Origin of the sequence: Paenibacillus planticolens, from assembly GCF_013141725.1 — a bacterium.
GTDB classification, from domain to species: Bacteria; Bacillota; Bacilli; order Paenibacillales; family NBRC-103111; genus Paenibacillus_E; species Paenibacillus_E planticolens.
The window spans coordinates 57,672-112,810 of record NZ_WHNZ01000048.1 but is presented as its reverse complement, the minus strand read 5'-3'; the positions used below and the strand labels follow the sequence as shown (position 1 = coordinate 112,810).

61 protein-coding genes (1 of these 61 only partly in view) are annotated in these 55,139 nt (G+C 50.0%); 41 read left to right on the top strand and 20 right to left on the bottom strand.

The window, feature by feature from the left end:
- Positions 1-101: 101 nt before the first annotated feature.
- Positions 102-1,748, top strand: coding sequence for an S-layer homology domain-containing protein (locus GC097_RS23480; protein WP_171685731.1), 1,647 nt, complete (start codon positions 102-104; stop codon positions 1,746-1,748).
- 48 nt (positions 1,749-1,796) lie between these two features.
- Here the strand turns inward: GC097_RS23480 and GC097_RS23475 are convergent, their stop codons facing one another.
- The 5 genes from GC097_RS23475 to GC097_RS23455 form a co-directional block, all read right to left on the bottom strand.
- Positions 1,797-2,258, bottom strand: a complete 462-nt coding sequence (locus GC097_RS23475) for a spore germination protein GerPE (RefSeq protein WP_171685730.1) — start codon at positions 2,256-2,258, stop codon at positions 1,797-1,799.
- A gap of 3 nt (positions 2,259-2,261) precedes the next feature.
- Entirely contained in the window at positions 2,262-2,444 is a 183-nt protein-coding gene (locus tag GC097_RS23470) for a spore germination protein GerPD (RefSeq protein WP_376768415.1), read from the bottom strand.
- Between the two features lie 2 nt (positions 2,445-2,446).
- A complete protein-coding gene (gene gerPC / locus GC097_RS23465) occupies positions 2,447-3,139 on the bottom strand; it encodes a spore germination protein GerPC (protein WP_171685729.1) in 693 nt (230 codons plus the stop codon).
- 80 nt (positions 3,140-3,219) lie between these two features.
- The gene (locus tag GC097_RS23460) at positions 3,220-3,429 is read right to left on the bottom strand and encodes a spore germination protein GerPB (RefSeq protein ID WP_171685728.1); all 210 of its coding nucleotides are present in this window, start codon (positions 3,427-3,429) and stop codon (positions 3,220-3,222) included.
- A 38-nt stretch (positions 3,430-3,467) separates the two neighbouring features.
- A complete protein-coding gene (locus GC097_RS23455; RefSeq protein ID WP_171685727.1) occupies positions 3,468-3,695 on the bottom strand; it encodes a spore germination protein in 228 nt (75 codons plus the stop codon).
- A 134-nt stretch (positions 3,696-3,829) separates the two neighbouring features.
- Here GC097_RS23455 and GC097_RS23450 point away from each other — a divergent pair, with 134 nt between their 5' ends.
- Entirely contained in the window at positions 3,830-4,288 is a 459-nt protein-coding gene (locus GC097_RS23450) for a hypothetical protein (protein ID WP_171685726.1), read from the top strand.
- Between the two features lie 296 nt (positions 4,289-4,584).
- On the opposite strand, the gene GC097_RS23445 is transcribed toward GC097_RS23450, so the two are convergent.
- From GC097_RS23445 to GC097_RS23435, 3 genes are all read right to left on the bottom strand, one after another.
- Complete coding sequence (locus tag GC097_RS23445; protein WP_246294419.1) at positions 4,585-5,109, bottom strand: C40 family peptidase; 525 nt, start codon at positions 5,107-5,109, stop codon at positions 4,585-4,587.
- Between the two features lie 203 nt (positions 5,110-5,312).
- A complete protein-coding gene (locus GC097_RS23440) occupies positions 5,313-6,680 on the bottom strand; it encodes a sensor histidine kinase (protein ID WP_171685725.1) in 1,368 nt (455 codons plus the stop codon).
- Positions 6,677-7,423 (bottom strand): response regulator transcription factor, encoded by a 747-nt coding sequence (locus GC097_RS23435; protein ID WP_171685747.1) that lies wholly within the window; start codon positions 7,421-7,423, stop codon positions 6,677-6,679. The genes GC097_RS23440 and GC097_RS23435 overlap by 4 nt, the downstream gene beginning before the upstream one ends.
- 198 nt (positions 7,424-7,621) lie before the next feature.
- Here GC097_RS23435 and GC097_RS23430 point away from each other — a divergent pair, with 198 nt between their 5' ends.
- On the top strand, positions 7,622-7,945 hold the full coding sequence (locus GC097_RS23430) for a hypothetical protein (protein WP_171685724.1): 324 nt from the start codon (positions 7,622-7,624) through the stop codon (positions 7,943-7,945).
- Positions 7,946-8,037: 92 nt separating this feature from the next.
- Here the strand turns inward: GC097_RS23430 and GC097_RS23425 are convergent, their stop codons facing one another.
- Positions 8,038-9,003 (bottom strand): aldolase catalytic domain-containing protein, encoded by a 966-nt coding sequence (locus tag GC097_RS23425; protein ID WP_171685723.1) that lies wholly within the window; start codon positions 9,001-9,003, stop codon positions 8,038-8,040.
- Between the two features lie 168 nt (positions 9,004-9,171).
- On the opposite strand from GC097_RS23425, the gene GC097_RS23420 reads away from it, so the two are divergent.
- The 3 genes from GC097_RS23420 (at position 9,172) to GC097_RS23410 (ending at position 12,305) form a co-directional block, all read left to right on the top strand.
- Positions 9,172-10,041 (top strand): inositol monophosphatase family protein, encoded by an 870-nt coding sequence (locus tag GC097_RS23420; protein WP_171685722.1) that lies wholly within the window; start codon positions 9,172-9,174, stop codon positions 10,039-10,041.
- A 70-nt stretch (positions 10,042-10,111) separates the two neighbouring features.
- A complete protein-coding gene (locus GC097_RS23415; protein ID WP_171685721.1) occupies positions 10,112-10,519 on the top strand; it encodes a hypothetical protein in 408 nt (135 codons plus the stop codon).
- 430 nt (positions 10,520-10,949) lie between these two features.
- Positions 10,950-12,305, top strand: a complete 1,356-nt coding sequence (locus GC097_RS23410; RefSeq protein ID WP_171685720.1) for a dicarboxylate/amino acid:cation symporter — start codon at positions 10,950-10,952, stop codon at positions 12,303-12,305.
- A gap of 128 nt (positions 12,306-12,433) precedes the next feature.
- On the opposite strand, the gene GC097_RS23405 is transcribed toward GC097_RS23410, so the two are convergent.
- The gene (locus tag GC097_RS23405) at positions 12,434-13,690 is read right to left on the bottom strand and encodes a BaiN/RdsA family NAD(P)/FAD-dependent oxidoreductase (RefSeq protein ID WP_171685719.1); all 1,257 of its coding nucleotides are present in this window, start codon (positions 13,688-13,690) and stop codon (positions 12,434-12,436) included.
- 156 nt (positions 13,691-13,846) lie between these two features.
- Positions 13,847-14,728 carry an FAD:protein FMN transferase gene (locus tag GC097_RS23400; protein ID WP_171685718.1) on the bottom strand — a complete coding sequence of 294 codons (882 nt, stop codon included), beginning with the start codon at positions 14,726-14,728 and terminating at the stop codon, positions 13,847-13,849.
- A gap of 252 nt (positions 14,729-14,980) precedes the next feature.
- Between GC097_RS23400 and GC097_RS23395 the strand changes: the two genes are divergently transcribed.
- The 13 genes from GC097_RS23395 (at position 14,981) to GC097_RS23335 (ending at position 28,009) form a co-directional block, all read left to right on the top strand.
- On the top strand, positions 14,981-15,664 hold the full coding sequence (locus GC097_RS23395) for a response regulator transcription factor (protein ID WP_171685717.1): 684 nt from the start codon (positions 14,981-14,983) through the stop codon (positions 15,662-15,664).
- Positions 15,661-17,199 carry a sensor histidine kinase gene (locus GC097_RS23390; RefSeq protein ID WP_171685716.1) on the top strand — a complete coding sequence of 513 codons (1,539 nt, stop codon included), beginning with the start codon at positions 15,661-15,663 and terminating at the stop codon, positions 17,197-17,199. The genes GC097_RS23395 and GC097_RS23390 overlap by 4 nt, the downstream gene beginning before the upstream one ends.
- Before the next feature lie 701 nt (positions 17,200-17,900).
- Positions 17,901-19,013: a hypothetical protein gene (locus GC097_RS23385; protein WP_171685715.1), complete on the top strand. Its 1,113-nt coding sequence runs from the start codon at positions 17,901-17,903 to the stop codon at positions 19,011-19,013.
- Between the two features lie 198 nt (positions 19,014-19,211).
- Positions 19,212-20,096 carry a LysR family transcriptional regulator gene (locus GC097_RS23380; RefSeq protein ID WP_171685714.1) on the top strand — a complete coding sequence of 295 codons (885 nt, stop codon included), beginning with the start codon at positions 19,212-19,214 and terminating at the stop codon, positions 20,094-20,096.
- Positions 20,097-20,245: 149 nt separating this feature from the next.
- Positions 20,246-21,127, top strand: coding sequence for a transporter substrate-binding domain-containing protein (locus GC097_RS23375; protein WP_171685713.1), 882 nt, complete (start codon positions 20,246-20,248; stop codon positions 21,125-21,127).
- Between the two features lie 41 nt (positions 21,128-21,168).
- Positions 21,169-21,945, top strand: a complete 777-nt coding sequence (locus GC097_RS23370; RefSeq protein ID WP_171685712.1) for an amino acid ABC transporter permease — start codon at positions 21,169-21,171, stop codon at positions 21,943-21,945.
- Positions 21,942-22,652: an amino acid ABC transporter permease gene (locus tag GC097_RS23365; RefSeq protein ID WP_171685711.1), complete on the top strand. Its 711-nt coding sequence runs from the start codon at positions 21,942-21,944 to the stop codon at positions 22,650-22,652. The genes GC097_RS23370 and GC097_RS23365 overlap by 4 nt, the downstream gene beginning before the upstream one ends.
- Entirely contained in the window at positions 22,649-23,401 is a 753-nt protein-coding gene (locus GC097_RS23360; RefSeq protein WP_171685710.1) for an amino acid ABC transporter ATP-binding protein, read from the top strand. Before GC097_RS23365 ends, GC097_RS23360 begins: the two co-directional genes overlap by 4 nt.
- A gap of 26 nt (positions 23,402-23,427) precedes the next feature.
- Positions 23,428-24,438 (top strand): LLM class flavin-dependent oxidoreductase, encoded by a 1,011-nt coding sequence (locus tag GC097_RS23355; RefSeq protein WP_171685709.1) that lies wholly within the window; start codon positions 23,428-23,430, stop codon positions 24,436-24,438.
- Between the two features lie 19 nt (positions 24,439-24,457).
- The gene (locus tag GC097_RS23350) at positions 24,458-25,645 is read left to right on the top strand and encodes an amidohydrolase (protein WP_171685708.1); all 1,188 of its coding nucleotides are present in this window, start codon (positions 24,458-24,460) and stop codon (positions 25,643-25,645) included.
- Entirely contained in the window at positions 25,642-26,127 is a 486-nt protein-coding gene (locus GC097_RS23345; RefSeq protein ID WP_171685707.1) for a DinB family protein, read from the top strand. The genes GC097_RS23350 and GC097_RS23345 overlap by 4 nt, the downstream gene beginning before the upstream one ends.
- Positions 26,128-26,140: 13 nt before the next feature.
- Positions 26,141-26,671: a GNAT family N-acetyltransferase gene (locus GC097_RS23340; RefSeq protein WP_171685706.1), complete on the top strand. Its 531-nt coding sequence runs from the start codon at positions 26,141-26,143 to the stop codon at positions 26,669-26,671.
- Between the two features lie 15 nt (positions 26,672-26,686).
- Positions 26,687-28,009: an LLM class flavin-dependent oxidoreductase gene (locus tag GC097_RS23335; RefSeq protein ID WP_171685705.1), complete on the top strand. Its 1,323-nt coding sequence runs from the start codon at positions 26,687-26,689 to the stop codon at positions 28,007-28,009.
- 280 nt (positions 28,010-28,289) lie between these two features.
- On the opposite strand, the gene GC097_RS23330 is transcribed toward GC097_RS23335, so the two are convergent.
- A complete protein-coding gene (locus GC097_RS23330) occupies positions 28,290-29,264 on the bottom strand; it encodes a metallophosphoesterase family protein (RefSeq protein ID WP_171685704.1) in 975 nt (324 codons plus the stop codon).
- Between the two features lie 174 nt (positions 29,265-29,438).
- Between GC097_RS23330 and GC097_RS23325 the strand changes: the two genes are divergently transcribed.
- The 12 genes from GC097_RS23325 to nadE all read left to right on the top strand — a co-directional run bounded on the left by GC097_RS23325 (position 29,439) and on the right by nadE (position 38,299).
- Positions 29,439-29,807, top strand: coding sequence for a GntR family transcriptional regulator (locus tag GC097_RS23325; protein WP_171685703.1), 369 nt, complete (start codon positions 29,439-29,441; stop codon positions 29,805-29,807).
- Positions 29,807-30,703, top strand: a complete 897-nt coding sequence (locus GC097_RS23320; protein ID WP_171685702.1) for an ABC transporter ATP-binding protein — start codon at positions 29,807-29,809, stop codon at positions 30,701-30,703. The genes GC097_RS23325 and GC097_RS23320 overlap by 1 nt, the downstream gene beginning before the upstream one ends.
- Before the next feature lie 29 nt (positions 30,704-30,732).
- Positions 30,733-31,383 (top strand): hypothetical protein, encoded by a 651-nt coding sequence (locus tag GC097_RS23315; protein ID WP_171685701.1) that lies wholly within the window; start codon positions 30,733-30,735, stop codon positions 31,381-31,383.
- A gap of 604 nt (positions 31,384-31,987) precedes the next feature.
- The gene (locus GC097_RS23310) at positions 31,988-32,284 is read left to right on the top strand and encodes a LiaF transmembrane domain-containing protein (protein WP_171685700.1); all 297 of its coding nucleotides are present in this window, start codon (positions 31,988-31,990) and stop codon (positions 32,282-32,284) included.
- A 42-nt stretch (positions 32,285-32,326) separates the two neighbouring features.
- The gene (locus GC097_RS23305) at positions 32,327-33,022 is read left to right on the top strand and encodes a PspA/IM30 family protein (RefSeq protein ID WP_171685699.1); all 696 of its coding nucleotides are present in this window, start codon (positions 32,327-32,329) and stop codon (positions 33,020-33,022) included.
- Positions 32,991-33,455: a PspC domain-containing protein gene (locus GC097_RS23300; protein WP_171685698.1), complete on the top strand. Its 465-nt coding sequence runs from the start codon at positions 32,991-32,993 to the stop codon at positions 33,453-33,455. The genes GC097_RS23305 and GC097_RS23300 overlap by 32 nt, the downstream gene beginning before the upstream one ends.
- A gap of 3 nt (positions 33,456-33,458) precedes the next feature.
- Positions 33,459-34,145 carry a PspA/IM30 family protein gene (locus GC097_RS23295; protein WP_171685697.1) on the top strand — a complete coding sequence of 229 codons (687 nt, stop codon included), beginning with the start codon at positions 33,459-33,461 and terminating at the stop codon, positions 34,143-34,145.
- A gap of 230 nt (positions 34,146-34,375) precedes the next feature.
- Positions 34,376-35,296 carry a polysaccharide deacetylase family protein gene (locus tag GC097_RS23290; protein ID WP_171685696.1) on the top strand — a complete coding sequence of 307 codons (921 nt, stop codon included), beginning with the start codon at positions 34,376-34,378 and terminating at the stop codon, positions 35,294-35,296.
- Positions 35,297-35,326: 30 nt separating this feature from the next.
- The gene (locus GC097_RS23285; protein ID WP_171685638.1) at positions 35,327-36,304 is read left to right on the top strand and encodes a prolipoprotein diacylglyceryl transferase; all 978 of its coding nucleotides are present in this window, start codon (positions 35,327-35,329) and stop codon (positions 36,302-36,304) included.
- A complete protein-coding gene (locus GC097_RS23280; protein WP_171685695.1) occupies positions 36,301-36,687 on the top strand; it encodes a DUF3905 domain-containing protein in 387 nt (128 codons plus the stop codon). The genes GC097_RS23285 and GC097_RS23280 overlap by 4 nt, the downstream gene beginning before the upstream one ends.
- A gap of 199 nt (positions 36,688-36,886) precedes the next feature.
- Complete coding sequence (locus tag GC097_RS23275; RefSeq protein ID WP_171685694.1) at positions 36,887-37,324, top strand: BrxA/BrxB family bacilliredoxin; 438 nt, start codon at positions 36,887-36,889, stop codon at positions 37,322-37,324.
- A 165-nt stretch (positions 37,325-37,489) separates the two neighbouring features.
- Complete coding sequence (nadE, locus tag GC097_RS23270) at positions 37,490-38,299, top strand: NAD(+) synthase (RefSeq protein ID WP_171685693.1); 810 nt, start codon at positions 37,490-37,492, stop codon at positions 38,297-38,299.
- A gap of 47 nt (positions 38,300-38,346) precedes the next feature.
- On the opposite strand, the gene GC097_RS23265 is transcribed toward nadE, so the two are convergent.
- Complete coding sequence (locus tag GC097_RS23265) at positions 38,347-39,324, bottom strand: aldo/keto reductase (protein WP_171685692.1); 978 nt, start codon at positions 39,322-39,324, stop codon at positions 38,347-38,349.
- Between the two features lie 187 nt (positions 39,325-39,511).
- Here GC097_RS23265 and acpS point away from each other — a divergent pair, with 187 nt between their 5' ends.
- Positions 39,512-39,898, top strand: coding sequence for a holo-ACP synthase (gene acpS, locus GC097_RS23260; protein ID WP_171685691.1), 387 nt, complete (start codon positions 39,512-39,514; stop codon positions 39,896-39,898).
- Between the two features lie 5 nt (positions 39,899-39,903).
- Here the strand turns inward: acpS and GC097_RS23255 are convergent, their stop codons facing one another.
- A complete protein-coding gene (locus GC097_RS23255; RefSeq protein ID WP_246294418.1) occupies positions 39,904-40,305 on the bottom strand; it encodes a c-type cytochrome in 402 nt (133 codons plus the stop codon).
- A 13-nt stretch (positions 40,306-40,318) separates the two neighbouring features.
- On the bottom strand, positions 40,319-40,948 hold the full coding sequence (locus tag GC097_RS23250) for a hypothetical protein (RefSeq protein WP_171685690.1): 630 nt from the start codon (positions 40,946-40,948) through the stop codon (positions 40,319-40,321).
- 99 nt (positions 40,949-41,047) lie between these two features.
- Here GC097_RS23250 and mutY point away from each other — a divergent pair, with 99 nt between their 5' ends.
- The gene (mutY, locus tag GC097_RS23245) at positions 41,048-42,169 is read left to right on the top strand and encodes an A/G-specific adenine glycosylase (protein ID WP_171685689.1); all 1,122 of its coding nucleotides are present in this window, start codon (positions 41,048-41,050) and stop codon (positions 42,167-42,169) included.
- On the opposite strand, the gene GC097_RS35060 is transcribed toward mutY, so the two are convergent.
- The 3 genes from GC097_RS35060 to yfhS form a co-directional block, all read right to left on the bottom strand.
- Complete coding sequence (locus GC097_RS35060) at positions 42,150-42,833, bottom strand: Crp/Fnr family transcriptional regulator (protein WP_171685688.1); 684 nt, start codon at positions 42,831-42,833, stop codon at positions 42,150-42,152. The two genes, mutY and GC097_RS35060, sit on opposite strands and share 20 nt — an antisense overlap.
- Positions 42,834-42,981: 148 nt before the next feature.
- The gene (locus tag GC097_RS23235) at positions 42,982-43,593 is read right to left on the bottom strand and encodes a superoxide dismutase (protein ID WP_171685687.1); all 612 of its coding nucleotides are present in this window, start codon (positions 43,591-43,593) and stop codon (positions 42,982-42,984) included.
- Positions 43,594-43,680: 87 nt separating this feature from the next.
- The gene (gene yfhS, locus GC097_RS23230; protein WP_171685686.1) at positions 43,681-43,887 is read right to left on the bottom strand and encodes a mother cell protein YfhS; all 207 of its coding nucleotides are present in this window, start codon (positions 43,885-43,887) and stop codon (positions 43,681-43,683) included.
- 165 nt (positions 43,888-44,052) lie between these two features.
- Here yfhS and GC097_RS23225 point away from each other — a divergent pair, with 165 nt between their 5' ends.
- The 3 genes from GC097_RS23225 to GC097_RS23215 are packed head-to-tail and all read left to right on the top strand — an operon-like array spanning position 44,053 to position 47,833.
- Positions 44,053-45,609, top strand: a complete 1,557-nt coding sequence (locus GC097_RS23225) for a spore germination protein (protein ID WP_246294417.1) — start codon at positions 44,053-44,055, stop codon at positions 45,607-45,609.
- Positions 45,609-46,718 (top strand): GerAB/ArcD/ProY family transporter, encoded by a 1,110-nt coding sequence (locus tag GC097_RS23220; protein WP_171685685.1) that lies wholly within the window; start codon positions 45,609-45,611, stop codon positions 46,716-46,718. The genes GC097_RS23225 and GC097_RS23220 overlap by 1 nt, the downstream gene beginning before the upstream one ends.
- Entirely contained in the window at positions 46,670-47,833 is a 1,164-nt protein-coding gene (locus GC097_RS23215) for a Ger(x)C family spore germination protein (RefSeq protein ID WP_171685684.1), read from the top strand. The genes GC097_RS23220 and GC097_RS23215 overlap by 49 nt, the downstream gene beginning before the upstream one ends.
- Before the next feature lie 52 nt (positions 47,834-47,885).
- Here the strand turns inward: GC097_RS23215 and GC097_RS23210 are convergent, their stop codons facing one another.
- Positions 47,886-49,739 carry a PAS domain-containing sensor histidine kinase gene (locus tag GC097_RS23210; RefSeq protein WP_171685683.1) on the bottom strand — a complete coding sequence of 618 codons (1,854 nt, stop codon included), beginning with the start codon at positions 49,737-49,739 and terminating at the stop codon, positions 47,886-47,888.
- A gap of 220 nt (positions 49,740-49,959) precedes the next feature.
- Here GC097_RS23210 and GC097_RS23205 point away from each other — a divergent pair, with 220 nt between their 5' ends.
- From GC097_RS23205 to GC097_RS23195, 3 genes are all read left to right on the top strand, one after another.
- Entirely contained in the window at positions 49,960-51,312 is a 1,353-nt protein-coding gene (locus GC097_RS23205) for a TrkH family potassium uptake protein (protein ID WP_171685682.1), read from the top strand.
- Positions 51,313-51,541: 229 nt separating this feature from the next.
- Positions 51,542-52,744: an MFS transporter gene (locus GC097_RS23200; RefSeq protein ID WP_171685681.1), complete on the top strand. Its 1,203-nt coding sequence runs from the start codon at positions 51,542-51,544 to the stop codon at positions 52,742-52,744.
- Positions 52,745-52,786: 42 nt separating this feature from the next.
- Complete coding sequence (locus GC097_RS23195; RefSeq protein WP_171685680.1) at positions 52,787-53,020, top strand: hypothetical protein; 234 nt, start codon at positions 52,787-52,789, stop codon at positions 53,018-53,020.
- 271 nt (positions 53,021-53,291) lie between these two features.
- Here the strand turns inward: GC097_RS23195 and GC097_RS23190 are convergent, their stop codons facing one another.
- Complete coding sequence (locus GC097_RS23190) at positions 53,292-53,555, bottom strand: hypothetical protein (RefSeq protein WP_216625870.1); 264 nt, start codon at positions 53,553-53,555, stop codon at positions 53,292-53,294.
- 768 nt (positions 53,556-54,323) lie between these two features.
- Between GC097_RS23190 and GC097_RS23185 the strand changes: the two genes are divergently transcribed.
- A complete protein-coding gene (locus GC097_RS23185) occupies positions 54,324-54,755 on the top strand; it encodes a GNAT family N-acetyltransferase (protein WP_171685679.1) in 432 nt (143 codons plus the stop codon).
- A 141-nt stretch (positions 54,756-54,896) separates the two neighbouring features.
- Positions 54,897-55,139 carry the 5' portion of a DUF402 domain-containing protein gene (locus tag GC097_RS23180; protein ID WP_171685678.1) on the top strand. The gene runs 312 nt beyond the window's last position, so only the first 243 of its 555 coding nucleotides appear in the window; the start codon lies at positions 54,897-54,899; the stop codon falls past the right edge of the window.

Here is a 55,139-nt window from a genome sequence, read left to right as displayed (position 1 = left end):
TGCCTGCTCTATAGCGGTTTTTTGCGTTCACCAATATTTACTCCTAGCCTATTTATTGGATTTCTAGGATGATAGAGTAATAACAATAAGATAAAGGAAGGATGAATTTAATGCAGGCAGCCAACAGGCGATGGCGTAAATTCGTTGTTGTATTAGCAGCAGCGGGGATACTGACGATAGCGGCAAGCTCGGAACCGCACGACGCGGAGGCTCAAGCAAGTTCGGCCCAGGGTAAGTTCAATATGTCTTATATGTATTTCGGGAGTCCGAGCTCGTATACGTCACAAGTGGATAAAAGCGGGCAAACGCTCGACGTTGTTGCGCCCAGCTACTTTCAAATAAACGCAGACGGCGGTTTACAATTATCCGACACCTTGCAAGCTTCTTTCATCTCGGACATGCATCAGAGAGGAAAGCGGGTTGTGCCTTTTCTTAGCAACGATTTTGATTCGGTGCTAGGGGGGAAAGCGATTGATAATCGCGAAGCGCTGTCGGACCAAATCGTTAAGGTCATTAAGGATTACAACCTTGACGGTATTCAATTGGATATTGAGAATGTAGATGCCGCCTACCGGGATAAATATACCGATCTGGTTAGATTGCTCCGCAATAAGCTTGGGAGCGACAAAGAAGTATCCGTTGCCGTGGCTGCTAATCCGACAGGAACGAAAACGGGATGGATAGGTTTATATGATTATAAGGCGTTAGCGGCCGTCAGCGATTACTTAATGGTTATGGCCTATGACGAAAGCTATCCGGGAGATCCGACACCTGGGCCTGTGGCTGGTTTGCCCTTTGTGGAGAAATCGATTCAATATGCGCTTTCACAGGCATCCGGGGATAAAATTGTGTTGGGGATTCCCTTCTACGGAAGGTACTGGAATCAGAACGCAGCCGCTAACGGCTCAGGCGTATCTGCGCAAACGATTAGCAAGCTCATCGATACGTACGGGGGAACGGTTCGTTTTGATACAGCCAGCCAATCGCCTGTCGCTACTTTTACCATCCGTCCCACCGATGCAGTGACTAGTATTAATGGCAAAAAGCTGGAGCCAGGCGACTATACCGTTTGGTTTGAGAACGAGCAATCGTTGAAGGGAAAGCTGAAGCTGGTCAGCAAGTACAATTTGAAAGGCACCGGAAGCTGGAGCCTGAATCAAGAGACAGCCGACACTTGGAATTATTATGACCTATGGGCCGATGGCTTCTATTTCACGGACGTGCAAAATCATTGGGCGAAAGATGCCGTTCTCGCCGTGGCGAACCGCGGCTGGATGCTCGGCACCGCTGCAGATCTGTTCGCACCGGATGCGGCGCTCACGCGGGCAGAAGCCGCGACGATTATCGTGCGCGCACTCGGCTTGCAGAGCTCGGCCGCCGGCAGCGGCTCGTTCAAGGATGTGCCTGCCACCCACTGGGCGTATCAGGATATTCAGATCGCGAAGCAAAGCGGGCTGCTCCAAGGGATCAGCGATGACCGCTTCGCGCCGGATCAGATCATGACGCGGGAGCAGATGAGCATGCTGCTCTCCCGCGCTTTGAAGTTGACTTCGCCGAGCGGTGGCACCGCGGCGAAGCGCTTTTCTGACGTGCCGGCAGACAGCTGGTCGGCGGAGGCCATTGCTGCGATGAGCAGCAACGGCCTTGTCGACGGCTTTGCGAACGGCACGTTCCGCCCCGGCGCGTCTTTGACGCGCGCCGAGATGGCGGTGCTGCTTAATCGCGCACAGCCGCTGCTCACGAAGTGAGCCGCTTTAGAACCGCTCCCCTGGGGGCGGTTCTTTGTTTTCGTGCCGTTATAAGCCTTCCGGAGGCTTGATTGCGGGCGGGGCGTTGCCGATGTCGTCTTCGCTCTGCAATTTGACAAAGGTGGTTTGTCCTTTGGGACCGGGCTTATTGGTAACGAATTGGCGGATGTTTATGACCCGCGCTTCAGCGCCGATGATGCGGCTGCTGCCAATCTGGAATAAACATGAGGAAGATACTTCTACGATACGGACGTCCCGCACCCGGATGAATGATCCTAAGTTATCCACACACATTGTGAAAGGTTCAGGCGGTTGAGGAACGGGAAAAGGACGCCGAAAGAAAGGGTATGCCGCAAAACTGCCCTCGTTTCCGAAATAGATCGGAACTTCGCGCTGCACAGCGAAGACTTTGGTTTCCAGCGCAGACTGAACGTTATCCCCTACCTGCATGACGCTGCTTGAGCTAATGGAAGTCACACGGACACAACCAACGATAGAAAGGCGAGCCACCGCTTACACCTCTGACGGGAGGGGGACGAATGGCGATATAATGACGGCTTCCGGAGGCGTGTCGAACATGGAAGACAGGGAGATCACTTCCGTATCGCCAATGAGGAAGATGGATGAACTGGCCACCCCGACGATGCGGACATCACCGACGAAAATCTGTTTGTTTTCCACTTGCAAATTCAGCATAGCTAGCCCTCTTTTCTTGGTAGACTTGATAGGTAACTTTCAATCGCACTGATGATGTCTTGCTTTGTTTTATCAATAATGCTGGTCGTTACAGCTTCCATTGGTTCTTTGAAGCCGACGCCGCGGTATTGGTTGACATAATGTTGGATGCGGGTATCCAGTTGTTTACGAATATCTTCAACGATGAGGTCTTTGTAATCTTCATCCAGATGATACTGGTACTTATTTTCCAGATTCAGCATATCGGAGTGGAGCTCATACTGCAGATAATGGGAAATGCTGTTGGTAACCGTCTGCTTTATGCTGGTCCCCTGATGGTTATTCGTGGGCCCTTGTCTAATGTCAGCCTGCTCAGGCCCGATCCCGAGCTCCTGCCCTGATCCTTGATGGAAAGGATTCTGATCCTGCCCGGCATCCTTGCCTACCGGGGCGCCATTGACCGTGAAATCTTCGACATTGTCCAGCGAACTCGGGCTGATGCCTATGGTTAAGGTTCCTTCCAGCTTTTCGACTTTGAGCTGATCGAATTTATATTCGATTTTATCAATGTGGAATCGTTTTTGGTCTTTTAGAGCGTTGAGTTCGGCTTGCAGCTTGGTGACCGTTTGCTCCAGTTTATCGATACGCTGCTTCTGCATTTCAATATAGGCGGAGAGCTGCTGGGCCCACTGCTGCCATGTGATTGAGTTATGCATGTATGGCACCTCCTTCCGGTTTCATGTGGAAGCTTTGTATGGCAAGAATGCTGATGCTTGCGGCACCGAGGGCAGCGCCGTCAGCTTGGAGGAGGCAAACGAACGAGAGCAACCGGGTTTACCGGGCTGGAACCAAGCTCTGGGGTAGGCTCAACAAAGCCGCCTGTATTATATAGATTGGATAATGAACGAATGGATCCCGCGGTGCCGATTTGGAGGACGGAGGAGTTGGCCACGGAGTTCACTTTCAGATTTTGAATCATGATGGTTTGATGAATGATCATGTTCATGGAGGAGGAACACCCCGCTATGCTTGGAATCGCTCATCCTAGACGATGAATCCGCTAGTGGCGTTGGTTTCGATAAGATCCGAATCGTTCGTGATGGTTGCACTGTACACATTATAGACACGCGGGAAATCTCCTGTATTAAAGGAGCCTGCGCCTGCGAATGTTTTGGCGGAACTGTTAGGCGCGATGATGAAGGTGTCGCCGAATTGGACGACAGAGCTGGAACCGACGCTGAGGATCTTTACATTACCTACGATAGATGGCATTTTCGGCCTCCCTTGCCTCAGGCTTATCACCATGCAGTATATGAGGGTATTCGCCCAGATGTGTCCTGTAAATCAGATTGGTGTCACATCAGGACGCAGGCACATATACTGCAAGAGAAAATGAGGTGATGGGTTTGAGCGGGTTTAATCGCCATCCTTGGCTGAAGTGGGAGCAAATCGAAAAGTTTCTTGGGCAAAAGCTGCCTTTCGGTGAAAAAGGGCAGACCTTTCTAGATAATATGACGTGGGTTGAGGGATATGTACAGGACATGCTGAAAAAAGCGATGCCGGTTATGGATGCGAACGTTTCGTCTCACGACTCCTTCGGTGCGGAAGTGTTTGAAACGCATGAACATGTCATTATTAAAGTGAAAGTCGCTAAAGACGAAGATCCAAGGGCGCTTCGGGTGTTTGTAAAATCAAATCAGCTGAAGCTGAGCGGCTTTCTAAACGGCAAGAGCCGGATTGTGAAGATGCCGACGCTTGTGCTTCCAAGAACGGCAAGAGTCAGCTACAAACAGCGTCAGCTGCAGATCAAGGTGCGTAAACGCGGATTGAAGGAAAATTATATTGAGTCGTATATCCGGTATTAAGAGGAATGAGTAGTGCTTGTGGGGAGAAAGGGAACAATAGTCCGCTATTTGCCTTGAAATAAGCCAGTTGGCCATTTAGAGGGAACTCTGTTCCGCTATTTCGCTAACTTAACGCGGTGTGAAGGTTACTTGGTGCTAATAAGTCCCTGTAGTTCCTCCAAGAACCTGAAAACAGCCTATCGAGCCCAAATAGCGCCCTGTAGTTCCCTTCCTCTTAGGGATATCGACAATAGGAAGTGGCAGCAGTAAAAAAAGGAGCTAAGCACGTATACGCGCTTAGCTCCTGGTTTATTTTCTTAAAGCACGCGGCGAGCGGTCATGTAACGGGATGACCAAGTTCCGCTTGAAAGCTTCGTAATACGCACGCCGCCGGCGCCGTAAGTGTGCAGGATGTTGCCGTTCCCCATGTAGATGGCTACATGGTTAATAACGCCCGGTTTGCCCGGGATCGAGAAGAACACGAGATCGCCAGCGCGAAGGTTGCTTCTGGATACGTAAGTGCCTACTTTGGATTGGCTTTTGGAATTCCGCGGCAAGTTAACGCCTATGCGTTTGAATACATATTGCGTGAAAGACGAACAGTCGAATGTGTTGGTCTGGCCTGCTTTTGCCCCGAATTGGTACGGTCTTCCCAGGTACTTCTTACCGATGCTGATGACTTGGCTGGCACGGGAAGTTGCCGTAGCCGATGCTTGAATGGTTGTTGTATTCGTCGCTGCGTCAGCTTGATGAGGTGCGGAAATCATACCTGCAGAAAGTCCTATGGAAACGGTCAGCGCCGTTAATGCTAGTTTTTTGTACCAGTTATGTTGGTTTTTCATCTTGGTTTCCTCCTAGAGTTGAGTTGTTTGGAATTGCTTCGCCAGACTCTTCTATATGAGTAACTTGTGGCTGTTTCGTTGACATGACCCAAGTATACCAGATGAAATTCCGCCTATTATTTACCTTGTAATCCCTTTCTGTGTGGTATGGCTGGATTTTTTGTGTTTTCTGAGAAAACCATGAGAATCCTATTAAAAAGTTTTTATTGACACGTTGCCGGCAGCTTCACAATAGCGGAAGTCCCTTCTCCCAAGCGGCTTTTGAGCTCAATGGACCCCCCATGCTTCTGCACGATATGCTGGGCGATAGCGAGTCCTAATCCTGCGCCGCCTTGCTTGCGATTCCTTGCTTTATCACTGCGGTAGAACCTGTCGAACAGGTGAGGGATATCGCTTTCAGCAATGCCGATGCCTTGATCGATGACTTCGAGAACGACCCACTGGTCTTCGGTGAGACCGATGGAGAGGATGACTTTTTGTTGGCTGTATTTAAGCGCATTATCAAGCAAAATAATAAGCAGCTGCCTAATTTTATTAGAGTCGCCCGCCATTTGGAGCTCTTGTTGATCCGGCTCCGACTGTATCTCGATTTCTCTGCCGGATGTGATGCGAAGCGAAGTCACGATTTGCCGGGCAAGAGGAAGCAGATCGAAGGTAACCTCCTGCTCACAGTTTTCCCGGACAACATCCGTGAGGGAAAGCAGATTTTGGGTAAGCAGCTTCAGCTGGGCAGATTCGGAAATAATGGCTTCGAGCGCTTCTTCCCGCAATGTCTCGTCGTGGGAAGCCCATCTTCGCAGCAAACTTGCATAGCTTTCAATGATGGTCAGCGGTGTGCGCAGCTCATGGGAGGCATCGGCAAGAAATTGCTCCTGCTTTTGAAACATGTCCTGCAGCCTGTCTATCATTCTATTGAATGTGGCGCCAAGCAATATCATTTCATCGTTCGTCTTCTTCGCAGGCAGGGGGATATGCCGGAAAGAGCCGCTCTGCTCAATGTTCTGCATAGTGCTAACGAAATGCTGGAGGGGGCGGAAGAGGACGTTCGTATAGAAATAACCCCCGATGAGAGCCAGAATCAACGTTCCAATGGAGGTTAAAAGTAGGACAGAGATGAGCATGTCCGCATATTCGCCCAATCTTCGCAAGCTCCGGCCAATTTCTAGAGTAGCGATTTGATGCCCTTCTTTAAAAACAGGCATTTTGACAAAAACAAAAATTCCGTCCGACGCGGTTTCTACCGTTACCGTTTCTTTGTTCACATAGGTGACGGGGTAGCGAAGCAGCTTTTCGTCCGAATAAATTTGATGGATGACTTTCGAATCCGGAGCGATATAGCGAAGCATTTCCTGCGGGATAAGGAGCTCTTCCATCTGAGAATTGTTCTGCCAATACTCCGGATGACTCGGCAAATCCTTCATCAACAGCGCTTTAGCCTTTTCCTTGAGCAAATCGGCTTCACCTTTGGTTGTCACCCGAATGAACATATAGTAGACAAAGGTAAAGCTGATAAAAAGGATCAGCATAAGCCCGACGGTAACGCCTAATGTAATTTTCAGCTTGAGACTCATAAGGGCTTCTCTTTTGCGACAGATCCGTCATCTGCCTCCTCAGTTTGCGAGGGCTCTGCCTTCATCAAATAACCGACCCCGCGGATCGTCTGTATCAGCTTGGAGGAGAAGGGCTTGTCCACTTTTTGCCGCAGATAACGAATATAGACGTCAACCACGTTCGTGTCGCCCACGAAATCGTAACCCCAAACCTCGGAAATAATCTGTTCCCTCGTCATCACTTCATCCTGGTGCTGAATGAGAAAGCGCAGCAGCTCAAACTCCGTTGGCGTAAGCTCAATAGCCGCCCCTTCTCGGACTACGGACCGGCTTTTCAAGTCCATCGTTAAGTCGTCGATTTTCAGCGAGTAAGGCTCCTCTGCCGGCTGATCCTGCAAGCTTCGCTGCCGCAGCAGGCTGCGGATGCGTGCCAGCAATTCGACCGTGGCAAAAGGTTTCGTAACATAATCGTTTGCTCCTTGATCCAATCCGCTGACCCTGTCCGACACGGCATCGCGAGCCGTCAGCAAAATAATAGGCAGAATAGCGTTTACCTGGCGTATACGGCGCAGAACCTCAAGGCCGCTGAGCTCAGGGAGCATAACGTCCAGCAGAATAAGATCCCACTCGGGCTCAGATAAGGCAGCATCCAGTCCTGTGCGCCCGTCTGATTGCGTATGTACTTCATAACCCTCATGCTCAAGCTCCAGCTTCAGCACGCGAGCGATGCGTTCTTCGTCCTCGATCAGCAATATGCGGCTCATGCGAAAAGATTTCACTCCCAGCTCCCGCTAAATAGCGGCGTCCATTCCTCGTCTTAGTTTCTCAGGTTCCCCGGTTTTACATACATGCACTCGAAGCCCCTGCAGCCCAGTCTTGCATAGAGCGTTCATATGCCTAGTCCGCGTTCACCCTTTGTGACATAAACTAGCACTGAGAAGACTGATAAAGGAGCAGAACAGATGAGCATATCACCGAATAAAAGAACACGCGCCAAGGCCATACAGCGAGTGGCGATTTTGCTGCAGGATCATGACGCGACCGGAAGAGTCTATGTGGAAATCGAAGGCGGATTAAAGTCGCGCGAAGTGATGGTCGAAGCGCTCAAACGTTTGGAGAGCGGCTTGATCTATGCGGATGAGCATTGTACACAGCTTATTGACAGTGAATATATAGAAGTATTCCGCAAAAAAGGGAGCGTGCGCCGGGAGGAAGAGGATTTCACATTCCTGATTGAGCGGGAATATGCGGAGGACTACGTCGTGTCAGCCAAAATTATCAAATAACAACTGTGCGTAAATGCCAAAACCCCCTTGCTGAGACACTCAAAGGCGATGCCTTATGAATGGTCGACAAGGGGGTTATTTCGGAGAACGGATTAGCCTTTTTTAATAACAGGCGCTGTCTCAACGGATGTCAAACGGTCATAGAAATCTACGAAGTTATTTCTTTCTGCGGAGCTGAGCTGCGCCATCGCTGTGCGCGGGTGCTCATCGAGTGCACCTACGATCATGTAAGGAATGAGGTAGCCCCAATCCCATTTCTCACGCATCGTGATCATGTGCTTTTCAATAATCTCGAGCACTGGACGGATGTCGTAGCGCGCGCCTTTCAAGTGGCTGAGCAGCAATTCTGTCGTACAGTTTCCTGCAGCGCGACCCATTCCGTACACGGAGGAGTCCAAGAAGGTTACGCCACTGGATGCGCCGGTAATCGTGTTCGCGAAAGCAAGCTGCATGTTGTTATGCATATGCAAGCCGAGCTCTTTTTCAGGAAGCAGGCGTTGGAATTTGGTTACTAGGTAATCAATATCCTTAGGAGCCATGCTGCCGTAGGAGTCTACAATGTAGACAACGTCAACCGGGCTTTTGTTAATTTCTTCGAAAGCTTCAATCAGCTCGTTTTCCATCACGTGGGAAAGAGCCATGATATTTAGGGACGTTTCATAGCCCATGTCGTTGAACTTTTGCACAAGCTCAAGACCCTTGTCCACATCTTTGATATAACAAGCGACGCGGATCAGATCCAGTAAGCTGTCTTCACGAGGCAAAATGTCTTTCTCATCGACGCGGCCGATATCTACAAGCGCAGACAGTTTTGTATCTGTCTTTGTAGTAATGACATCACGCAGGAAAGTTTCATTCAAAAATCTCCATGGACCGGATGCTCCGCCTTTCAGCAGTTTTTCCGAATTTTTGTAACCAATCTCCATATATTCTACACCGGCTGCACTTAAGCCGCGATACATGTCTTGGACAAACTCCACGCTAAAATCCCAATCATTCACCAAACCGCCGTCCCGAATCGTACAATCCAAAATCTTGTGTTGATGATGCTTTACCATGCCCGTAATGCCCCTTTCGACTGCTCATATCGCTTAAGATTTTGCTATATTATCACTTATGAAGAGGCTGCTTGTCAATGTAAGAAGCTTCACACGAGGGAACTTTTGCAGGGAACATATGGTAAAATGGTTAAAGCGGACTAAATGATTAAAAGGGGCCCTGAGGAAATGAATCGCAACGAGTGGTCATTGGCTAAGGAAGTTGCCGTGAAAGCGGCGTCCAAAGCAGGAGATTTGGCAAGAGAGCATTTTGGCGGTAAGTTGACAGTTCAACATAAGGATGAGCGCGGCGATTTGGTTACGGAGGTTGATGTGAAGGCGGACCGGTTGATTGTAGATGAGATCATGGCGGTTTTTCCGACCCATCGCATCTACAGCGAAGAAGCCGGGGAAGGCGGCGCGGCCAGCGATTGGGTTTGGCATGTGGACCCGTTGGATGGAACGAATAACTTCGCTTTGGGAATACCGCTGTATGGAGTTTCCATCTCGTTAAGCTATCAGGGCCGGATTGTACTCGGCGTTGTTCATGATTCGGCTCTTGGGATTACATACGCTGCCTTGAAGGGAGAAGGCTCTTGGCAGGATGGCATCCAGCTGGCGGCGAAGCCGAGCGGAGCACTGGCTAAATCCACCCTCTCCTGGATTCAAGGGCATGCCGTTGGCAAAGACGACCAAGGAGCGTTAACGCTGAGGCATCATCTCGAACATTCCGTGAAAAGGGTGCTGCGCATGTGGGCTCCTTCTTTGACTTGGGCGATGCTGGCCAGAGGCGACCTGCACGGTATTGCCCTGTACAACTCTGAAGGCGAGGATTTGTATGCGGGTTTGCTGCTTGCGCAGGAGGCGGGCGTGAAGGTGACGGATTTTGACGGCAATTCGCTTGACTTGCTTGGCGAGGCGGGTGCGGCAGGAGAAGGTGCGAATGCAAGATGCAATGAGGGAGTCGGCAATGGGCAGGGCAAGCCGGCTTACATCGTGGCTGCTGTGCCAGAGTACCATGCGGAGCTGCTCCAAATCGTGCAGCAAGCCATCAAGTAGAATAGGCGAAGAACAAGTTGCAGAAGCTAATGGCAGACTTTTCATTTAGAGGAAGAAAGGATGCTATGAGATGACGAACTTTGTTCCAATCTTTTTTGAATTTGATAAAGAGCGGGATGCGCTTCTGGCGCTCGACACACTGGAGGAGCTCGGCTATAAGCCGGAGCTGCTAGAAGGTGAGCGGACGACGCTGCATATCCATCTCGATGACCAGGAAATGACCTCGGCGCTCGAGATCGCGCAGTCGCACGGCGGACGCCTGGTGGAGCGGGAGCCCCAGCAGTCCGAGCCATCGACCTTCGCTATGGCGTACGATTTGGAGGGCTCCATCCGCATTCCGGCGCACACCGTGAATGAGGACTGGCCCGACAGCTACGCCTCAGCGCGAGACGCCGACGCCGTGCCGAGCGAGGAAGAAGCGGCATTCGACCCGTCCTCGGATGATTATAACCATTTCAGCGCCGGTATTCGGATCTGAAATAGGGCTGATGGAGCGAATGGGAACTATAGTCCTCTATTTCTTATGCAATCGACGTTTCATCCCATGAGCGGGAACTATGGTCCGCTATTCTAACTAGTTGGGCACCAGTATGCGCTTTTTGAGGGCAATTAGACCCTGCAGTTCCGTCTAAAGCCCAAATACAGCCTATTTAGCTCAAATAGCGCCCTGTAGTTCCCAATCGCTGTTGATTCCTCGGCAAAAGGGGAGGGGCGCGGCATACAATGTAATTTTTGTTCGTGATTGGACAAGTATTATGCTTAAAAACCGCATTTTATCTCGGATTTCCGAGGGTAAAATTCGGTTTTTTTGCTCTTTCTTAAAATTAACCATTGACATGTAACTTCTTCTGTCATATTCTTATCCCATAAAACCGAGTAAGAACGTAGGAATTAAGGAGATGATTCTAGTGAAAAACAACCTGGTCACCGCATTTTCAACGAACTGGGTCAGCTTAGTCGTATCAATACTCATTATTGGTTTGCTCGTTTTCTTGGGAAGAAAAAGAGTAAGCTTCGGTAACCGCGTGTTCATCGGATTAGGTCTTGGTCTCGTGGCCGGTGTAGCGTTCAACCAATTGCATTTGGAGTACAAAAGTGTCTCCACGATCGGAACGATTTATGTTAACTTGATCAAAATGCTCGTTATGCCTCTTGTACTTATCCTAGTTATTAACAGTATTTCCTCTCTATCCAGTCTAGGCCAGCTTCGCAAGCTGGGGCTGAAAACAATCGGCTGGTTCTTGTTGACGACAGGAATTGCAGCGATCATCGGTTTGGTCGTTGCGCTGGCCATCGATCCGGGTAACGGGATTGCACAGGCTGTTCCGAAAGATTTTAAAGTAAGAGAAATTCCGACGTTCTCCCAAGTTATTCTGGATTTGGTGCCATCCAACCCGATTAACGATATGGCGACAGGAAAAGTCGTACCGGTACTGATCTTCGCGATCTTCGTAGCCGTAGCGATTGTGCACGTTGGTTCCAAGAAGCCGGAAAGCGTAGCAGCCGTTAAAGCGTTTATTACATCCGCAACAGCGGTGATTCACCAAGTCGTTAAGTATGTTATTCGTTTGACACCTTACGGTGTGTATGCACTGATCGCGGGTATGGCGGCGAAATACGGCCTGGAAACACTTGCTCCACTGGCTAAAATTATCGTCACTTCTTATGTAGCCTTGCTCATTCACTTCGTATTGATTTTCGGAGGCTTGGTGCTTCTAGTAGCGAAAGTTAACCCTATTAAGTTTTTCAAAAAAGCGTATCCGACGATCGCTGTCGCATTCACAACACGAAGCAGCTATGCAACGCTGCCGGTGAACTTGGAAGTTATCACGAAGCGCCTTCGCGTATCGCCGCGTATTGCCAGCTTCGTAGCACCTCTCGGCGCGACAATGAACTTCAACGGCTGCGGCGGCGTTTGGCCGGCGGTTGTGGCGATTTTCGTAGCGAAGGTTTACAACCTTCCGCTTAGCGCGTCCGAGTATATCATCCTGATCTTGGTCAGCGTCATTTCCTCCATTGGTGTGGCCGGCGTTCCGGGACCAGCAGCCATTTCGACGACAGTTGTATTGACGGCTCTTGGCTTGCCTTTGGAAGGTATGGGTCTTGTGCTTGGCGTCGAGGCGCTGATCGACATGGGTCGTACAGCAGTTAATGCAACAGGTACAACAGTTACAGCTTTGCTTGTAGCGGAGTCCGAAGGCGAATTCGACCGCGCGGCGTTTGATCGTGACGAGGAAGATGATCTTGAAGCGGCAACAGCTTAATTCGATATAAAAAGAAGAAGGACCTGCATCCGGTGGATGCGGGTCCTTTTTCTTTCATATCAGCTAGCGGTAGTATTTCCTGTTAATCAAAGTCAGCCGCCCCAAAGACCGTCAACTGACGGTTTTTCTCATTGCTGCGCCGCGCTCTGGCCGGCCATATATCCAGTCGAGAAGGCAGCCGTAATGTTATAACCGCCTGTGTAGCCATGTATATCAAGCACCTCTCCGCAGAAATACAGTCCGTTCACCAGCTTCGACTGCATGGTGCTCGGGTCGATTTCTTTGAGATGCACGCCGCCGCCTGTAACGAAAGCTTCTTCGATCGAAAGCGTTCCGTGAATGTGCACGGGGAATGCTTTCATGAGCTTGCAAAGGTCAAGCCACTTTTGCTTCGGAATGTTGTCGTACGTGAGCTGTTCGTCCAATCCGGACCGCTCCAACAGCATCGGGATCAGACGCTCGGACAGGAGCGGTTTCAGCACGTTTTTGATCGCCTTTTTGGCATCGGTTTTCGCCATCGACATGCTTTCCTTATACAAATCATCCATGCTCAGATCGGGGAAGAGGTCTACGGTGAGCAGAACTTCCTTACGCTCGGTTTTGGCAAGCTCCTTAACAACGAATTGGCTGCAGCGCAGGGCAATCGGGCCTGACAACCCAAAGTGAGTGAAAAGCATATCCCCCCGGTGGGAGATGACGGCCTTTCCTTTGGCGTTCCACACGGACAGCGTTACCTCCCGCAAGGAAAGCCCTTGCAGCTCACGGCTGCGGATCCATGCTTCCTTCGAGGTCAGCGGAACCTCGGTCGGAAAGAGCTGCGTAATCGTATGCCCGCCGGCCTCGGCCCACGCATAACCGTCTCCGGTGGAGCCGGTGTGCGGGACAGAGCATCCGCCCGAGGCGATGACAACAGCGCGGCTGTTCATCTTCTCGCCCGAGTGGAGCTGGACGCCTTGGACGCTGCCGTCTTGGTACAGGACCCTTTTGACCGGGCTGCTCATCCGGATCTCGACACCCTGCTTGCGAACTTGGCCGATCAACGCGTCTACGACGGTTTTGGCCTTGTCGCTGACAGGAAACATACGGCCGTTATCCTCTTCTTTCAGCCGGATCCCAAGACCTTCAAAAAAATCGATGATGTGCCTGTTGCCAAACTGCGTCAAAGCACTATATAGGAAGCGCCCGTTGCCCGGGATATGCTTAATAAGTTCATCCATGTCTTTGTTATTGGTTACGTTGCACCTGCCGCCGCCGGAGATGCCGAGCTTGCGGCCGAGCTTATCCCCTTTGTCCAGGAGGAGAACCTTGGCTCCTTGGCGGCTTGCCGCGATACTGGCCATGAGGCCGGCCGAGCCTCCGCCGATGACGATGACATCATAAATCATAGAATACCTCGAGTTCATTTTTGAAAAATTGTATCATGATTTCGTTCTTACTCACAACCTGTGGATAAGTTGTTGATAAAATCGCGAAATTTGTGGGTAAATCATAATTCCATTGTGGATAATGTGAGCAATTATGTGGATAAGGGTTGCATAACCTTAAGATACCTTATCTTGAAAGTGATAATGGTCGATGCGCATGTCCAGCCATCTTCGTTGGAGCGAAGCTTTTTTCCCGAAATAATGCAGCTCTTGTTTGGCCGTCAGCACAACGGCTTCGCACATGGAGGTGCGTTTAGCGAGCAGTGCCAGCCCTTCGTCTACGCCGAGTCTGGCCAGCGTTCTTGCCCATACATGGCACTCCACGAGATCTTGACCGGCAACGGTGCACTGCACGACATCGGTTTCTGTGCTTGCCTCCGGATTTTCCAAGTGGCTGTAGGTGGAGAGGGAGCCCTCGGGCAGAGCGACGGCACCCAGCTTGGCGTCCCCTTGCCAGGGGCTTTGAATGCCGATAATCCACGGGTCTATCCCCTCCGAGCTCCGGCCCCAAACAGTGATCTCTCCTCCGGCCAGAACGAGGCCTTGATCCAGGGAAAGATCTCTCCGCATATATTCGGCTAAGCGTTTAACCGCCCAACCGTGTTCTAGTCCTTTTAAATGAATGTTCGTATTCTGAGGGAGCCTAATGGATTTATTAGCCGGATCTACTTCCCACTCTAGAAGCGGAGCAGCCTGCATGCCGTTATTTAAGAGAGGCTTATAGAAGCCATCGGTTACCGCTTGGTACATTTCAGCTAAAAAAAGGACCTCTAGCATCGTATTAGAGACCATGCAATTTTCGCCCGCTAATGTATTCAGGAGCGAGATCTCACTGTCAGCCAGCATAGGGTTGAATCGCTTTTCGACATGGCGAAACCAATCGTCGGTTAACTTGGTAATGAGCGTGCGCTCTTTCTCCTCACAGCGGAGCAGCAATTCGATTTCGGACTCCTGCGTGTGGAAATGAAACGAATGAAAGGAGGGTGTAGTTGGCTCCATAAGGTTTTCCTCTTTTCTTTGATGTCCTCACATTGATGAACCTAATTATAGATGGATAAACTGAGATCCAATTGATAGTTAGCTGAAGAAATACTGAAAAATCTGGCCCAACCGGATGGGGAGGAGGCGCCGGCCAAGGGATTCTTACATTCAGCAACCTTTCAGCTTCTGCTCAGGTTGCTTTTAGGCAGGATATGGGATACTGACTATAGAAATCGTCTAAGTATCGAATCGAACACGGGAGGAACACCCATGCGCCAATTAAAAGGAATCAAAATTTTGCTCGTTGACGACGAGCCTCATATTTTAGAGTTTTTGGAATTAGGTCTGACGAATGAAGGCTTCGAGGTCATGACCGCAGCGGATGGCCTTTCCGCCATTACGACATGCAACAAATTTCAGCCGCATATCGCCATTCTGGATGTGATGATGCCGGGGATGGACGGGTTCGAAGTATGCCGCATGATCAAAAAAACGGAAAACGTCGCCGTCATCATGCTGACAGCGAAGGACGAAATTGATGATCGCGTGAAGGGGCTTACGATCGGCGCAGACGATTACATGGTCAAACCGTTCAGCTTTGAAGAGCTGCTGGCCCGCATTTATGCGCGAATTCGAAATCATTTTCCGAATCTGTTCGGCGAGGTTGTGATCGGACCGCTTCGTATGGATGACCGGCGCAAGGAGATCAGCCTCCATGATAAAGTGCTGGAGCTGTCCCCTACGGAGTATGAATTGCTTAAATTTATGGCCATCAATCATGGACTTGTGCTAAGCAAATCGATGATTCTCGATAAGGTTTGGGGCTATGACTTTGGAGGCGAAGAGAACATTGTGGAGGTGTACATCCGGTCGCTGCGCGATAAGCTGAACGATAAAGAACATAAGTTGATTCGTACGATTCGCGGCGCAGGTTACCGGATGGATTTGGCATGAGAAGGAAGGGCCGGTTTGCCGATCTATTTGTGACGGGCTCTTTGAAATTTCAGCTGCTGTCCAGGACCCTGCTGGTCCTGTCTGTGCTGCTGCTGCTCATCGGTGTTTTTCAATATGTCGTCATGCAGCGTTTCATGTATCAGAACAAAGCGGAGACGATTCGCAATCAGCTTGCTGCGCTCCCCCCGAACATGTGGCGTTTGGGAATGGTAGCAGGAGATCCGCAAAGCCCAGTGTTCCCCAAACCGGATGCGAATCGCGATAACCGGTCCGGTTTTGGGAACGCTCAGGAGCGGATTTTCGTATCGGAATTGTCGATTGCTTTTATAGATGAAAGAGGGAATTATAAACTCATTTCCTCACCGTTCGAGCAGCCGACACCTCAGTTGACGCAAGAGGAATATATGTCGCTCATGCAAAAGAAAACGAAGCTGGATCACCGCATTATCAAGGATGAAAGCGGCAATGCTCAGCTCGTTGTCTTTCATCAGATCGGCGGAGAGCCCGAACGATCCCGCGGAGGACCCGGCGGACCTGGCGGGCAGGGTATTCAGGGCCTCATTCAAGCGAGCATCAGTGTCGCCCCGATCCGGGATGTGCTGGTACAGCAGCTGCTTACTTTTATTTTCCTGTCTTTGTTAGCGATGGTGTTCGGTCTGTTGGGCTTCCTCCCCGTCCTGCGGCGAACGCTCGTTCCGCTCTCCAACATGGTGGAAACTGTAAAGCAGATTGATGCAGGCAATCTCAATGAACGGTTCCCAGCGAATCAGGGACAGGTGGAAATGGATCGTCTGGCGGCCTCTTTTAATGGGATGTTAGAGCGGTTGGAGGTTTCTTTCGAGGCGGAAAAAGAAGCGAAGGAGCTCATGCGCCGCTTTGCGGCAGACGCTTCACATGAGCTGCGCACGCCGCTGACTTCTATTCACGGTTTTCTGGAGGTGCTGCTGCGCGGGGCGTATCAACAACCGGAGCAGTTGTTGAAAGCTCTGAAAAGCATGCACGGCGAATCCGTCAGGATCAACAAATTGGTCGAGGATCTGCTTTTGCTCGCGCGGCTTGACCGTTCACCTACCTTCCAGAAGACGGAAGGGGTGCTCGACGAGACGCTGCATGAAATGGAGCCTCAACTTCGTCTACTGGCAGGAGACCGAACCGTCACTTTCCGCTTAGCGCCTCAGACCCGATGTCTGTATGATCCAGATAAAATCAAGCAGGTTGTGCTCAACTTGTTTCACAACGCCGTTCAGCATACGTCCCCTTCCACGGGGCAGGTCGGGCTGACGCTCACGCAAACGCCATCGTTCGTAGAAATTGCGGTCCATGACAACGGAGAGGGGATTTCCCCTGAGCATCTCCCGCATCTATTTGACCGGTTCTACCGCATCGATACCTCCCGTGCAAGACGGAGCGGCGGCGCAGGCTTGGGCTTATCGATCACCCATTCCATTGTTCAGCTTCATGGCGGATCGATCGAAGTACGTAGTGTAGTCGGGGAGGGGACCACCTTTAAAGTGCTGCTCCCTGCGACTAAATGAAAGAAGCCCTATCTCGGCGCTTGTGCCGGGGTGGGGCTTTTATGCGCTGTTTAGGAGGGGGGGACTCCACAATAACGGGAAAACCTCCTGCTATTTTGAGATGGTTTTAGATGTAAGAGAATTTAACTGGAAATGTTCCGGCTATATTGCTCTTACACAATGTTTTTTTTGGGGAATCCTGCCATTTAGCAGGAGGAATTCCGGTTAAACGTCGTGTAAACCCAGATCCGGTTGAAATAACGGGAGTTTTTCCTATGGAAGATGGAGGTTGACCCGCTGCGCTTTAACTTATGATTTTTATGGGAACTACAGGGCTCTATTTGTGCCAAATCGGAAAGATCTGGTTCCGGAGTAGAACTGTGGGGTCTTATTTGCCCGGAAAAGGCTGCAATTAGCTGAAAGTGATCAAATAGCGGACCGTTGTTCCCACTCAATTGCCAAATTGACACTTGGACGATGAATAGCGGATCATAGTTCCCTCTCCCTCGTGAAAATGGATTGTTTCGGACAGAGGGATACCTGATACGTGGACAATTTCAGCCCATTCGGGTTAGCATCCCATGTCAATTTCCTTTTTCAGCCAATCCTCAGAATCCTCTCAACCAATCTTCAGTTTATGCTCAGATCAGATTCAGATTAGGCGTCTATACTTGGTTTTGTAAGGAAGAAACAAATAATAAACGAAAAGGTGGAAACAAACGATGAAAAATATCTCCAGAAAAATTCTTACAGGTTCATTGATCGCTTCTTTTGTACTTGGTGTCGGTTTTGTTGGAGCCCTACATAATCAGGCATTTGCAGATACGGTAACAAGCGGTTCCACGAGTGCAACGGGTCAAAAAGCAGGTCCGGGCAAAGGAGCTAGAGACTTCGGAGGAGATCGCGGCGGTTTCCGCGGCGGGAACGTCATGAAAGAAACAGCAACCATCCTGGGCGTTGAGGAAAGCGCTGTGCAGGAAGCATTGAAATCCGGCAAAACGTTGGCGGCATTTGCAGAAGAGAAGGGCCTGACGAAAGACGACTATTTGCAAAAACTGGTCGCCACAGAGACAGCATCGATCACAGCCGAGGTGACTTCGGGTAAAATCACACAAGAGCAAGCGGACAAAATTGTGAAAGGTCTCTCCGATCAGTTAACGAAGCAGATTGACGGAACCGGGTTCAAAGGCGGCTTCATGGGCGGCTTCCCAGGCGGCGATCGCGGCGGCAAAGGGCATGGCAGCAATCTTCTTGAGCAAACCGCAACCATCCTGGGCGTTGAGGAAAGCGCTGTGCAGGAAGCTTTAAAGGCAGGCAAAACTTTATCAGCTTTCGCGGTGGAAAAAGGATTGACTGAAGCGGACTACGTGGCGAAGCTGGTCGCAGCGGAAACAACAGCGGTCAACGCTGAGGTAACAGCGGGCAAGCTGACGCAGGACCAAGCGGATAAAATGCTTTCCGGCCTCTCCGACCGTATCACCAAGCAAGTGCAAAGCACGCGCCCTGAAGAAGGCTTCGGCGGCCGGGGCGGCGATCATCGCGGACCTGGAGGCCCCGGTGGCTTCGGCGGTGGATTCTTCGGGAACTCTGAAGCTGTAACGCAGATTCTGGGTATCACGCAAGAGGAGCTGAGAACCGAGCTGGAAGCGGGCAAATCCCTTGCAGACGTGGCTGCTGCCAAAGGAATCAGCGAAGATGATCTGATCAGCAAGATCAAAGACTCCATGACGGATAACATCAAGAAACAAGTCGAGCAAAAAGGCTTCGGCCATAAAGGCCAGCAAAGCAAGCCTTCGAATGATGGAGCAGCGCAGGCTCCTGCTGCAACGAACTAAGGCTGAAAAGCTGCTTTCTATCCATGCAGCTTACACGAAACGCCGCATTCCTTCCCCGTTGATACGGGGTATAGGAGGCGGCGTTTTTATATATTGACACCCTATAGGAGATGGCATATAGTAATAACAACTTTAATTCCGAGTTAGTATATAGGAATAATTAAAATTAAATACATTCCTAAGTAATGGGGGCCCTCCATGAATATCGAGAATATTGAAGCATTCGTTTATGTGATTCATTACGGCAGCTTTAACAAGGCGGCGGAAGCGTTGTTCCTGTCCCAGCCTTCCGTCACTGCGCGCATACAATCGCTTGAACGCGAGCTTGATTGCCGGCTATTCGACCGCATCGGGAAGCAGATTTCTTTGACGGATGAGGGGAGAAAGTTTCTGCCTTATGCGCAGCAGCTTCTGCAAACTTTTCAAAAGAGCAAAATCCAATTAAAGCAAAAAAGAACGCTGCCCAATGAGCTCCGGATAGGTTGTACGGTTTCTGTTTCGAACTACATTATTCCCGAATTCGTGCCGAAGATGAAGCGTAAATATCCGGACGTCAATTTCAAGTTAACGACTGCCGTTACGGATGATATTGTCAACAAGGTACTGAACCGCGAATTGGATGTGGGCTTTGTTCGAAACATCAGCCATCCTAATCTCCTGTCGACGAAGGTTTATGAAGATCCAATACGATTATACGTGTATGAGGATCATCCTTTTAGAGGCCGCAGTGCCGTTTCGATTGAAGAGATTGGCGAGCACCCGCTTGTCTTTTTCGAATGCGGCTCCTTGGACTGGATGCGCATCCACCGGTTATTTGCCAGCATGAGCCAGCCTCCGATTATTGAAGTTCAAACGGATAATTTGGAAACGGCCAAGAAATTGGTGCTGCAGCGCGCAGGTATCGCTTTTTTGCCAGCTTTATGCGTCGAACGGGAAGTTCAGAACAAGGAGCTGTTCCCGATTGATTTTCCCGAAATATCGGGTATTTCCCTGCAGACGAACATCATCGCCTTGAACGGGGAGAGCGGGTCGTTTTTCAATAGCGCACTGGATATTTGCCGAAGCATCGCGTCCGTGACTTAAGAAGCGATTCGATTATTGAATATGTATATAGAAAAACTCTATTATCCAGTTGGGGAACTTGATGATAAATTAAATGCATAGCTATAATTCATACAAAACAGGTAGGAATTATAAACATTAAAATAGATGACTATGATGGAGGGTTTATGATGAAGAAACTAACAACACTTGCCGTAACCACACTAGCTTTAGCACTGGTAGCAGCAGGCTGCGGCTCGAAAAGCACGGAAACGGGGGCATCCCCCAAAGCAGCTGCGGCCGAAGGGTCGAAAGCGCCTGCCAACACAGCAGCAGCGGCTGAGCCGGTCAAAGTGAAGAAGATTATCGTTGGAACAGGCACTCAGTTTCCTAATGTGGCGTTCCTGGATAAAGACGGCAAGCTTACCGGTTATGATATTGAATTGGTCAAAGAACTGGATAAGCGCCTGCCGGAATATGAGTTTGAGTTTAAAACTATGGACTTCGCCAACCTGCTCCTCAGCCTCGAAACCAATAAAATCGACTTCGTTGCTCATGAAATTGAGAAGAACAAGGAGCGGGAAGAGAAGTACCTTTTTAATAACGAGCCGTACGCCTATTGGAAAACCAAAGTGATTGTAGCTAAGGACAACACAACGATTAAGTCGATTGATGACCTGAAGGGGAAGAAAGCATTAACGACGGCAACCAGCGCAGAGGCAACCCTTCTTGAAAACTACAACAAAGCCAATAATAACGCGATCAAAATTGTGTATCAAAGCGGCGCAGCGAACGATCTAGTGAACCAGCTGACTACCGGACGCGCCGACGGCGCATTAGGAGCGGATTTCCTGCTTCCTCTCGTGGATCCGCAAAGTAAATTGAAAGCCATCGGTCCCATTATTGAAGAAGCCGAAGTTCGGTTCTTATTCCGTAAAAACGATAAAGACGCACAGATTTTAGCCGATAAGATCGATGCCGCTCTAAAAGCTATCAAAGCGGACGGCACGCTATCGAAGCTTAGCATACAGTGGCTCGGCGGCGACTTTACGAAGAAAGAAGATACGAAATAGTCCGAAGTCAGAGAAGATAAAAGAAAGGTGAGATCGCCATTATGGCAACCCAATTCGATATCACCTATGTATTCGACTTTTTGCCCAAACTGCTGTCCTATATCAACATTACGTTATTCATTGTAGCTTGCTCCATGGGGCTCGGACTCGTCTTCGGGTTCATCATCGCCCTGCCACGGCTGTACAAGGTATCGGTTCTTCAGCGGCTATCGCAGATTTACGTTTCCTTTTTCCGGGGAACCCCGATCCTGATTCAGCTCTTCCTTATTTATTATGGGCTCCCGGAAATATTGAAGGTTATTCAGGTGGACGTTTCCAAAGCGCCGGTACTGACTTTCGTCATTCTGACATTTGCGCTTCACTCCGGAGCTTATATCTCGGAAGTGATCCGAGCTGCAGTGAAAGCTGTTGACCGCGGGCAGATGGAAGCGGCCTACGCCATCGGGATGACGGGGTATCAAGCTTTTACAAGAATTATTATGCCGCAGGCAGTGGCTATTGCTCTCCCTAATTTCACGAACCTGTTGATCGCAAATTTGAAGGATACCTCGCTTGCCTTTTCGCTAGGAGCCATGGAGCTAATGGGGAAAGCACAGACGCTGGGGAGCGCCACGCAGCACTTTATTGAGACTTACATTTCCTTATCCCTTATTTACTTTGTGATATGTTTCGGGCTGGAGAAGCTGTTTGTGTATATCGAGAAACGATTGCTCCAGCATGAACAACCGATTGTTTCCCAAGAACGGCAGCCGCTTGCACGCAGATGGTTCAAGGGCATATGGGCTTCGCAGCCGGACAAAGGAGGCTATCAAGCATGAAGATCGATCCCGCTTTCATATGGACTGCCTTTATCGCGCTGTTATCTGCCCTGCCGACAACAATAGCCATTACAGCCGTATCTGTTTTCTTCGGTTTCATAATAGGAACAGCCGTGGCCTTAATCCGACTATACCGGGTTCCTTTTCTCCATTATATTGCGACGGGGTATGTCACCTTTATCCGTGGGACTCCGATGCTGATGCATCTGCTGCTTATTTATTTCGGATTGCCGATGATCATTGATGCTGTTGCAGCAGCGCTGGGTTGGAGCTTCCGGTCCGTTTCCATTCCGATGATCGGCTTTGCCTTCCTATCTTTCTCCATCACAGCAGGCGCTTATCTGGCTGAGGTTGTGAGATCGGGTATTGTCGCCGTTAACCGCGGACAGATTGAAGCCGCCTATTCCGTCGGCATGACCACGCCGCAGGCGCTGCGCCGCATCGTATTGCCTCAAGCGCTGGCGGTCAGCTTGCCGAACTTATCCAATACGTTGATCGGTATGCTGCATGGATCGACGCTGGCTTTCACTGTTTCCGTAGTCGAAATCAATGCCAAAGCCCAAATTGTAGCAACGACCAACTGGAAGTTCTTCGAGGCCTATATCGCTGCAGCGCTGCTGTTCTGGGGCATCACGTTCGTTATAGAGAGAGCGGCAGGCTTGCTCGAAAAACGAATCAATTCGTATAACAGGGGGGGCGTCGCATGATTCAAATGGCCAATATCACCAAATCTTTTGGCAAGCATGAGGTGCTGAAAGGCATCGACTTATCTGTACAAAAAGGGGAGGTCGTCTGCATCTTGGGTCCCAGCGGTTCAGGCAAAACAACCCTGCTTCGCTGCTTGAATTATTTGGAAAGACCGAATGACGGCGAGGTGACCATCGGGGATTTTACCGTGAACTGCAAGCGCCCCTCCAAAAAGGCGATCCACACGTTACGCCAAAAAACAGCGATGGTCTTCCAACATTACAATCTGTTCAAGCATAAAACCGTTTTGGAAAATGTGATGGAAGGGCTTGTTATCGTCCAGAAGCAGTCCAAAGAAAAGGCGAAGGAAACCAGCGTGAAGATGCTGGAAAAAGTGGGCCTTGGAAGCAAATTGGACGCATATCCAAGCCAACTGTCCGGCGGACAGCAGCAGCGGGTGGGCATTGCGCGGGCGCTGGCCTTGAACCCGGAAGTGATTTTATTCGACGAGCCGACGTCGGCGCTTGATCCTGAGCTGGTTGGCGAGGTGCTGGATGTGATTCAGAAAATTGCTAAAGAAGGCATCACGATGATTATCGTCACGCACGAGATGGGCTTTGCCCGGGAAGTGTCCAATCACGTGGTATTTATGGATGAAGGCGTGATCGTCGAAGAAGGCAAGCCGCAGGATATTTTTGGCGGTGCGAAGGAAGAGCGGACGAGACAGTTTCTGAAAAGATTTACGCCGGAATGGAGCTACAACATATAACGACAAGTCAGAAGGAGTGAACGATCTTGGGAATCAAGCTTAGTATTTTGGATCAAAGTGTCATTTTTCCGGGGGAGACGGCTTCGGATGCTTTTCAACATACGATTTCACTGGTACAGCAAGCTGATAAATTGGGATACCATCGTTTCTGGGTGTCGGAGCATCATGACTCCGAGCAGGTAGCCGGGTCTTCGCCAGAAGTGCTGATCTCTCATTTGCTGGCCAAAACAGAACGTATTCGCATTGGATCAGGCGGCATTATGCTGCAGCACTACAGCCCTTATAAAGTGGCTGAGAATTTTAACGTATTGGCTTCGCTTGCCCCAGGCCGGGTTGATCTTGGCGTAGGCCGCGCACCGGGCGGTCTTCCCCGTTCGACCAAAGCGCTGCAGCAGGGCGTTGTCGAGGCGGCATCCTTATCCGACAAATTAAGCGAACTCCAGCAGTTTGTTCATAATAGGCTCGACGACGATCACCCGCTGAAAGGTCTGCGTGTTTCGCCGATTCCGACAGTCCCTGTGGATATCTTTATCCTCGGAACGAGTGTAGCCAGCGCTCAGTTGGCGGCCGAAGCAGGCCTTCCCTATGTATTCGCTCAATTCATTAATGGCGATCATGCGATTGCCGAGGCGGCATTTGAGGCGTACCAGCAAGGATTCAATGCGGAAAAGGGAACGCAGCCAAAGCTGATTCTCGCGCTTTCCTTGATCGTGGCGGATACGCAAGAGGAAGCGGCCGAACTGGCCGGCGAGTATAAGAATGTCAAAATCCATTTGGAAAATGGCAAAACCTTAACGGTCGGCACGCTGGAACAAGCCGAGGAATACGGCCGCCAGACAGAAGCCAAGTTCACCGTCGAGGTCAAGCAAGCTGAAATTACGAAGGGAACGAAAGAAACTGTGCGCCGGCACTTGTTGGACGTGCAGAGCAAATACGGAATTGATGAATTTATCATCACGACGTCCGTGAAAGATTTTGACAAACGGCTGCGTTCCTTCGAGCTGCTTAGCGAGGCTTTCGCGGAATTACCCGTCTAGTAAGGAAGGAGGACAAAAGATGAGCCCCTCAACGCCGGAGCTGTTAGGGACGGATTTCGAACGCAAGCTGGTCGAGATCAGACGCCATTTACATCAGAATCCAGAATTGTCCAATGAAGAGTTCCAAACGACGGAGGCGATTCGTGCATGGTTATCCCAAGCGGGCATTCGAATTGCCGATTATTCGCTCAAAACAGGCCTGGTCGCTGAAGTTGGCGGCAAGCAAGCGGGGCCGGTTATAGCCCTCCGCGCAGATATAGATGCCTTGCCGATTCACGAGGAGACGGGATTTCCTTATGCCTCCAAGGTCGCAGGAAAAATGCATGCGTGCGGCCACGACTTCCATACGGCGGCGATACTTGGAGCGGCCCTGCTGCTTAAAGAACAGGAGAATGACCTGCCGGGGACAGTCCGGTTCATCTTCCAACCTGCCGAAGAGAAAGCGCAAGGCGCTGAACAAGTGATTCGAAGCGGTGCATTGGAAGGCGTGCGGGCTATTTATGGCATGCACAATAAGCCGGATCTTTCGGTTGGTACGATTGGCATCAAATCAGGGCCGTTGATGGCTGCGGCCGATGGTTTTGTTATCGAGGTGGAAGGGCTGGGCACTCACGCAGCCGTCCCGGAAGCGGGGATCGATCCGATTGTAACAGGAGCGCACATCGTGACCGCTTTGCAAGCCATCGTTAGCCGCAATATAAGCTCGCTCCAGCAAGCCGTCATCAGTGTGACGCGCATCCATAGCGGTACAGCTTGGAACGTGATCCCGGATAAAGCCATTCTGGACGGCACGCTGCGAACGTTCGAAGAAAGCGTAAGAGAGCTGGTCATCGCCCGGCTTGAGCAGGTCGTTCACGGCGTGGCGGCCGCTTATGGGACGAAAGCTTCCGTACGCTGGATCAAAGGCCCGCCAGCGGTGTCCAATGATGCGGAGTTGGCGCAATTAGCGATTGAAGCCGCTGAACAGGCAGGTTTGCAGGTTGTCACGCCGCAGTCGTCGCCGGCCGGAGAGGATTTTGCTTTTTATCAGAAAAAGGTGCCCGGCGTATTCGTCTTTATGGGGACTTCAGGGTCTCGCGAATGGCATCATCCGGCATTTGATTTAGATGAGCGGGCTTTACCGGGCAGCGCGCGTTATTTTGCCATTTTGGCTGAACGGGCCTTGCAGGAGCTTGCATCCGACATTCCACGGGAGGTATCCACATGAGTCATTCCATTCCTGACTTTCAATCCTATTTGCAAACGCATGACCAATTGCATGCTGCCATTCAAGGGCTGAATGCCGAACAATTGACATGGAAAGCTTCGCCGGTTCAATGGAGCGTAACCGAGGTTCTCTCCCATTTGGCGGATCATAACATTGTTGTTTCATTTCGAATTCGTCAAATTTTAGCGGGGTCCGCTGTACAGCTGCCTGCTTTTGAGCAAGATTCATGGGTCAGTGGCTCGTATGCAAATGAAGGCTCGGCAAGCGATATTTTAACTGTTTTCCAGGCGCTATTAGTTTATAACCATCTATTGTTTCAACGATTATCGGCGGAAGATTGGGTGAAAACAGGCGTTAATTTCAAAGGACAAACGCTGCAATTAACCGATGTGGTTCAATCTTTTGTGGCACATGTGCAGGTTCATCTGGCGCAAATCGCGCGCATTAAGAACGCATTGGAAACGTCAGAAGCTCACGTATAGGGAGGGTTTATAGATGGCGGATGAAAGAGATATTCAAATTCGTGAAGCCAGCGACGGAGACCGGGATGCGATTCGAAAGGTCCTGGAGGAAGCCTATGGGCAGTATAAAGACGTGCTGCCTCCTGAAGGGTGGGAGCAATATAAAGAGAATATTGTCGCCTCCGTGGACGGCGGGACGCCTGCAGCCCGTATCGTTGCTTTGATCGACGGTGAGGTTGTGGGGAGCTCACTCTTGTTTCTCTCTTCCGAAGCGGCTTACGGGCTGCCGGAGCTCGCAATTCAGTCCCCGATTATTCGGTTACTGGCCGTTTCGCCCAAAGCGAGAGGGCGTGGCGTCGCCACAGCGCTCATCCAAGAAAGCGCTAGGCGTGCTATTGAATTAGGGGCAGCAACGCTGCATTTGCACACATCGGACATGATGGAATCTGCGGTAAAGCTCTATGAGCGGCTGGGCTTTGAACGCGCCTATGAGAAAGACATACAAAAAGGTGAGGTACTGGTAAAAAGCTATCGGCTGCACCTGCAAACAGCGGCCATACTTTGAAAGGACGGGGAAAGCATGACAAAGCAGAATAAACTCAAATTGGGAGCCATTATTCACGGGGTAGGCGGGCATGTTTCGGGCTGGAGGCACCCTGAGGCGATCACGGACGCCAGTGTGAATTTTGGATTTTATAAACAGCAAGCGCAGAAAGCCGAGTCCGGCAAATTTGATCTCGTGTTTATTGCGGACGGTCTCTTTATTACGGAGAAATCGATCCCGCATTTCCTGAACCGTTTCGAGCCGATCACGATTTTGTCTGCTTTAGCAGCCGTCACCTCGCATATCGGGCTTGTCGGCACGTTATCCACCTCGTACAGCGAGCCCTTCACCGTGGCAAGGCAGTTTGCCTCTATAGATATGATCAGCGACGGTCGTGCCGGCTGGAATGTCGTCACATCTCCGCTTGAAGGCTCCGCCAAAAACTATAGCAAAGAACAGCATCCGTCACATCCTGAGCGTTACCGTATTGCTAACGAATATTTAGAAGTTACGCGCGGGCTTTGGGATTCATGGGAGGACGATGCGTTCGTCCGCGATAAAGAGAGCGGAGTTTTCTTTGATCCGGACAAAATGCATACGCTGAATCATAAGGGCGAATACTTCTCTGTTCAAGGTCCGCTCAATATCGCTCGTTCCAGACAGGGGCAGCCCGTTATTTTCCAAGCCGGGGCTTCCGAAGATGGCAGGGCATTTGCAGCGAAGGTAGCCGACGCTATTTTTGCCGGGCATGAATCCATAGAAGAAGCGCAAGCGTATTATGCGGATATCAAAAAGAGAGCCGCCGAGCAAGGACGCAACCCGGACGAGGTCGTCATTCTGCCGGGGATCGCGCCGATTATCGGCAGAACCGAAGAAGAAGCGGAACGCAAGTATCAAGAAGTTGCGAATCTCTTGACGATTGAGAAGGCGCTGGATTACCTCGGACGCTTCTTCGAGCATCACGATTTCTCGCAGTATCCGCTGGATGAGCCGTTCCCGGAATTAGGCGATTTCGGCAGCAACAGCTTCCGTAGCGGAACGGATAAAATCAAACAAAATGCCAAAGAGAAAAATTTGACGCTGCGTCAAGTGGCTCTAAGTGTGGCAACGCCGCGCTCGGAATTTACCGGAACTCCGGAATATGTGGCGGACCGCGTTCAGAGCTGGTTTGAGCAGAAGGCGGCGGACGGCTTCATCATTGCTGCGGCACTGCCAAAAGGCCTGGACGACTTCGTTGATCTTGTTGTGCCGATCCTACAAGAGCGCGGCATCTACAGGACGGAATACGAAGCGGATACGCTCCGTGGCAACTTAGGCATACCGATTCCGGTTAACCGGTATGCGAAGGTTGAAGTGTAAAGGAAGCGGGGAGCCCGTTAGATTCGGGTTTCGTTGGATGAAGTCCAATGAAGATACCATCTAGCGGTGGAAAATCTACAGTTCATTGGATGAATTCCAATGAAAGTGACTTGTTTAGCGCCTGATTCACTCTGCTCGTTGGATTACGTCCAACAGGAGGAGCAATTTAGGCGATATATCGAGAGTTTTATTGGAGTTCGTCCAACGGGAAAAGCTATAACATCATCCAAAAAGACTGCGAGACACTAGGCTATGAAGCCTGATGTCTCGCAGTCTTTTGTTATTTGACGTCATAGCCCTTGGCGATGGAGGGCTCAATCCAGCGTTTCGCGGAGTGCTCCCGGCGCATAATGACCACGCGGTTCTTGTAGACGTCCACGATGAGGCTCTGGCTGACGCTTAACGTCTCCGGTTCATTCTGAGCGCTCCATACCTCACGGATGGAGGCGCTGGAAGCGGCCAGAAACTTCAACTGCTTGACTTGGTTGGTCGTCTCCAAGTTCCAGTGAGTATGGCCGCTGAACAGAATGACGTTGGGGTGCGCATCCAGCAGCGCCCGCAGCTCCTGGTGCTGGACGACGCCCAGCTCCCGGTCCGTACCATCGAGCGTCTTCGGCAGCGGCTGATGGAGGAATACAAACACGGGCTTGCCGGCATCCGCCGCGCCCGCGGCTGTCAGACGGTCGCGCAGCCAGGTGAGCTGCTCGGCCGAGAGGAACGCATCCTCTTTGTTGGATGCGTTCACGTCGCGGTACGCTTCCCCGCTAAGGAAGAGGAAGCGATAGCCCTCCACGATAAGCTCGTGGTAGGGCTTATCGTAGCCCCACATGCGGTCGAATAACGCGACCGCTTGCTTGCTGGACCAGGCTGGATTCATCTTCGATGTATCCATGCCACCCTCCGGCGTGCGCCACACGCCGTAGTAGTCGTGGTTGCCCATGGTCGCGTGCACAGGGGCATGAGGCTGGCGGCTGAGAAGCGCCAGCAGGCTGCGGTAGTCGCCCTCGCTGCCGCCCGTGAGGTCGCCGTTGAGCACGAGCAGCTTGCTGTCGGGGCGCAGCTTGTGGTGATCGGCCAGCGCGCGGCTGAGCAGCTGCTGCGACACTTGGTCCGTGGCTATGATATGCGTATCGCTAAGCACGGAGAAGGAGAATAGCGGCGCCTCTTGCGCTCCTAATTCCGCACTGTAGGCCGAAATCGGTACAGATAAGAGCAGTAGGGTAACCAGGGTCAGGCGTATTTTAGATAAAAGCATAAGTTGATTTACCTTTCGTGGGGGTAGTGGATGACAGTTTGTTTTAGTGGTATTCCCAGTTCGGAGGGGATTTATGTTGGGCAAGTCCCCAAAATACGCTTTGCCTGTTGACAATCAGGTGGTTTGGTTGTATGGTTAATTACATGAGTAACTAACCAATGTGGTGGTGAGAAGATGAGTTTGACGATGGATGACAGCCGCCCGATTTTTGTGCAGATCGCGGAACGTATTGAAGATGACATTATTGAAGCAAGAATGCCGGAGGAATCGCAGGTGCCTTCTACGAATCAGTTCGCAGCCTTTTATCAAATTAATCCGGCAACTGCAGCGAAAGGCGTTAATTTGTTGGTGGATCAAGGCATTTTGTACAAGAAACGCGGGATTGGCATGTTTGTAGCGGAGGGAGCGCGAACGAAGCTGATGGAGAAGAGAAAAGAATTATTTTATGAACAGTATGTTGTGGCGATGGTGAAAGAAGCTGAAAAGCTGGGGATCACAGTAGAGCAGCTAACGGAAATGGTGCGCAGAGGAGGGAAAGCGTGATGACCCACATTGTGGAGGTAAACGGACTGACGAAGTCCTTTGGGAACGTAACAGCGGTAGATCATGTCAGCTTCAAGGTAGAAGCGAACAAAATCTATGGTTTGCTAGGCAGGAACGGTGCCGGGAAAACAACCATCATGCACATCCTCTCGGCCCAGCAGTTCGCTACCAGCGGCGAGTTAAAAGTATTTGGCGAAGCCCCCTATGAGAACAGCCGTGTGCTAAATCAAATTTGCTTCATTAAGGAAAGTCAGAAATACCCCGATGGCTTTCGGGTCATGGATGTCATGGAAGTAGCCAAATCGCTATATCCGGATTGGGACGATGCGTATGCCGGAGCCTTAATTGCAGATTTTCGTCTGCCGCTGAAAAGAAAAATTAAGAAGCTGTCCAGAGGCATGCTGTCCTCCGTTGGGATCGTGGTCGGTTTGGCCAGCCGCGCACCGCTTACGATATTTGATGAGCCATATTTAGGCTTGGATGCCGTTGCCAGAGCGTTATTTTATGACAGATTGCTGGAGGATTATGCGGAGTACCCGCGAACGGTCATTCTTTCTACGCATTTGATCGATGAAGTAAGCCGCTTGCTGGAGCATGTATTGGTCATTGATAACGGCAAGCTGATTCTTAATGAAGATGCAGATGCACTTCGCGGACGCGCCTGTACGGTGTCGGGCTTGGCGACTGCGGTGGATGCTTTCTCGCGGGGCAAGGAAGTGCTCGAACGCCAGTCCATTGGCGCCGCTTCAACGGCTACGATCCTTGGTTTCTTAAGCGATCACGACAGGAAAGAGGCCGAGTCGCTTGGTCTGGAATTTGCACCCGTATCGCTGCAGCAGCTCATTGTACATCTGACTCGTACGCCACTTGCAGGAAAGGGGATTGAGCAGGCATGAATCGAGTAAGCAACGTCATTAAACTTCATATGAGGAATAAATTTTCATGGTTCACAATGCCTTGGGTGATTGTTGGCTTGAACTTCATCATCAGCTTCATTATTGCGCTGTCATTGAATGGCGATGAGACCCTGAATACGGGCGGCCTTGTCTCTATATTTATTTACACGTTGGTCACAGGCTCGGTAACCGTGAAGGACACATTCCCCTTTGCTTTGGGACTCAGCATCCGTAGAAAGGATTACTTCTTAGGAACAGCAGCTACGTCATTCTTATACAGTATCTGTACAGCGGCACTGCTCATGATTCTGGCATTTACCGAAGAGGCTACCGGAGGATGGGGAGTTCGCCTGCATATTTTCAAAATCTCCTTTCTGGGAGATGTCTCTCCGATCGCGCTTTTTGGTATGTATTTGATTTTCCTGCTGCATATGTACTTTTTGGGGTTTGCCATATCCAGCATTCACAGACGCTTTGGCGCTATAGGGCTATTAATCTTCTTCGTTATAACATTTTTGACAGGTACCGGAGGATCCTTGCTGCTATCCCAATTTGGGCTGTGGGGACATATTTTTTTGTGGATCGGCCATCATTATTTGGAGCTATTTTGGTGGATGGTGCCTTTGGTTGGTATTTATTTGCTGGCTTCGTATGGCCTGCTGCGCAGGTCGGCCGCCTAAACAGCGCAATCGGATTGGCTTAAGGTGGATGATGGGGAAGGGGAACTACAGGGCGTTATTTTAGGAAAAAGGGGCCGATTTCAGGGTCCAGAGGGAACTGTAGGGTCTTATTTCCCCTGAAATGCCGGAATCGGGGCTAGAAAGGCGGAATAGGGGATCGTAGTTTCCTCTAACAGGCTAAATGGTCGCTCCAAAGGGAAATAGCGGATCATAGTTCTCACTCGCACAAGATTCGTATAGCTTACAAAATGAAGAGGCGCTCTTAAGTCTGAAAAAGACCTAAGAGATCGCCTCTTTTTGCGTTACACCGCATTAAGAACATGGATCGCGCTGCCGAAGTCATCACCCTGGGAGGATGGATTGGCGCCCTTGATAGCCGTATGTAGGTAAGGCGATATCACGAGCTTGATCATTTGAGCCCAAGCCTTACCTGGCAGCCGGCCTGCCACTGCACTTTTTAAGGTCCGAACAGAGGTCGTAGTTGCGCCCCGACTAAGGTCTAGGATTAAATACCGTCCACGGTCCGTTTTGGAAAGGCTCCATTTTACCTAAAATAAAGACATGAACAAGAGCACAGCACATAACGAAAGGCGGTGACGAAATCATGAAAAGAAATACAGGCTTAGCCGCTCTGCTTATCGCATTCGGCGCACTGATTCTGCTTAACAAGCTGGGACTCCACTTCGGACCATTTATTGGCTCTGTGATGGGATACCTGATTCCGATTGGAATGGTCGGTCTAGGTTATATCGGCATTCAGAACGGGAATAAATTCGGTTGGATTATTGCCGGAATTGGCGGTATCATCCTGGTCGGCAAACTGGCCGGTTGGATCATTATTCTTCTGGCGATTGGATTGATTGGTTACGGGGTTTCGATGTTGACAAGAAGAACCGTGTAAATATGGATTGAAAAACAGAGAGTGAAAAAGGTGGTATGAGAGATGAGCCTATTGAGGCGTATGAGAGACATTACCGTAGCATCCCTGAACGAGCATTTGGAACGGTCGGAAGATCCGGTTCGATTGATTGACCAATACTTAGCAGCGCAGCGCGAACAGCTTCAGCAATCCGAGAGGTTGTATCAGCAATGCGTCACCCACGCCGCGTCGCTTCGGCAGCAATATTTGACGGCGCTCGAAACCAAAGAAAAGCGTGAGCAGCAAGCGCTCCTGGCTCTGAAAGCCGGCGAAGAACATATGGCACGGATTGTGCTTCAAGAGAAGCTGCAAGCCGAGGAGAAAAGCGAGCAATATCGCGAGTTGTATGAGCAAGCTAAACAATCCATCCTGGAATTGGATGAAGAGTTGCAGCAGCTCAAGGCTGATTACAAAGAAGTGGCAGACAAACGCAGCTACTATCTGGCCCGGATGGAATCCGCCCGTTTGCAGCAAAGATTGCATGCTCGCAGCAGTGTGTCGCAGGATGCGTCACCACGGATGTTCGGCCGCTTGGAAGAGCGCGTATCCGATATGGAGCTTCATGCAAGAACGCTCCGAGATGTAAGGCGCATGGGCCGCGAAAGCTACTACGGTGGGGGGAACCCGGCTGTAGATGCTGAGTTGGAAGCTCTGCGAAATAGGCTGAATCAGGAGGGAACAAACAATCATGAGCAAACTTTACCGCTCACGAAGAGATAAAAAAGTTACCGGTCTTTGCGGCGGCCTCGCCGAGGCTATGAATGTAGATGCTACACTTCTGCGGTTGTTAGTGGTGATCACGACATTTTTCACTGGAGGAACGGTCATTTTCATCTACTTTATCGCGGCAATCGTGATCCCGAAAGAACCTGGCTATGACCAGCCGCCATATGATCCTTATGCGGGCTCCTATACCCGCCCGCCGTACAATGGTGGTGGTTGGAATGGGAATGCTTACAAGCCGCACCATAATCAAGTGCCGCCGCAGCATGCAGGCTATAACGCACAGTATGAGGCAAGCAAGACCAACAACATCGATGAAATGATGAAAGATATTGAGAAGAAAGCTCTGCAAAGAGAAGTGGAAGAACTTCGAGCCAAAGTCGCTCGTTTTGAACAACAACCAATTGATATTAAAAAAGGAGACGTGTAAACCATGGGAGTATTTACAAGAATGAAAGATATGACAAAAGCATCAATCCACGAGGTATTGGATAAAATCGAGGATCCGATCGTTATGTTGAATCAATATCTGCGCGACATGGAGCAAGAAATTGCGCAGGCGGAAGTAACCGTAGCCAGACAAATTGCGAGCGAACGTAAATTGAAGCAGCGCCTTGAAGAGTCCGTTCGTTTAGTAGCTGACCGTGAAGCGAAAGCTTCCGCAGCGATTAAAAACGGCCAAGAAGCCATCGCTCGCCAAGCGGTTGAAGAAAAATTGTACCACGAAGACAAAATTGCCGAATACACGGATTTGTATGCTTCAGCCAAAGCGCATGCAGATGAATTGACGCAACAGCTTCATGAAATGAAAGATGAGTTCTACAAAATGCGCAACAAACGCAACGAGCTTGTATCCCGCGCTCAGTTAGCCAAAGCGAAAAAGCAAATGGCGCAAGTTTCCTATAACGGCGTGATTGAGAGCGGCAGCGCATCCCGCGGCTTCCAACGTATGGAAGAAAAAATCATCCAGTTGGAAGTAGAAGCGGAAATCGCCCGCAAGCCTTATGTATCTGCAGGAACAGTGGGCAGCTACACGCCTGTAGATGTTGCGAAGCAAGCGAAGGTCGATGAGCAGATGAACCTGCTGAGAGAGAAACTAAACGGTAACACGGCTGAATAAGCGGCTGGATACGAAGGGACTGTCCCAAGGTAGATATTTTACCTGGGAGGTCTCTTTTTTTTGTGCGGATTCATGAGTGGAATTGGCGGGGTGTGACGAAAGTGCCGGAAATGTGTAGAGGCGGCCGGAGCTGAATCTGCGGATTTCCCGGGAAATATTGGATTTAATGTCGAATGCGAGGGAAGCCATACTAAAAAAGCTCAGGATTTGCATGAGGAGGGGGAGCTTGGATGGGGGTTCAGATACGCAGAACAGGTGTTTATGTAATGGGGTTAATAATTAGCGCTAATTTAGCTGGATGTTCGGCTGCTCAAATTCATACGGAGCAAGCCAAGCAGGCTCCAAGCCAGTTGTCAGGAATAACGGCAAGCATCGAATCCGGGGGAAGTCCGACACCGACACCGACACCGGCTACGGCTACGGCAGCGGAAGCGGAAGTGAAGGGCTTAGATACAGCCATTGTGGAGACGAGGCATTTTTACACAGGACCACCACACTCATCTCCTCCTGCCGGGGATAAGATCGCCTATTTGACCTTTGATGACGGGCCTTCTGCGAGTACGAGGAAGATTCTACATATTTTAAAAACCTTTGGAGCAACTGCGACTTTCTTCGTCATAGGCACAGAAACGAGCGAAGGGAAGTCGCTATACAGAGAAATCGCGGCGGATGGACATGCACTTGGGAATCATACGTATTCGCATGACTATAACCGTATATATAAATCCCCTGAAGCTTTCATGAAGGATGCGCGCAAGCTGGATCGGTTGCTGGAGGAGACGGTTGGGTATCGACCTGATATTTTACGGTTTCCGGGCGGTTCGAACAATCATTTGAGCTGGAAGTCCGGCGGCAGGGGCGTCATGAATAAGGTGGCGGCCGCTGTGAGAGAGGAGGGGTACCAGTATTTTGACTGGAACGTCAGCTCGACGGATGCAGCGGCTCCTGTACAGGATAGAGACATGATTATCGACTCCGTGCTGAGCGCAAGCAAAGGGAAAAAGCGCGTCATTGTACTTATGCACGATAACACGTACAAGACGACCACCGTAGAAGCGCTGCCCGTTGTTCTTCGAAAGCTGAAAGCTGCTGGATTCCGCTTTGACAAACTGCAGAAAACTTCGTTCACGTTTCAGTTTCTGGAGCCGTGACAGTTGCACATCTCTTCACCTCTCGTTACGATGGAAGTAATTGAGAGAGAGGGGCTGGCGTTCGTGATGCCTGATGTGTTGCAAATTGGACCTCTTCAGCTTCAAGGGAGGTTGGCGGCGCTGCTGCTTGTTTGTGTTTTGGGCTTATGGCTTATACGAAGGACAGCGCGGCATTTGGGGAATCTGAAGCAAGGTCGAGAGCGGGAGCATTCCGGGTCTTCGACTCAAACTTTGGAAGTTCCAGCCATGACCAAACCAATCGACGATATTGTTTTTGGCGGGGCTATCATCGTAGTCCTCACTTGGAAGTTTGGCGTTATTTTCACGCAGCCCTCATTGATTTGGACAAGTCCGCTAAAATTGCTGATGGTCGTTGGCTCCAGCACAGAAATAGCGCTTGGGCTCCTGCTGGCTTGTGGTTATATGTACGTTCAAATACGGAAGCTGCGTATTCCGCTGTACTTTTTTCTGGATATTCTCGTGATTGGCCTGACTGCCGCTGCGTTCCTCTATTGTGCGCTGGTTCCGGCATACGGACTGCCTACTGCATGGCCATGGGGGATAGGCGTCAAAGGTACCGTGTCCCGTTTTCATCCTTATCACGCATATGTTTCACTGCTGCTTGTGCCGCTGCTTATTTGGCAGATTGGGTATGAGGGTCGTCGTATGAGTTACGGGAGCGGATTTCTGCTGAAATACTCGCTGATTTACGGAGGCGCTGCAGGGATGCTGGCTAGTTTTTTTACTGCTGCTAAACCGGGTTTTCTCTATTTAAGCATGGCACAGCTCATCTTCCTTTTCATGCTCGTGGTTGGAATGCTACTCCCTGCTTTGGCACATAATACTGGAAGAAGGGAGCTGAGTGCAATGAGTCAAAACGATTCCAAGACCCAAATCCAGCAAGAACAGCAAAACCAAGAACGCGAGAAAGCTGCATCCTCCTCAACCGCAGGTAAAGAGGGCTTTGTTGACAAAAAACTGGACGGACCCAACCGGCCATCGACATGAGTCAAGATCCGAAGAAGTCAGCTAAATCCGCACAGGACCAAAGCAATCTCGATCCATTCGAGATCGATTTCCTCCCACAGTTTGAGCAGGGGCGCGGTCCTAGAGAAGCTTTCGTTAACGAGCACGGCGTCGTCATCGGCGATCATGAGTATGAATCCGACAACTCCCCGCTTGAGCAGTGGACGGCAGAGACCGATCCCGAAGTCATGGCCGGAGATGAATGGGTTCATCCGTATAAGGACATTGGTTTCCAAAGCGCAGAGAACCGCGATTATTTCGAAAAAGGCATTTTGCCGCAAAGCGGAATTTTTACACATCCGGATAAAGATGTTTCTTTTGAGCCGGGAGAGTCTTCCAGTACGAAGAAGAAGGATGAGGCGTAGAAACAAGCTAACTACATCCAAGCAGAGAGGCCTGCCGATCTTATTCGGGAGGTCTTTTTATATGAAAGATGAACCTTTGGCCCTGCGAAGTAATGGAACAGGTCGACTAACACTTTGCATTCATCGTTATCGGATGTATAATATAAGTTGTAACGATTACGTTTTGAGAGTAACTATTAAATCCTAAGGGGTGGCACATATGGCAATGTCTTTTGATTCCTACATGAAAGATATGGTTAAACCGATGAGGGAAGATTTGACTCGTCTGGGAATTACGGAGCTTCTGACTCCAGAGCAAGTGGATGAAGCGATTGAGAAATCCAAAGACGGCACGATGCTGCTCGTTATCAATTCCGTTTGCGGATGCGCAGCAGGTCAATGTCGTCCAGGTGTGGCAAAAGCTCTTCAAAACGATACGCTGCCAACATACACATACACCGTGTTCGCAGGTCAAGAGAAGGATGCAACAGCGAAGGCTCGTGAATATTTGGCACCATACCCGCCATCTTCCCCATCCATCGCGTTGTTCAAAAACGGTGAGCTGGCTCACTTCATTCAACGTCATCAAATTGAAGACCGTTCGGCCGATATGATTGCCGGCGACTTGATCGGTGCTTTCAATCAATATTGCAAATAATGAACGTCTAGGGATTTGACTCGCTATTGCAGCTGATGCATGGCGGGTCTTTTCCTTTTTTACGGGGCGGAAAAATGCGATTATACTTTGAAATTTCAAGGTTGAAAGTCTATACTAGATTTCAAAGAATGTTGGTTTCACACTATAGAAAAGGTGGAGAGAGGCATGAGTTTGCAAGCAGAAATTATCGCAAAGCTCGGCGTAAAGCCGGAAATTGATATGGATGAAGAAATCCGCAAACGGGTGGACTTTCTGAAAAACTATGTGCTTGGCGCGAAAGCGAACGGCCTGCTGATCGCAATCAGCGGCGGAATCGACAGCGCCGTAGCGACAGGCTTGTGCAAGCAAGCGACGGACGAGCTGACAGCGGAAAAGGGCACCGAATATAAAACAGTCGGCGTGTTTCAACCATACGGTCAGCAAGTGGATATCGAAGATAGCTACGCGGTGGCCAAAGCATTCGATTTGAAATATCAAATCGAGAACAACATTGAAGAGGCCGTCGACGAAATCGCGATTGAAGTCGAGTACGGGCTCAAGCATATCGGCGTTCACCAGCATGTCAGCCGTGGCGGCAAAGGCAACATCAAAGCGCGGACGCGTATGGTGATGCAGTATGCGCTTGCGTTTGAGCTGGGCCTGATCGTTGTGGGAACAGACCATGCCTCCGAAGCGATTACCGGATTCTTCACCAAATACGGCGACGGTGCCGTCGACATCACGCCGCTGAGCACGCTGAACAAGCGCCAAGTGCGCACCTTGGCAGCGAAGCTTGGCGTTCCGCAAAGCGTGCTGGATAAGGCTCCGACAGCCGGACTTTGGGACGGTCAGACGGACGAAAATGAGCTCGGCATTACATACGGCGATAACAGCGACTACCTGGAAGGCAAGCAAATCGATCCGGCTGTCCAAGAGAAGCTGGAGAAACAGTATCTCAAAACGGAGCATAAACGTATTGCGATTCCGGGCATTTAAGAGCACTAGAATAAAACCCCCAGCCTTTGAGGTTGGGGGTTTTGTGCCTATGGAACGCGAACGCCGCGTGAGCTTTCAAGCAGCGTGTACCACTCTTCACGCGTCATGTTTTCAGAGGCGCGAAGCGCATCTTGGCAAGCTAGGACGCGCTCAGGCGAGGAAGTTCCAATGACCGGCTGGATGCGGGCCGGGTGCTTCATTAACCAGCCGAGCACGATGGCTTCCGGTGTCGTTTCTTTTTGAGCAGCCAGTTTCTGAACGAGGGCAGCTGTGTGCTTGATGTTCTCCGGCTCGTCTTCGATCGCTCTGCCGGAGAATTTACCTTTAGCCAGAGGGCCCCAAGCTTGAAGCTGAATATCCGCCATCTGGCAGTGCTCCAGGATGCCACCCTCGAAGTTGACGTCTATGCCGGCTTTTTGATTGACCAGAATGCCTTGTTCAATCCAGTCCAGGCGAGCCAGGCTCAGTTCCAGCTGATTCACCACGAGTGGTTCAGGCAGGGAATTTTGAATAAAGCGCATTTGTGCAGCGGTCATATTAGAGACGCCGAAGTGACGCACTTTGCCGGCAGAACGCAATAGATTGAAAGCTTCAGCGATCTCTTCCGGTTCCATAAGCGGATCCGGACGGTGAAGCAGCAGCACATCCAGATGTTCCACGCCCAGGCGGCTGAGAATGCCATCGACCGAAGGAATGATGTGGTTTTTGCTAAAATCAAAACGCTGTGGATTCACATCGTCCTGAAAGCGAATCCCCACCTTGGATTGAAGAATGATTTGATCGCGAAGATCAGGTCTCTTCTTCAGGATTTCACCGAAAACCGTTTCGGATTTCCCTCTTTTATAAATATCGGCATGATCGAACATGGTAATGCCAATGGAAAGTGCAGCTTCTACTGCTTTCTCGGCAACGATGTAATCCTCTTTGGTCAAGGGTGCCGACGTCCAATCTCCGCCAAGCCCCATACATCCAAAAACAATTCGGCTATTCGATATTCCACGCTTTTCAAGTGGCATGATTCTCATTCGTGTTGGCCTCCCAGCTTTTAATCTATGTCCAGTATACGCCTAGTTCATGTCCGGCAGAAGAGCTGAAAATAGTGTTACTTACTTACCTGGAAGTAAGCGAGCCCCTTAATGAATTCTTGACCGCGGGGGACGAATCGTGTACAGTGTACGCAAAACGCTGGAAGAAAAATGGTGATGAAGAGCGATGATTATTGGTGTCGGTACGGATCTAGTTGAAATTGCACGGCTGCGTAAAATGCTGGAAGGATCTGCGGGCGAAAGGTTTCTGGAGCGGATTTTGACGCCTCAGGAGAGAGAGCTTGCGCAAAGGCGGCGCGGGCGGCTGGCGGAGTTTGCTTCCGGCCGCTTTGCGGCGAAGGAAGCGATTGTCAAAGCGATCGGCTGCGGCATTGGCAAGCAGATTGGCTTTCAGGATGTGGAGGTGCTGCCGGATGAACAGGGCAAACCGGAGTGCCGGGTGCGCGAGGAGGCGCTGCAGCGGGCAGGCCTAATAGGCAGCCACCGAATCCATATCTCTATTACGCATACGGAATCAATGGCTGCCGCCTATGCGATTGTGGAGCAGCTCTAGGGCTGCTATTTCTTGGAGCTGAGCCAGTCGCTCAGCAGTCCGATTTCTTCTTCGGACAGCTTATTGCTGTAGACGGGCATGCCGCCTCCGCCGTTTTTGATCTGGTTCGCAATTTGCTCTTTGCTCATCTTGCTGCCGACCTTTTGCAAATTCGTCTTGGCGCCGACTTTGCCGGACAGATCCACGCCGTGGCAGCTGATGCACTTGTTCGCGGTGAAGAGCTCCTGCGCCTTCACGAACGCAGGGTTGCTCTCGCTTGCTGCGGTAGCGGCCGGCGCCTTCGGTGTGGCTTCGCCACCGGAAGCACCGCTGCACGCGGCTAACGCGAGCACCATCGGCGCAACGAGGAGTGCGCCGATTTTTCGCCGCCATGCTGTGCGCAGCATGGCTTTTTGGTTTTGCCTCATAGCGAGTGTCCTCCTATTCATGCTGCCGTCCCCAAACGCGAAGCATATACCCGCTCGCGATAAGGCTAATGCCGCCCATACCCTCTAGAATGACAGCGGAGTAGCCCAAGTACCAGACGCCCATCAAAGCTGACAGGGCGAACAGCCACAGACCCAGATAAATCAAAGGTCTGCCCAGCAGCAGCCCGATCTGCACGAAACCGATCGCGAGAATGAACGCCCGCAGCACAGGGGTGAATAAAGGTCCGATCGCGCCTATGGCTTCGAGCAAAGCGACAGCGGCGATGAGCATCACGCCCGGCAGCAGCAGCAAGACTGGATGCCCCCAACCGCTTCGGTCCGTCAGGCCTTTGCCTTCCCCGTCGGCGCGGAAATCTTTGCGCAGGCTCCACAGCTGTATCAAGCTGGCCACGACAGCGGTAAGAAGTGCGGCCTGTTTCAGCCAATCCAGATCGCGCCAGTACATTGCGATATCCACAAGCGCGCTGAATATCCACTCCGCGCCCCAAATGAATAGTAAGGGAAGGAGCGCGCGGGCTTGGCCTATCCATATTTTCCTTTTGTTCATCAAATCTTTATGCTTGTTATTGTCCGATTCCTGCTGGTTCATATTGTGCAGATCCCTTTGTTTCGTGTTTTGCATACATTCACCTCTAGTTTTATGTTCCGCAATTCTCGTATAATGGAATCATGTCCATTCATTCATTATAACTGGAACGCGCCCCATAGAGAAGGAGAGCTCATGTACAGTCAAGAACAAATGCTTTATTTTTCCAAAAATTTGCTGGATTGGTATCATACGCACAAACGGGATTTACCATGGCGAAGAAGTAAAAACCCTTACTATATATGGATTTCCGAAGTCATGCTGCAGCAAACCCGCGTGGATACGGTAATTCCTTATTTTCACCGATTTATCGACCAATTCCCGACCGTTGAAGCTTTGGCTACCGCTCCCGAGGAGAATGTTCTGAAAGCTTGGGAGGGACTCGGCTATTATTCGCGGGCCAGGAATCTGCAAACAGCCGTGCGGGAAGTTCACGAGCGTTACGGCGGCATCGTTCCTCAAACGAAAGAAGAGATTTCGTCGTTAAAAGGCGTTGGCCCCTATACGTCCGGAGCGGTTCTCAGCATCGCCTATAATAAGCCGGAGCCGGCAGTTGACGGCAATGTCATGCGCGTGTTGTCGCGTTATTTTCTCATTGAAGAAGATATTATGAAGCCCGCCACCCGGACCCGGATGGAAAAGCTGGCGCGCGAGCTCATTCTGGAAGGAACGGCAAGCGACTTTAATCAAGCTCTGATGGAGCTTGGGGCTATGGTGTGCACGCCTCGGTCGCCGCACTGCTTGACGTGCCCGGTCATGGCGCATTGCGCTGCGCGTGAAGCCGGCATGGAAGAAGCCCTGCCCATCAAAAAGAAAGCCAAACCGCCGCGTCCGGAACTACGGGCAGTGGCTTTGATCGAGGGCACGGGTGAAAATGAAGGAAAATGGTTAATCAGACAGCGTCCGCAGGAAGGCTTGCTCGCCCGTATGTGGGAGCTACCGCATGTGGCCTGGGAGCCTGAGGGATGGCTCTCCGATGAGGAGAATAAGGCGGGCTTGCGCAAAGCGCTTGCAGACCAAGAGCAAATCGTGATCCAGCCTGGCGACTGGTTTATGGATACTGAGCATATTTTCAGTCATATCATATGGAAAATGAAAGTATTTCGCGCTAAGATGAACAGCGTGAGCCACTCGGCAGGCGGGGGAGAATGGATCCCGTTCCATTATCGCTGGGTAGGCACGGACGAGCTGTCGCAGTACGCTTTTCCTAATGTGTTCATCCGGATTATGAAAGATTTTATCGAATCTCGGCCTTGATGGCCTCCACATTTCTTAATGTGATTAACTTTTTATCAATTTTTATGAGGGCATCGTCCTGCAGCTCCTGCAGCACCTTGGTAACGGACTCGCGCACGGTGCCAACCATATTGGCCAACTGCTGATGAGTGAGTTTAACATCGATCAGAAGACCGTCCGGCGTAGGGATGCCGTGCTGCTCGGACAGGCGGATGATCGTTTTTATAATCCGTGAGCGTACCCCCAGAAATGTCAGATCGTAGATTTGATCGTTGGCCAGACGCAGTCGCCCCATTGTTGTTTCCAAGAGCTTCAGGCACAGCCTGGGGCTCTTTTCCATGTATTGAACGAAGGATGAGCGCTTCAAAGCATAGAGTGTGCAAGCTTCCAACGTCTCGGCGGTTGCCGACCGGGTGAGACCGGCGTTAATCAGGGACATCTCGCCAAAGAAATCCCCATCCCGAAACAAAGCCAGAATGATCTCCTTGGCTTCATCCAACCGATATATTTTGACTACACCTGATTTAATAAGGAATAACTCCTCGCCTGCGTCGCCTTCCAAGAAAAGAATGCTGCCCTTCTTCACTTTTTTTTCTACAAATAAAGGAGCAATGCCTAGTAAATCAGTTTGGGAGAGTTCTTGAAAAAGAGGAACGTTTTGAAGTAAGGGAACGATTGTTTTCACCTGGTTCTCATCTCATTTCAGGATAATATTGGTTACTATTATCGTACTACTTTCCCGAAAGACCGTAAACCATTTCCATCATCAAAAAGAAAAAGGCTGCCCTCAAGTAGATCAACCTACTTTAAGGACAGCCTCTTGTATGTCTGGCTTATTTCGCAGCGTCGTAACGCTTGCCAACTTCAGCCCAGTTCACAACGTTCCAGAACGCTGCGATGTAGTCAGGGCGTTTGTTTTGGTAGTTCAGGTAGTAAGCGTGCTCCCAAACATCAAGACCAAGGATTGGCGTTTCGCCTTCCATGATCGGGCTGTCTTGGTTAGGCAAGCTGTATACTTTCAAGTTGCCTGCTTTGTCAACCGCTAGGAAAGCCCAGCCGGAACCAAAGCGTGTTGTTGCAGCTGCAGCGAAGTCTGCTTTGAATTTGTCAAAGCCGCCAAGCTCGCTCTCGATAGCTGCTGCAAGCGCGCCAGTAGGTGCTCCGCCAGCGTTTGGTCCGATAACTTCCCAGAACAAGGAGTGGTTCGCATGTCCGCCACCGTTGTTGCGAACAGCTGTGCGAATATCTTCAGGAAGGCTGTTTAGATCAGCAATCAGGTCGTTTAGGGATTTATCGTGCAGAGCAGGATGTTTGTCCAGAGCTGCATTCAAATTAGTCACATAAGCGTTATGGTGACGGTCGTGGTGAATTTCCATCGTTTTTGCATCGATGTGCGGCTCAAGTGCATCGTTCGCATAAGGAAGAGCTGGTAGTTGATGTGCCATTGTATAAATACCTCCTAAAATTATGTAGATTCAACTTCTTCATTATGAAGGAATTTCGATAATAAAGCAACATCTATGTTTACTAAGTCAGACGCCGCGACGTTCGATTTCCTGAAGGATTTGGCTGTGGATATGGTTGCCCTGCTCATTGAGCCAGGGGGATAAATCGCTCATTTGCCTGTGGTTAAAGCGGAGTTCGATCTCGGTCCATTCATTTGGCTTGATCGTGCTCAGCTCTTGGAAATCACGAATCCTCCGTGGATATTGTGAATAGATTTCCTCGTTGTTCGACATGGTTTCACCTCGCATTCCTTCTATACCATCCGAAAATTTACCACTTTTTATGCATGGAATTTTGGTGAAAGCTGAATTTCTCCAGTCCGGCTAAAAAACGTTTGAATAATCCATGGAAATTCTAGGGAGAATGAAAGAATCAATGGATGAAGCAAGAAGGTGTACATGATGAGCTTTGTTCGCCGTTTATTTCGCTGGTCGAACCGACTATTCATTCCGAAGACTGTGCCGGAGCAGCACGGGCAGTTTGCGTCAGAGAGCAGAACGCTGCATACAACTCTTGCGGAGAATGTGCTGTCGCTGCAGGCTACTTTTAGCAAAACCCCGGACTTGGTTATCCGCACATTCATCTATAAGCAAACGGGAAGTCACGCAGCGCTTGTGTACCTGTCCGGACTTACGGATAAGAATTCGATTAACAACAACGTCCTGCGCCAGCTTATGTTTCACCAGGTTGACGAAGATGGGGATGAACTGCCTGTAACTCTTGGCCTAATGAGCACTATGACGGCATGGGAGTCAATAGAGACAGCTATTTTGCATGGTTATAGCGTCCTTTTCATAGATGGACTTCCTCACGCCTATGCGTTGGATACTCAAGGCTGGCCCCAGAGGGCGATTTCGGATTCGCAGATAGAAGCGTCGTTAAAGGGAGCCCATCAGGGATTCATCGAAACGGACAGTCAAAATATTGCTTTAATACGCCGGTATATCAGCAGCACCGAGTTGAAAATCAAGGAATACTACGTGGGTCGAAGAGCTAAAAGCAAAGTTTCTCTTCTCTATTTAGAGGATGTTACTTTGCCCGATCTGCTGCAAGAAATGGAAACGAGGATCACTAAGCTGGATGTGGACTGCATTTTAAATACAGGGGAATTAGCGGATTATATCGAGGATAACTCCTTCTCCTTGTTCCCGCAATTCATTACGACAGAGCGCCCGGATACGGCTGCCTCTCAAATTTTGCAAGGAAGAATCTGCGTTGTGCTGGACCGCTCCTCCAGCGTCTTGATTGCGCCGATGAATCTCGTCGCTTTTTTTCAAGGCATTGACGATTACAGCATGCGATGGCCAGTCGCTACGTTCCTAAGGCTGCTGCGTATTCTGGCTTGCTTTGTTGCTACCTTTCTGCCGGGGATCTATATTGCCTGCATTTCATTTAATTATGAAGTGATTCCCTTAGATCTCATCTTATCTATCGGTCAGTTTAGGGCGGCTGTTCCCTATCCTCCGTTAGTCGAAGCCTTGATTATGGAGATTATGCTTGAAATGCTTCGCGAAGCGGGCATTCGATTGCCTGCCCCTGTCGGCCAGACGGTGGGCATCGTAGGCGGCATTGTCATTGGACAAGCAGCTGTTCAAGCGGGGATCGTCAGCAATATTATGGTTGTAATCGTAGCCTCCACAGCGGTTGCTTCTTTCATCCTGCCTAACTATGACATGGCATCTTCCATTCGGTTGATTCGGTTTCCGATGATGATTCTCGCCTCGATATTTGGCATTGTCGGGATCATGGCGGGGTATATGGTTCTGGTGGCGCATCTTATTAATTTAAAGTCACTTGGCCAGTCTTACAGCTCACCGATCGCCCCTATACGTTTAAAGGATTGGAAAGACAGCTTCGTACGTGTGCCCCTGTGGAAGATGATTATGCGCCCCCAAAGTATAAGAACTCTTCAGAAAAAGAAAATGGGCTCAAAACGTGAAGGTGATGACAACTAATGCCCAATACAGGGAATGACTATGAAAACAACAAAATAACACGAATGCAGTTTATCTTTCTGATTCATGGGATGCAGGTGGGCGTAGGTGCGATAGAGATGCCGACGGTGCTTGCGGAAATCAGCGGCACGGATGGGTGGATAGCTATTATTTTGGGCTGGATCGGCTCTGTTTTGGCGAGTCTGGTGATCATCCAAGTCATGAAAAAATATCCGAATGGAACGATTATTCAAGTAGTGAGGCATCACTTGGGCAAAGGATTCAGCACCGTTGTAACCGTGATCTATGCTGTCTATATGCTTATGTTCGCCTATCTGATTTTTAACAGAATGGCGCTTCTCATCAAAACATGGATTATGCAGCAATCTCACACATATGTGCTCATGCTGCTGTTTGTTGTCCCCGCTTATATGATCGTGAAGGGGGGCGTCCGAAGCCTTGGGCGTTTCGCGGAAGTGGCTATTTTAAGCACCGTGTGGATGCCGTTCGTTCTGTTATATGTATTAAAGGATGCTCATTGGATCTATCTGCTGCCGGTTCTTAAAGAAGGCTGGATGCCGGTCTGGCACAGTGTGAGCTCGACGATTCTTTCTTTTTTGGGTTTTGAAAGCGCGCTGTTTTTTTATCCGTATTTGGAAAATAAAAAGTCGGCATCCGCCAACATCATCATCGCCAATACGCTCACTCTTGCCGTGTATTTATTTGTAACGATCATTTGTTTTGTTGTCTATAGCCCGGACGAAATCACCCAGTATCATGATGCACCGCTTTCTGTTGCGAAAATAATCGAATTCCGCTTTCTGGAGAGGTTCGAGATTATTTTTTTAACCGTGTATTTGCTCCTTATTTGTAAAACGTGGTTTCCCGCTTTTCATATTGCCGTTCAATGCGGGGAGCAGTTGTTGGCCAAAGGAAAAACACACCTTCATATAATCGTTCTATTGGCCGGCATGGTCATGGTAACGTATATTTGGGACCCGAGCTGGCGCCAGAGCAGAGAATGGGTGAAGTTATTTAATCAGTACGGAGTGGGCACAGCTTACTTGCTTCCCCTTTGTTTATGGGGACTTCTTATCGTGCGGAATTGGATGGCGAGGTGGCGGAATTGATTCGTCTGCGTAAAATCGTGCTGCTTTTGATTGCCATGATGCTTGTGCTTCAAGGGTGTGACGATCGGGTTGACTTGGAGGATATATCGCTTCTTCTGATGATGGGAATTGATTTGGATAAGGACAATAATCTTGTCTTCTATTCTTCGAACCCTGTCTTCAGTAAGGAAGCGAAGGAAAAAAATGAACAGAGCAAGGTGCATGCCATTACAGTGAGAGGAGCAAGAAATGAGTTTGACGCCCGTGTTTCAGCTCTTATCAGCTCAGGTAAAATCCAGAATGTTCTTATTGGCAAGCGCATTTTAGAGCATGAGGGATGGCTCAAGCTGTTGGATCTCTATTTCCGGGATTCGAAGGCAAATATTCTTGCGAAGGTCATTGCGGTGGATGGTTCGGTTGAGGATATTATCTACTTTAAGCCGGCTAATAAGCGGAGGCTTCCTCTACATGTGGCCACACTTATCGATACAGCCAGGAAGAGGAATCTTATTACAGCGACAACGCTTCACAACCTGCATAATCAGGCGTATGAAAAGGGAATAACGCCATACGTGCCTCAATTGCGCAAAGATAGGGACATTGTCGCGATGGGGACCGCACTGCTAAATAAAAAAGGCAAGTTCGAAACGTTGTTAAGTTTGCCGGAAACACAGCTGCTGCTGCTTTTGCAAGACGAAGTGAAAGGCAGCCTTTCGTGTACCATTCAGCTGCCGGAAGAGAGCAAGGAAGACCTGTTTTCAGCAGGGGCTGTGACCTTTTATGTACTGCATTTCAAGCGGAAGGTGCATGTGACCTATTCGCAGGATCAGTTCCATTTCGATGTTGAGCTGGATCTGCCCATTCGTTTAACGGAAAAGTTATTTGCTTTTGACGTGGAAAAGGATGAGGGAGAACTGGAGGAAATGATTAATAGACAGCTAAACAAACGAATGAAGGAACTTATTGACAAGCTTCAGAAAAAGCAGCTCGATCCGATCGGACTTGGTACGTTCGCTCGCGCTTATCAATATAGTGCATGGGAGAAAGTGGATAACCGTTGGGGAGAAGCTTTCTCGAAAGCAGAGGTAAACGTGCGCGTGAAGACTACGATTAAGGATATGGGTGAGGTAAAGTAGGAGGAAAAGGGCCATCCTGATGCAGCAGGATGACCCTGATAAGCTCTACATGTTAACTTACCGTCGGAAGGCAAACCTCTACGGCAGTTCCTTCATTCTCTTTACTGAATACGCTTACGGTCCCATTGTGATTTTCAATAATTTTCTTGCTGACCATAAATCCCAGACCGGTTCCTTTTTCCTTCGTTGTATAGAAGGGTTGGCCGAGCTTCGTCACAATATCCTCGGGAATTCCGCAACCGTGATCGATGAAACGCAGCAGCAATCTGTTGTCGTTCAGCATTTTTACTTGAATGTTAAGGACTCCGCCTAGCGGCATAGCCTCTATCGCATTTTTAATGTAATTGATGCACACTTGTTTCAATTGGTTCTGATCGCACAGGATAGGGGAAAGATCAGGTTCACATTCCGTGATGATTTCAACATTGTTTAAAATCGCCTGAGATTCCAGCAGCGTAGTTACTTGCGCCAAAATATTTCGAATGTCCTCGCGATCGGAGTGGACCATTTGCGGCTTGGCCAGAATCAGCAGCTCGTTCAGAATCATTTCGATGCGTTCGATTTCCGATGACATGATTTCATAATACAGTTTTTTATCGGAAACTCCCGATTTTATGAGCTGAATAAAGCCTTTAATCGCTGTGATCGGATTACGGATTTCATGCGCAATTCCTGCAGCCAACTGACCGGCAACAGACAGTTTCTCCGAATTAATCAACAATTGCTCTGCCTGCTTCTTCTCCGTAATATCGTGGCAAGTGCCAGCTATGCCGATGATTTCGCCAGTTGTGTCATGAATAGGGGATAGCGTCGTGCTCACATCAACCAAGGTTCCATCTTTGCGAAGTCTAATCGTTTCGAAGCCGATCACCGAAAGTCCGGATAGCACCTGGTCGTGAAGCTCCCTCGTTTGGTCGGCCAGATCGGCGGGTGTAATAGGCAGCGGTTGGTTGATGATTTCTTCGGATCTCCACTGAAAAAGCTTCTCGAAGGCGGCATTAGATTCCAGCACCTTTTCGTCACGGTCAATAACCCAAATGGCGTCCCCATTGTTTTTGATGAAGGATTCAAGTCTTTCTTTGGTTGCCCACAGCTCGTCTTCGGCTTGCTTGCGCTTCGTAATATCTCTGCCGACGGCCACTATTTTTACTACGCCGCCTTCTTCGTTGCGAATCAGATTGACGGTCGTCTCCAGCCAGACATAGTGGCCTTGTTTATGCCGAACGCGGCACATGAACATATCGTTATCCGAATTTTCTAGGATACAACGCTGATCTACAGCAAGCCTATCATCCGGATGCCATAATTCAATCATTCTATTGCCGATGAGTTCCTCTACTTCATAGCCAAGCAGATTCCGAACGGCGGGCGAAATATGACGCGTTACGCCTTCCGGCGATGCTATCGTAATGATATCCAGCGCGTTATCCAAAATAATCCGGTACAGCTCTTGGATTTCATCTAAATTTGTATTCATATTTAAACGGTATGGAAGATTCTTTTCATGGCAAAGATGTTCTTTCTCTCGCAATTCGGCTTCGTCATGCTTGTGAATAGTTATATCCATAATTTGGTAGATGAAGAAATGACTTTCCTCATCATCGAACAGGGAAACAACCTGTTTGGACCATATGATATGTCCGTCTTTATGATAGTACCTTTTTTCCATTTGGCAGGAATCCCGCTTGTGCGCAAGCAGTTCGGTCATGAAATGCAATTCGAACCCAAGATCCTCCGGATGAGTGATCTCCTGAAAGGTGAGTGTGTATAGTTCCGACTCCGAATATCCCAAGATCGAACAGATGGCCGGATTCGCTTTGAGAAAGCGTCCGTCCGCTGCCGTGATAACCATCCCAATCGGAGCGTGTTTAAAAGTTTGTATAAATAAAGATTCATTTAACATCATTGCCAAAACTACCTCCCGGTGAGGGGCTTTACTTAAGCTTTAAGATACCCATTGACATGTTTCTATTAAGATCGTACCTATTCCTGCCTATACAAAATAATATTTAGGCACAGAGAGCTATTTTAGAGGCAAAGAGCTCCGAGCAAAAGACCGCTCTTTACAATACATCTGCCAGATTATACAATTGTCGAAAACTCAATTGTGTACGGAGCTGCCCGAAATGTTAAATAAGATTAGAAGATTTCGCTTAAGTCCGCCTCAAGTTTTGGCACTTGGATTTATTTTGATGATCGTGACGGGGTCACTCCTGCTGTCGCTGCCCATCTCCGTCTCAGGCGAAGGTAAGATGACATGGATCGACGCTCTTTTTATGGCGACCTCAGCCACCTGCGTAACCGGACTTTCTGTTATCAATACAGGCGCGCATTTATCCACTTTTGGGGAAATTGTACTCATTCTGCTTGTCCAAATCGGCGGTCTTGGCTTTATGACCATGTCCACGCTTATTGCGTTAGTCCTGCGCAGACGGATCTCTTTTCAGGAGCGTCTTGTTCTGCAGGAAGCGATGAACCATGAGTCTACGGAAGGGATCGTCCGGCTTGTCCGCAAAGTGCTCATCTATGCGCTCTACATAGAATTGGCGGGCGCGGTGCTATTTACCATCCGTTGGTCGTTTGAGCTGCCAATCGGTCAGGCTGTGTACTTCGGCATCTTTCACAGCATCTCTATTTTCAACAATGCCGGATTCGATCTGTTCGGTGGGTTCTCTGACCGGCCGGGCTCTCTGATGCATTATGTCGAGGATCCGTTCGTGAACATTGTCTCCATGCTGCTGGTCATTCTCGGCGGGATTGGATTTATCGTAATCTCCGACTTGCTGACCTTTCCCAAGAATAAAAAACTAACGCTGCACAGTAAGGTCGTACTCAGCGCGTCCGCGGCATTAATTTTCGTTGGCGCCCTGGTCATCCTGATATTCGAATTCACCAACACGCATACGCTGCAGCCGCTCTCCCCCGTGGGCAAGCTGCTCAGCTCGCTGCTGCAGTCGGTGTCCTCCCGTTCAGCAGGCATCAATACCATCGATATTCCTTCGATGCGGCAGGCGACACAGTTTTTTATCATTATCCTGATGTTTATCGGGGCCTCGCCCGGTTCCTCCGGCGGAGGCATCAAGGTGACGACTTTCGTCATTCTCGTCGGCGCGGTTCTGGCCATGATGCGGGGCAATGAAGAAATCGTGCTGTTCCGCCGGCGTATTTCAAAAGATCGCATTTATAAGGCAATTACATTTACGCTGCTGTCCTTCTCTTTAATCGTCATCTCAACCATCATCCTCACCATAACGGAGAGATTCTCGTTCCTTGGCGTATTGTTTGAGGTCACCTCGGCCTATGCCACCGCGGGGATGTCGTTAGGATTAACGTCGCAGCTGACGGAATTCGGCAAAGTGTTTCTGGCCATTCTCATGTTCGTTGGACGGCTTGGACCTGTCACGCTCGCCTACATTTTGATTCCGCTGCCGGAGAAAGAGCGTTACCGTCACCCGGAAGGTAAAATTATGATTGGATAAGCCCGTTGAAAACGTACCCTCGGAGCAATTGCAGAGCGAACGTGCAGCGGAAAGGGGTTGTACCAAAAGTCTATTTTGGGACAACCTCTATTTGTGCATCCTCGATCCATAATTTCTACTATCGGTCTAAAGATGATAAAATAAGCTTATCGGAAGATGAGCTATCGGGAGAGTTTGAGAAAATGGTTGAGCGTACAAGTGTAATTATGAAGCAGCAGGGGGAGAGCACATGGAATTTTCTTGGAAGCGAAATCTGGTTACATTATGGATCGGCGTTTTTTTCTGCGGGATGGCCTACACCATATCCGTTCCCTTCTTGCCGATTTTCCTGCACACGGAACTCGGGATTGATAAAGGGCTTGAAGCATGGTCGGGCATTACATTCGGCATCACCTTTTTAGCGAGCGCTTTAATAGCCCCTTACTGGGGATCGCTTGCTGACAAATATGGCCGCAAACCGATGCTCATCCGTTCGGGGTTCAGTTTAAGCGTACTTTATTTCGCCACCTTTTTCGTTCATGATCCATATCTTTTCCTGGTTGTGCGAATTTTGCAGGGGCTGCTTGCCGGCTTCGTTCCCGCCGCGATTGCGCTGGTCGCTACGAACACGCCGGAGAAGGAAGTCGGGTATGCACTTGGCGTCATGTCGACAGCAGGCGCGGCCGGAAGTGTGATAGGTCCGTTAGTCGGCGGTTTTGTCAGCCATTGGGTAGGCAACAGAGAGTCTTTCCTCGTTTCCGGTTGCGTGGTCCTGGTTGCGGCTTTCATTGGGCTGTTCGGGGCCAAGGAAAAGAACTTCAACCGCTCGGCTGAGCGGTCCAGCGTCCTGGATGATTTGAAGTTGGCTGCGCACAACAGACCTTTTCTGGTCATCCTCGGCGTCACCATGCTGGTGGCGACCTCCGTCATGATCGTCGAGCCGCTGCTAACCATCTATGTGCTGCAAATGGGAGGCAGTCAAAGCTCCGCGTCCCTGAGCTCGGGCATCATTTTCTCAGCAGTCGGCGTAGCGACCGTCATTGCAGCGCCTCGATGGGGCAAGCTCGGACAGAAATTCAGCTACTCCAAAACGCTTTTCATCGGACTTTTGGGCGGAGGCATCGGCAATCTGCTGCAGCTAGGCACCCATCATTTGTTGGCTTTCGGTATTTTGAGGTTCAGCTACGGGCTGTTCTTTGCCGCCGTCTATCCGGCGCTGAACGCATTAATTGTGAAGTTTACGGATCCCGGCTTTCGGGGCAGGGCCTTTAGCTTGAATCAATCGTCTACGCAGTTGGGAACGATGGTCGGGCCGATCATCGGCGGCTTCTTGGGCGGTTGGCTTGGGATTCCGCTCGTTTTTGCCATCAATGGTTTGGCGCTCATCGGAGTGGCGTTCTTCTATAAATATCGGGGGCCTAAACAGGCTGTCTCACAATCCGGTGTGATCTAGCTGCTGGCAGCAGGGGGCGAGATCTGCGAGCCGGTGGCCCCGGTGGAGCCTAAGGAGCCGACCGGGTATGCGGAGCTGGTGGAACTGGCGAAGCTCGCAGAGGCGGCCAGGTCAGCGGAGCTGGCGGAACTGCGAAGCTCGCAGAGGCGGCTAGGTCTGCGGAGCAAGGGGAACTACAGGGCGTTATTTTGCCGAAAACAGCCCATTGAGCGGTTGAAAGGGAACTATGGTCCGCTATTTTGCCATTGTAGACAGGCATTTGACCAGCTAGTGTGAAATAAGACCCTGTAGTTCCCCTTCGAACTCCGTTATTCCGTTTTTCGACTAAATAAGGGAATATAGTTCCCCTTGAATCGGCCGGGACTATAATGTGCTCGTCTCGGGCTCACTGGGCAGATTAAGCCCACTGATCTAAAGTCCGCGAAACCCATCAGACGCACCAAACTTACCAAACTCACGAGACCCATCCAGCCCAACAGATCCAGCAGACCAATCAGCCCCATCAAACTCATCAAACTCATCAACCTCATGAGACCCACCAACCCCACTAATCCATCAGCCCCATCAAACGCACCAAACCAGTTAGACCCACCAAACCCAGCAAACTCACCAGATCCAGCAGACCAATCAAGCCCAGCAAGCCCAGCAAACTCACCAGATCCAGCAGATCCACCAAGCCCACCAAGCCCACCAAACCCACCAGTCTCACCAAACCCACCAGACTCACCAAACCCACCAAACTCACCAGACTCACCAAACCCACCAAACCCACCAAGCCCACCAGACCCACCAGCCTCACCAGACCTAGCATACCCACCAAGCCCACCAGCCTCACCAGACTCACCAAGCCTCACCAGACTCACCAAGCCCACCAGACCCACCAGACCCACCAGACCCACCAGACCCACCAGCCTCACCAGACCTAGCATACCCACCAACCCCACCAGCCTCACCAGCCTCACCAGCCTCACCAGCCTCACCAACCCATCGACTCCAGTTGCAGGTAGAGTAAGTATAGTTTGCTTTTTTGTGCGGTGAGGGGGCGGTTTCAACGCTTGGAGGGCAGATTGGGGAACTACAGGGCGTTATTTTGCCGAAAACAGCCCATTGAGCGGTTGAAAGGGAACTATGGTCCGCTATTTCACCATAATGGACAGGCAATTGGGCACCTAGTGTGAAATAAGACCCTGTAGTTCCCCTTCGAACTCTGTTATTCCATTTTTCGACTAAATAAGGGAATGTAGTTCCCTCGGTCGGGGCGATAATGTGCTCGTCTCGGGTCTGCTAAGCCGATTTACCCCACCACACTTCGTAGGGCGAAGAGTTTGACATGCCCACGCCACGGATATGAAAGTAAGAAGAACCCCAGCTCAGGCTAACTAAACGAAATAGAGACGATTTGCGCGCAATTTGTTGAAAACGCTTGCATTTAAGCGCTTTCAAGAGGTTTCTAGAAAAAAACCAAGATTTTTGTGAATTTTAACACATTTTCAGCAGGATTCCGTCCTTTTTTGTCGTATTTACTAAAATACCATAAATTTAATCCTAACAAATTAATAGGGGATTGGGAGAGAACCGTATGCATGTTCGTTCATTTCAGCTTGGTGATACCTCTTTGGTGACATCACTCTTACAGGATGTTTTGTCGGAAACCTGCTATGAGGAAACGATGGAAGCATTTGCTCGTCAACTTTCTTGGGATACGGAGCTTGTGCTGGTTGCACAAGAAGAATCAGAAATCGTGGGCATGATTATTGGCACTATCGACAACAACAACGGGTATTACTATCGAATTGCAGTTGCCACAGAGTATCAGCGTAAAGGTATCGGTAAAGCTTTGATCGAAGCAATGAAAATGAGGTTCCTCCATCGGAACGTGAACAAAATTATGGTAACGGTCGACGTCCATAATGAAGTCGTACTCCCTGTGTATGAATCGGCAGGTTATAGTACATCTGATTTTTCCCGTGCTGCGCATCGGTTGAGCATTGTGAAGAAAGTCAGCGTGTAATCGCTGTTTGCATGCCGTAGAATTGAATAGATTTGGATCGAGGGAAGCATATCGGTGCCGCCATTGCAATTGGGGGTCAGATATGCTTTTCTATATACTAGGGGAACTTATCGGCAGCTATCAATAGAGGAGCTTTGAGACATGGAGAATTTCGCGCCTTATGTGATAAAAAGCTTCAAACATGACGGACATTTACACCGGATGTGGCTCACAAATTGGCGGGTACCGTCGCACATCCTTCATCCCGACCATCTCCGGCAAGAGATGATGGTGTTTATTAATAGCCAGACGAAGATTCAGGAAGCTGATGGCAAGGAATGGGTCAGCCGTATTCCGGGCGTCTCTTTTTTCATTCCAAAACAATGGTTCAACATCGTTGCGCTT

What these genes read in the sequence shown, in the direction of transcription:
- GC097_RS23470 (WP_376768415.1), bottom strand. Translation starts at nt 2,444, where the DNA reads ATGCTGAATTTGCAAGTGGAAAACAAACAGATTTTCGTCGGTGATGTC.
- GC097_RS23275 (WP_171685694.1), top strand. Translation starts at nt 36,887, where the DNA reads ATGGCAATGTCTTTTGATTCCTACATGAAAGATATGGTTAAACCGATG.
- GC097_RS23215 (WP_171685684.1), top strand. Translation starts at nt 46,670, where the DNA reads ATGGGGACTTCTTATCGTGCGGAATTGGATGGCGAGGTGGCGGAATTG.
- GC097_RS23370 (WP_171685712.1), top strand. Translation starts at nt 21,169, where the DNA reads ATGGCAACCCAATTCGATATCACCTATGTATTCGACTTTTTGCCCAAA.
- GC097_RS23365 (WP_171685711.1), top strand. Translation starts at nt 21,942, where the DNA reads ATGAAGATCGATCCCGCTTTCATATGGACTGCCTTTATCGCGCTGTTA.
- yfhS (WP_171685686.1), bottom strand. Translation starts at nt 43,887, where the DNA reads ATGTCGAACAACGAGGAAATCTATTCACAATATCCACGGAGGATTCGT.
- GC097_RS23210 (WP_171685683.1), bottom strand. Translation starts at nt 49,739, where the DNA reads ATGATGTTAAATGAATCTTTATTTATACAAACTTTTAAACACGCTCCG.
- GC097_RS23385 (WP_171685715.1), top strand. Translation starts at nt 17,901, where the DNA reads ATGAAAAATATCTCCAGAAAAATTCTTACAGGTTCATTGATCGCTTCT.
- GC097_RS23380 (WP_171685714.1), top strand. Translation starts at nt 19,212, where the DNA reads ATGAATATCGAGAATATTGAAGCATTCGTTTATGTGATTCATTACGGC.
- nadE (WP_171685693.1), top strand. Translation starts at nt 37,490, where the DNA reads ATGAGTTTGCAAGCAGAAATTATCGCAAAGCTCGGCGTAAAGCCGGAA.
- GC097_RS23455 (WP_171685727.1), bottom strand. Translation starts at nt 3,695, where the DNA reads ATGCCATCTATCGTAGGTAATGTAAAGATCCTCAGCGTCGGTTCCAGC.
- GC097_RS23225 (WP_246294417.1), top strand. Translation starts at nt 44,053, where the DNA reads ATGATGAGCTTTGTTCGCCGTTTATTTCGCTGGTCGAACCGACTATTC.
- GC097_RS23250 (WP_171685690.1), bottom strand. Translation starts at nt 40,948, where the DNA reads ATGCAAAACACGAAACAAAGGGATCTGCACAATATGAACCAGCAGGAA.
- GC097_RS23445 (WP_246294419.1), bottom strand. Translation starts at nt 5,109, where the DNA reads ATGAAAAACCAACATAACTGGTACAAAAAACTAGCATTAACGGCGCTG.
- GC097_RS23305 (WP_171685699.1), top strand. Translation starts at nt 32,327, where the DNA reads ATGAGCCTATTGAGGCGTATGAGAGACATTACCGTAGCATCCCTGAAC.
- GC097_RS23200 (WP_171685681.1), top strand. Translation starts at nt 51,542, where the DNA reads ATGGAATTTTCTTGGAAGCGAAATCTGGTTACATTATGGATCGGCGTT.
- GC097_RS23295 (WP_171685697.1), top strand. Translation starts at nt 33,459, where the DNA reads ATGGGAGTATTTACAAGAATGAAAGATATGACAAAAGCATCAATCCAC.
- GC097_RS23320 (WP_171685702.1), top strand. Translation starts at nt 29,807, where the DNA reads ATGACCCACATTGTGGAGGTAAACGGACTGACGAAGTCCTTTGGGAAC.
- mutY (WP_171685689.1), top strand. Translation starts at nt 41,048, where the DNA reads ATGTACAGTCAAGAACAAATGCTTTATTTTTCCAAAAATTTGCTGGAT.
- GC097_RS23290 (WP_171685696.1), top strand. Translation starts at nt 34,376, where the DNA reads ATGGGGGTTCAGATACGCAGAACAGGTGTTTATGTAATGGGGTTAATA.
- GC097_RS23185 (WP_171685679.1), top strand. Translation starts at nt 54,324, where the DNA reads ATGCATGTTCGTTCATTTCAGCTTGGTGATACCTCTTTGGTGACATCA.
- GC097_RS23265 (WP_171685692.1), bottom strand. Translation starts at nt 39,324, where the DNA reads ATGAGAATCATGCCACTTGAAAAGCGTGGAATATCGAATAGCCGAATT.
- GC097_RS23285 (WP_171685638.1), top strand. Translation starts at nt 35,327, where the DNA reads ATGGAAGTAATTGAGAGAGAGGGGCTGGCGTTCGTGATGCCTGATGTG.
- GC097_RS23420 (WP_171685722.1), top strand. Translation starts at nt 9,172, where the DNA reads ATGAATCGCAACGAGTGGTCATTGGCTAAGGAAGTTGCCGTGAAAGCG.
- GC097_RS23395 (WP_171685717.1), top strand. Translation starts at nt 14,981, where the DNA reads ATGCGCCAATTAAAAGGAATCAAAATTTTGCTCGTTGACGACGAGCCT.
- GC097_RS23330 (WP_171685704.1), bottom strand. Translation starts at nt 29,264, where the DNA reads ATGCTTTTATCTAAAATACGCCTGACCCTGGTTACCCTACTGCTCTTA.
- GC097_RS23300 (WP_171685698.1), top strand. Translation starts at nt 32,991, where the DNA reads ATGAGCAAACTTTACCGCTCACGAAGAGATAAAAAAGTTACCGGTCTT.
- GC097_RS23460 (WP_171685728.1), bottom strand. Translation starts at nt 3,429, where the DNA reads ATGAACATGATCATTCATCAAACCATCATGATTCAAAATCTGAAAGTG.
- GC097_RS23255 (WP_246294418.1), bottom strand. Translation starts at nt 40,305, where the DNA reads ATGAGGCAAAACCAAAAAGCCATGCTGCGCACAGCATGGCGGCGAAAA.
- acpS (WP_171685691.1), top strand. Translation starts at nt 39,512, where the DNA reads ATGATTATTGGTGTCGGTACGGATCTAGTTGAAATTGCACGGCTGCGT.
- GC097_RS23220 (WP_171685685.1), top strand. Translation starts at nt 45,609, where the DNA reads ATGCCCAATACAGGGAATGACTATGAAAACAACAAAATAACACGAATG.
- GC097_RS23405 (WP_171685719.1), bottom strand. Translation starts at nt 13,690, where the DNA reads ATGATTTATGATGTCATCGTCATCGGCGGAGGCTCGGCCGGCCTCATG.
- GC097_RS23310 (WP_171685700.1), top strand. Translation starts at nt 31,988, where the DNA reads ATGAAAAGAAATACAGGCTTAGCCGCTCTGCTTATCGCATTCGGCGCA.
- GC097_RS23415 (WP_171685721.1), top strand. Translation starts at nt 10,112, where the DNA reads ATGACGAACTTTGTTCCAATCTTTTTTGAATTTGATAAAGAGCGGGAT.
- GC097_RS23425 (WP_171685723.1), bottom strand. Translation starts at nt 9,003, where the DNA reads ATGGTAAAGCATCATCAACACAAGATTTTGGATTGTACGATTCGGGAC.
- GC097_RS23350 (WP_171685708.1), top strand. Translation starts at nt 24,458, where the DNA reads ATGAGCCCCTCAACGCCGGAGCTGTTAGGGACGGATTTCGAACGCAAG.
- gerPC (WP_171685729.1), bottom strand. Translation starts at nt 3,139, where the DNA reads ATGCATAACTCAATCACATGGCAGCAGTGGGCCCAGCAGCTCTCCGCC.
- GC097_RS23325 (WP_171685703.1), top strand. Translation starts at nt 29,439, where the DNA reads ATGAGTTTGACGATGGATGACAGCCGCCCGATTTTTGTGCAGATCGCG.
- GC097_RS23190 (WP_216625870.1), bottom strand. Translation starts at nt 53,555, where the DNA reads ATGCTAGGTCTGGTGAGGCTGGTGGGTCTGGTGGGCTTGGTGGGTTTG.
- GC097_RS23480 (WP_171685731.1), top strand. Translation starts at nt 102, where the DNA reads ATGAATTTAATGCAGGCAGCCAACAGGCGATGGCGTAAATTCGTTGTT.
- GC097_RS23205 (WP_171685682.1), top strand. Translation starts at nt 49,960, where the DNA reads ATGTTAAATAAGATTAGAAGATTTCGCTTAAGTCCGCCTCAAGTTTTG.
- GC097_RS23340 (WP_171685706.1), top strand. Translation starts at nt 26,141, where the DNA reads ATGGCGGATGAAAGAGATATTCAAATTCGTGAAGCCAGCGACGGAGAC.
- GC097_RS23280 (WP_171685695.1), top strand. Translation starts at nt 36,301, where the DNA reads ATGAGTCAAGATCCGAAGAAGTCAGCTAAATCCGCACAGGACCAAAGC.
- GC097_RS23430 (WP_171685724.1), top strand. Translation starts at nt 7,622, where the DNA reads ATGAGCATATCACCGAATAAAAGAACACGCGCCAAGGCCATACAGCGA.
- GC097_RS23390 (WP_171685716.1), top strand. Translation starts at nt 15,661, where the DNA reads ATGAGAAGGAAGGGCCGGTTTGCCGATCTATTTGTGACGGGCTCTTTG.
- GC097_RS23345 (WP_171685707.1), top strand. Translation starts at nt 25,642, where the DNA reads ATGAGTCATTCCATTCCTGACTTTCAATCCTATTTGCAAACGCATGAC.
- GC097_RS23235 (WP_171685687.1), bottom strand. Translation starts at nt 43,593, where the DNA reads ATGGCACATCAACTACCAGCTCTTCCTTATGCGAACGATGCACTTGAG.
- GC097_RS23335 (WP_171685705.1), top strand. Translation starts at nt 26,687, where the DNA reads ATGACAAAGCAGAATAAACTCAAATTGGGAGCCATTATTCACGGGGTA.
- GC097_RS23400 (WP_171685718.1), bottom strand. Translation starts at nt 14,728, where the DNA reads ATGGAGCCAACTACACCCTCCTTTCATTCGTTTCATTTCCACACGCAG.
- GC097_RS23375 (WP_171685713.1), top strand. Translation starts at nt 20,246, where the DNA reads ATGAAGAAACTAACAACACTTGCCGTAACCACACTAGCTTTAGCACTG.
- GC097_RS23440 (WP_171685725.1), bottom strand. Translation starts at nt 6,680, where the DNA reads ATGAGTCTCAAGCTGAAAATTACATTAGGCGTTACCGTCGGGCTTATG.
- GC097_RS23360 (WP_171685710.1), top strand. Translation starts at nt 22,649, where the DNA reads ATGATTCAAATGGCCAATATCACCAAATCTTTTGGCAAGCATGAGGTG.
- GC097_RS23315 (WP_171685701.1), top strand. Translation starts at nt 30,733, where the DNA reads ATGAGGAATAAATTTTCATGGTTCACAATGCCTTGGGTGATTGTTGGC.
- GC097_RS23435 (WP_171685747.1), bottom strand. Translation starts at nt 7,423, where the DNA reads ATGAGCCGCATATTGCTGATCGAGGACGAAGAACGCATCGCTCGCGTG.